Here is a 54,513-nt window from a genome sequence, read left to right as displayed (position 1 = left end):
GAAGGCACACCCAAGCACATCGACCACCCCCAGGTCGGTGACCTGTGGCTGAACCGGGAGAGACTGGGCGTCAGCGGTGCGGCAGGCCAGACGCTCGTCGTCCTCCACCCGGACCCCGGCACCGACAGCGCCGACAAGCTGGCGCTCCTCGCATCCGTCACGCAGACATGACCCCGCCCATGCTCAGCCACTCCAACCGCCCTTGAGGCCGGGCAAGGGCGGCCAGCGTTCCGTTCTCGGCCTGCTTTCGCCAGTGCTCGATGTGGGAGTGATACAGCCGCTCCTTGCGCAGCAGCGCACCCCGCTCAGGGCTGCCCTCCGGCAGCGCGTCGAAAGCCGCAAGGATCCGCGCCTTGTAAGCCTTGGTGAACGTCCGCCGCTTGGGCCGGCCCGGCTGCTCATCGGTCACCCGACCATCCTGCCCCGTCATGGCGGCCTGGTCGGAGAGGGTCATCGTCACTGTCGCGATCGTCCTGTCTCGCCCTGCTTCACATCAAAAGGACTCGTACGTCCCATGTCTCACAGGAGTCTGACAGAGAGGGTGGCGGCCTGGTCAGCGAGGGTCATCGCCGCTGTCTGGATCGTCCCGTCTCACCCTGCTTCACATCAAAAGGACTTGTTCGTCCGTGTCTCACAAGAGTCTGACAAAGAGGGCCTGGGGGTTGCGGTGCGGCAGGGTCGCCACGCGTCCGCCGGTCTGGACACCTAGGCCTGGTCGCCGGCATCTGCGAGCCGCGGTCTTCCCGTTCTCGCCGAGGTGGTCGACCACCTCGGCGAGCGTGCGGAGCCGAAGGCCAGACCCTGCCGCCGGAAAGCGGCCCAAGGCCCGCACACCGTGTGCCACACGGGATACCCGTCTACAGCGACAGCGTTTTTGAGGGCCGACCGGCCGTCGAGCAGAACCTGCACCACGGCCGGTTGCATGTCACCTTCAGGCTCCGGGGCCCTGCTGTCGGCCGACGACCTGGCTGGGCGCCAGTAGGGCAGGCACATCGGGCACCATACGGAATCGGCTGTCGTGCCGCTGGACGCGGCCACCGGTGGGATGCGCGAAGTGGGTGCCCAGAAGGAGGTCGTCTGTACCGGCCAGTTCCGCGAGCATACGATGGCGGGTGTTTTGCGCCTCGACGGGATCGACGTCGCCGACAGTGCTTATCTGAGGGTGAGCCAGTTGTACGGGATGATGCACGCTGTCGCCGCTGATCAGCGCGTTGCGGTCGGTGCCTGTCAGCCGAACCGACAGGTGGCCGGGAGTGTGGCCGCGTGTCGGCACCAGACGGACGCCGTCGGCCACCTCAATGCCTGACGCGGGAACGTCGAGGAGGTCGTACAGGCCGTTGTCACGGATGGGCCTCAGAGAGTCCCGGTGCGTTTGGGCGACTTCTTCGTCGGTCTCGGCGGCGGCGGTCCAGTAGTCCCATTCCCTGCGGTCGGTGAGGTAGCGGGCGTTCGGGAAGGTCGGTGTCCAGCGGTTGTCGACCAGGTGAGTGTTCCAGCCGACGTGGTCGACGTGCATGTGTGTGGTGATCACCAGGTCGACGGTGTCCGGGGCGAAGCCGGCGGCGGTCAGCGCGTGCAACAGCGGGGTCTGCAGGTTGTCGGCGTCGGGTATCTGGCGTGGTTTGTCGTTGCCGATGCCGGTGTCGACCAGGATGCGTTTGCCGTTCGCCTCGATCGCGAAGATGTGTACGTGCATCGCAAAGGTTGTGCCGTCGGTGAAGGCGGGTTGCAACCAGGAGGTTTGCAGGTGTTGCGGTGTGGCATCCGGCAGCAGCCACTGACTGGTAGCCGGTGACATGTTGATCTCGTCGATTCGGCGTACAGCGACGTCTCCGAGGTCCCAGCCCAGGAACGCCGGGGATACACGGCTTGCGCGCATTTTGAATCCATTCGTCTTGTTCGACCGCTGGTTGTCCGTGGGATGAACTCTAGGAGAGTTGGTATCTAGACGTAAGTACGTACATTTTTGTAAGCTGGTGGCATGATGGTGAGCGAGCAGTTCCAGGATGTCTTCTCTCAGCTTCCGGCAGAGATCTTCGGCAGGGACTGCCCGACGCGACCGGTGATGGCCCAGGTGACCGGCCGGTGGGGCGCGTTGATCATCGCTGCGCTGGCTCCTGGACCGATGCGCTTCTCCGGCCTTCATCAGCACATCGGTGGCATCAGCCAGAAGATGCTGTCGCAGTACCTCAAGTCTCTGGTGCGGTACGGGCTGGTCGAACGCCTGGTGGAGCCGACCATCCCGCCGCAGGTCACCTACAGCCTGACGCCACTCGGGCAGAGCCTGGCGCAGCAGCTGTGCACGCTGCTGAGCTGGTTCACCGCCAACACCCCGGCACTGGAGGCCGCCCAGCAGCGCTACGACGCCGCCGATTCCCCAACCCGGTAGCGTGTCACGGGACTGCTTGCCAGCCCCTCCCTGTCAAAATGGACAGAGGCAGGAACCTTCGACGTGGCTGTCCGGCGGCGCGCCTGTCATGCACTGGCCCTCGCGATATACGAGTCCTCCGACTACTGGCGGCTGCCGGTCCAGGAGTGCGACAGCCTCCTGGGCGCGATGATCGCCCTTGATTCCCGCCATGGCGGCATGTTGCGGGACGAACTCGTCCATGACACCACGATCGTCTCCATGGTCGAACAACACGCGATCGGTTTCACACACCTGTCCTTCCAGGAGTACCTCGCCGCCGAGGCGCTGGAAAACGATCCATCGGCTGTCATCGAGCGATTCGCGGCCCTGCGCCTGCCGAAAATTGCATCCGTGCAGGTCAAGCGGCATGTGAGTATTCGTGGAGGACTCCGCCGAGCCGGTCTTGTCGGCGTATGTTCAGGTCGGTGATTCGCTCGGGGTCTGTGATCGGGTCCGGGGTGGGACGCAGTGGGGCGGCTTGGTTCAGGGCTTGGTGGGCTCGGTGGTGGTTATAGAAGTGGTCGTACTCGCGCAGGGCGTGCCGCAGGTGGTGTTCGTTCCAGAGCAGGCAGCGGCCGAGGAGTTCGTGGCGGCAGGACTGGAGCGCCCCGGGAATGTTGGAGGCTACGATTCCTGTGAACTTGCGAATGACGTAGCTGATTCCTGCGCCTTATAGAAGGCTTCCTCATACTCCTTCGGCGGAATATTACCACAGAATGAGTGGAGCCTTGTCTCGTTGTACCAGGCAACCCATTCCATAGTTTCCAGCATCACGTCGGTGACACCTTGCCAGCCGCCGCGAAAGTCGATGATCTCTTTCTTGTACAGACTGTTCAGCGATTCGGCGGCAGCGTTGTCGTAAGAATCGCCTTTACTGCCGACCGAGCGCACCGCGCCGATATCCGCCAGACGCTCACCATAGCAGATCGACGTATATTGCACACCCCGATCAGAATGATGAACCAGATCGCCGTCCAGGCTCTCACGCCGCGACCATATCGCCATTTCGAGCGCCGATAACGCCAGGTCGGCCCGGAGATTATCGGCGACCTCCCAACCGACAATCATCCGCGAATATAAATCCATGACGAACGCCGTGTAAACCCACCCCGAACCGGTCGGCACGTACGTGAGGTCGGCCACCCAGCGACGGTTCGGCGCCAGCACAGCGAAGTCCCGCTCCAGCAGGTCGGCGGGCCGCTCCCCGCCAGACGGCAGCGTCGTGCGGGGCCGCTTACGGCGCGCGCACGCCCCCTCGATACCTAATTCGCGCATCAGTCGCTCGACGGTGCACCGCGCCACCATGATTCCCTGACGATTCAGTTCACGCCAGACTTTGCGCGCCCCGTACACCTTCCTGCCCGGATTTTCCCATACGCGCATGATCTCGACTTTCAATTCCTCATCGCGCCGCGCCCGAGCCGACGGCTCGCGCTCGCGTCGCTTGGCCTCGTGGTAGGTGGACGGGGGAAATTCCAGGACCGCGCAGATCGGTTCGACTCCGAACCGATCCCGATGCAGGTCAATGAACTCGATTAGCGCGGCAGTCTCGGGTCGAGTTCCCGGGCGAAAAACGCGGATGCCGCCTTCAGAATCTCGTTCGCCCGGCGCAGCTCACGATTCTCCCGCTCCAATTCCGCGATCCGCTGCGCGTCGCTCGATGTGGTGCCCGAACGCCTTCCCTCATCTATTTCCGCCTGCCGGACCCATGAGCGCAGCGCCTCGCGATGCACGCCGAGCCGGTCGGCCACCCGGGCGATCGCCCCGGCCTTGCCACCGGTCTCCTCACGCAGGTCGAACACCATCTTGACGGCGCGATCACGCAGCTCTTGGGGATACTTCCTCGGTGCGGGCACGACTCCCAGCCTTCCAGTCTTGGGAGCCTCCAACCAAACCGGGGCAGCTCAGCTGCACGTCGCCGGAGTAACGGCGACTCCTACAGGTCCGTGGGTGGCTCAGCAGGCCCGCAATCTAGCCATGGACCTGGGCGCCAGGATGGACACGTTGCGGTTCGTGATCCGTGATAGGGATGCCAAGTACACGCAGGCGTTCGATGCCGTCTTCCACGCCGAGGATGTGCGGGTCATCCTCACCCCGCCGCGAGCGCCCAGGGCGAACGCGATCTGCGAACGCTTGGTGGGAACGCTACGGCGCGAGCTCCTGGATCGAATCTTGATACTGGGAACAGGCCATCTCCGACGAGTGCTCGCCGAGTACGCTGCCCATTACAACGCACATCGCCCCCACCAGGCCCCTAACCAGCGGCATCCAGACGCAGACCCGACGAAGCCCACGCCCATCGTCGACCTTAACCGACCGGCGGATCAAACGAAGGCCTGTACTCGGCGGCCTCATCAACGAGTACGAGGCCGCATAGGTCAACCGACGAAGTCCCAGGTCAAGGACCCGACCCTAATTTCGAGCGGCACAGGATGAAGAAGCTCAGCGCCTTCGGACGGCTGGGACCGGGCCGCATGGTGGTCGTCAGCGGCATCGGTGGGCTCGGCGGCTATGGCGTCCAGTACGCACGGCTACTCGGCGACGGAGCCACCGTGGTCGCCTTCGGTCGCAGCGACGACAAGCTCGCGGTGGCGCGGCAGAACGGCGCCGACCACACGATCAACACCCGCGGCAAGGTGCCCGACCAGGTACGGGCGAACTCATCGAGCTGACCGGCCGCGGCGGCGCCGACGGCGTCCTGGACTGCTCGGGAGCGCCGCAGGCGCTGCAGCTCGCCGCCGCCCTCCTGGCAGCTGAGGGAAGCCTGGTGACGGTGGGCCTGATGGGCCAGCGCTTCGAGCTGCCCATCTTCCCGTTCGTCTCCGGCGAGCGGACCTTCGCCGGCTCCTTCGGGGGCAACTACAACGACCTCACTGAGGTACTCGCCCTGGCGGGCCAGGGCCGGATCAAGCACACCGTCACCCCGGTCGAGCTCGACGACATCAACGATAAACTCCACGCGCTGGCCCGAGCGACGTGATCGGCCGGCAGGTGGTCGTTTTCGGCTGATTCCCTATAGGAGTTGATGTGTCAAGACCATCGTGGAAGAGGTCGTAGCTCTGGTTCTGCCCTCGCGACGGTCTTGATGCTTGGTCTGGTCGACGCAGGGTTCGGGCAGGTCCCGCAGGTCGTCGATGGAGTCTTCGGATGAGCCGAGCGTGGTGGGCACGGCACATGTCTCCTGATCGCGGGCAGGGCCCGTTGGCCTGGCACCGCCGCCTGGTCAGCCAACGCTGGACCTACCCAAACACAGCCGGACGTCCACCGATACCGGACGAGCTGCGTGATCTGGTGATACGACTGGCCGACGAGAATCCCCGATGGGGGCACCGGCGGATTCGGGGTGAACTGCTCGGCCTCGGCCATCGGATCGGCGAAGGCACCATCCGCCGAATCCTCGCCGCGGCCGGCCTGGGCCCAGCGCCTGTGGGGTGCCAATATCCCATTCATCAGTCTGAGCTGCGAAGTCCAGGCGAGCGGCTAACCAGGTTTGCGCGATCGCTCAAGCGGTGATCGAAGGATCGATTGAGCGCCTGGTCAGAGCGACGGCGCAATTTTCGGCACCCACAAGCAACTGCCGCAGCGGTGGCGCGTCGATCAGTCGTGCGTGCTCCTGCGCCGCCTCCAGCCGTCCCGTGACAGATCGGCGCAGCCGGCCCGGCAAGCCGCCTCGACGAGGTCGGCGACAGCCAGCAGGCCGTAGTCACGGTGGGCGTCGACCGCGGTACCGAGCTCGACGTATGCGTCCCAGTGCCGGCCTCCCCCAGGGCAAGCAGGCCGGCCGTCCGTCCGGCAGAGTACTTGGAAACGGCCTATACGGGAGCCTCTGGCCGGCGCAGCACCATGCCCGGGCCGCCATGAAGGGACCCGGCGTCGAGGCGGAACCCGTCGCCGGCCGCCATCCGCCGGTCGACGGTGACCACCCCGTTGACCAGCACGACCTCGATGCCGTCAGGCGCGGCGGGCGCCTCGAACGTCGCCTTCTCCCCGACGGTCGCCTCGTCGAACACGACGACGTCGCCCCGCATGCCCACCCGCAGGGTGCCCCGGTCGGCCAGGCCCATCAGTGAGGCGGGCACCGCGGTCATCTTCCGCAGCGCGGTCTCCAGGGGCAGCGCCTGCTTCTCGCGTACGTACTCGCCCAGGACCTTGGGGAAGGCACCGTAGCTGCGCGGGTGGCACGGGGCCAGCCAGGGCTGGTTGAACCCGTCGGTGCAGATCGCGACGTACGGCAGGGAGAGGTAGCGGCGGACGGCGCCGTCGCTCGTGCTCAGGTCGGACCCCATGACGGCGTCGTCGCGTTCGTCGGGCAGCATCTCCAGGATCAGGTCCGCCTCCGCCTCGGGCGTCGGGGTGACGCCCCGTGCGGCGAGGATCCGCGCCAGTGACAGCCCCTGCCACCGCCGCCCTTGGCCGTCGGTCCAGTCGAACACCACGACCAGGTCACCGTCTCCGCCGTGGTAGCGGACGATCCGGTCGACGATCCCCGCCCTGATCTCCCGGCGGCGTTCCGTATCGCCCAGGTAGGTGCCGATCAAGGTGGCCTTGCCCGCCGCGAGGTGCTCGCCGGGGATGAAGATGGACGGGTTCCAGCCGAAGAAGGGGTAGGGGTACTGGTCCCCCGCCACCTCGATGCCGTCGGCCCGCGCCGCTTCGATGGCGCTGATGACCGCCTCGGTCTTCCACCAGTTGCAGGCGCCGTCCGTCTTGAGGTGGGAGAGCTGGACCCGCGCGCCCGAGTCGCGGCCGATCCGGATCCCCTCCTCGACCGCGGCGAGCAGGTGGTCGCCTTCGCTGCGCATGTGGCTGGCGTAGAAGCCCCCGTACTCCGCCACGACCGAGGCGCACGCGATCAGCTCCGCGGTGCGGGAGGAGAGCCCGGGAATGTATTCGAGCCCAGTCGACATGCCGAACGCGCCGTCGGCCATCGCCTTGCCGATCACGCCTTTCATGGCCTCGATCTGCCCGTCGGACAGGGTCTCCTGGCCGGCCTGGATTCCGCAGGAGGTCCGTACGTATCCGTGGCCGACGAGCGTGCCGAAATTGACGGCCGGCGGCCGGAGATCGAGGCGCGAGAGGAGGTCTCCGGGCTCCATCTTGGCCATTCCGCAGTTGCCTGCCAGAACCGTCGTTATTCCCTGCATGAGGTAGTTCTTGAAAAGCAGGTACTGCGGGTCCTCGAAAAGGTCGAGATCGGTGTGCGTGTGAATGTCGACGAATCCGGGACAGGCGATGCGCCCGGCCGCCTCGATGACGTCGGTGGCCGGGCCGATGTGCCGTTCGGCCTCCTTCCGGCCGCCGACGTGGCTGATCCTGCCGCCCGTGATCGCCAGTGCCTCCGCGTACGGCCGCGCGCGGTCCATGGTGATCACGGAGGCATCGAGGACGACGATGTCGGCCGGCCCGGTCATCGGGACTCCTTCGCACCGCGACGGGGAGAGGGCATGTGGGTCCATTTCAGCTGGGACGACGGTAATTCCCGGAATTCTCGTCATGGCCGCGAACCGATGTCAAGGTAAGTAATGCGCCGGCGCGCAAGTGACATTCTCCGGTGAGATGATGACGGTTGGGCCAAGTACTCACGCGTTCATTCCGCGTCGGGATCGAGCTGACCGACCGGGATGCCGAGTTGCTCGGCCGTGAACCGGGCGAGCACGCGGCGTGCCGTCCCCTCCGACATGTCGCTGTAGCCGAGGGTGTTGCGCAGGGCCAGGCTCTCGGAGATGGCGACGTACCGTTCGCACACCTCGCTGAGCGGCGCGACCGGCGTGAACGTCCCGTCCTCGACGCCCGCGCCGAACACCCCGAGCACCGCGTCCGCCCACCGTCTCGACATGCGGACGCACTCGTCGAGGAAGGCGGGATGGCGCCGGACCCGTCCCCACACCTCCAGCCACAGCAGGTACTCCTCGAAAGTCCCCTGGTCGCTGGGGATGCTGAGCTCGAGCAGGTGGCGTACGTGTTCGAGGGTGCTCACGTTGTCGTCGCGCAGGCGCTGCAGGGTCGCGTGCAACTGGTCACCCGCCCAGCGGAACGCCGCGAGCAGCGCCTCATCCTTGCTCCGGAAGTAATAGTGGATGCTGGCGTCCGAGACCCCCGCCTCGCGCGCGATGTCCGCGATGCGCGTCGCCTCGATGCCGCGCTGCGCCATGATCCGGCACGCGGCGATCCGGATCCGATCTTCCGGGCTGCCCGGGTCGGGGGCCCGGTCAAGGCGGGTGTGGCCCTGGTCCTTCCAGCGGCCGGCGAGTCGGCGCAGCAGCTCAGCGCCGTCGCCGCCGGCCTGGACCGTCTCCTCGATGCGCCGCGTCATCCGCCAGGCGCGCCGGTAGTCGACGCCGAGGGCCCTGGCCACCCGGTTCGGCCGGGCCTTGCCGGGTGACTCCAACACGATCACGACGGCGTCCAGCCATGCCGCGAGCGGCACAGGCGAACCCGCGAACGGCGTGGTCGAGGCCGGGTAGACGTGCGCGCCGCAGCTGTCGCAGGCATACGCCCGCCGGCGCGAGATCCGGTGGAACGTGCGGTGCGTCCCGCACTTCCGGCAGAACGGCGTCCCGCCGTCGGGTGCGTGGACGACGGTCCAGAGCAGGGCCAGCGCGGCCTCCTCCTTACCCGCGTCCGGAGTCTGTCGGGCTGTACTTGCTTCTCCGGGTATGTCCATGTCTCCGGCTCTCGGTAAATACAAGGTTATTCATTCCTTGACAAGCCATCTGGGCGAATGGGATTGTTGCCCGCACCAAAGATATACCCCTAGAAACATCGGAGAAATAAATGACGGGCGCCGTTTCGTGGCCGTCTCCGCAAGGTGGACGGCCTGTGAAGGGACGCGCACGTGCGTACGGACGGTGACACCGCGCACCACGTGACCGCCGGCCAGGCGTGGACGAGCGCCGAGTCCCCGGCGGCGACGTTCGTCACGCAGCTCACGTGGGACCTGCTGCCCCGCGAGGTGATCGACCGGGCCGTCATGTGCCTGACCGACACGCTCGCGGCCATGCTCGCCGGCCGGATGTCCCGGTCCGCCCGCGTCGCCGACGACCTCGCGCACGCCTGGTGGCCGGCTGGCACGGCGACGTCGATCGTCAGCGGCAACAGCCTCGCCACCGGCGGCGCCGCCTTCGCCAACGCGATCGCGGCGAACGCCGTGGACATCGACGACTGCGGCATCTACACCTGGGGTCATCCGGGCGCCCAGGTCGTCCCCACCGCGCTCGCCCTCGCCGAGGAGCGGCATCTCAGCGGCCGCGAACTGATCACCGCGATCGTGGTCGGCTACGAGGTCGCCTTCCGGGCCGGCCGGTGCGTCAACCACGAGCAGAGCGCGGTCCATTCGGCGGAGCGTACGTACCGGGCCTGCGGGTCATGGGGATCGGTGGCCTGCGCCGCGATCGCCTGCCACGTCCACGGGCTCGACGAGGCGACCACCCGCCACGCGCTGGGCATCGCGGAGTACGACTCCCCCGACCTGCCGATGATGCGCGCCATCGACACGCCCGGCATGGTCAAGCACGGCGTCGGGTTCGGCGCGCTCACCGGCCTGCTGTCGGCGGATCTCGCGCGGCGCGGCTTCACCGGGATCGTCCCCAGCCTCGACCTGGACGAGTTCCGCCCGTTCGCCGCCGACCTCGGCCGCGACTACTACCTGCCGCACGGCATCACCTGGAAGCGGTTCTCCAGCTGCGCCTGGACCCACCCCGCCCTGCTCGCGGTCGAGAAGCTGCGGACCCGGCACCCGCTGCCCGCCGAGGCCATCGAGCGCATCGTCGTCGAGACCTACCCCGATGCCGCCCGCCTCGGCACGCGGCTTCCCGGGACGACCGAGGAGGCGCAGTTCAACCTGGCGTGGCCGGTGGCGGCGCTGCTGGTCGACGGCCGCGTCGGGCCCGACCAGGTGGCGGAGTCCCGCCTCGGTTCGGCCGAGATCGCCGCACTGTGCCGGCGGATCGACGTCGTGGTGTCGGAGGAGATGACCCGCCGCTACTACCTCTCCGAGGTGAACGACCCGGACGGCAGCGACTCGGCCGCGGTCACCGTCACGCTGACCGACGGCACCGTCCTGTCGTCGGGCCGCGTCGATCACGTGCTCTACCCTGAGCCCGGCTGGACTCAGGACGAGATGCGGGAGAAGTTCGCCTGGCTGGCCTCCGGCCGGTTGGAGCCCACGTCGATCCCACGCCTGCTGGACGCCCTGGCGAACGTGGAATCCGCCGACGACAGCTCCGTCCTCATGCAGGACCTCGCGTCGTCTCTCATCCCGGTGCCCAACGAGCAAGGAGCAATTTCATGAAGGCGGCACCGAAGCGCACGTACATGACGACCGTGGTCGCGCTGGTCCTGGCGCTCACCGCGTGCAACCTGGCCCCGAGCCGGCCCGCCCCCGGCGCGACCGGTCAGGCGAGCGATGCCCCCGCTGCCGGGACGCCCGCGGCGGCCGACGCCGCCCTCCATGATCTGCTGCCGGAACGTATCAAGTCGGCCGGCGTGATCCGGGTGGCGACCAACATCCCCTATCCGCCATGGGAGATGTACACGACAGCCGGCGGGAAGCAGCCGACCGGCATCGACTACGACCTCTCCCAGGCGCTGGCCGCCAAGCTCGGCGTGCGGGTCTCGTTCGACAACATGGCCTTCGACGGCATGATCCCCGCGCTCCTCGCGAACAAGGCCGACGTCGTCATGGCGGGCCTCTTCGACACCCCTACGCGGCGCGAATCGCTGAGCTTCGTCGACTACGCCAAGGACGGCTATTCCATGCTCGTCGCGAAGGGCAACCCCGGCGGGCTGAAGGACGTCGCCGACCTGTCCGGCAAGACCGTCGCGGTGCAGAGCTCCACCTCGGAGGAGGCCTCGCTCAACAAGCTGAGCGACCGCTTCAAGGCCGAGGGGAAGCCCGGCGTCACGGTCCTGCGGTTCCCGGGTGACAGCGAGGCCTTCCTGGCCATCAAGAGCGGGAAGGCGGTCGCGCGGGTACAGGCCACCTCCGCCGCCGCGTACGCGGTCAAGACGTTCGACAACGGGAACACGTTCGAGCTGGTCGAGGCGCCGTCGGTCACTGCGGAGTTCGGCGGCGGCCTGGAGGGCATCGGCGTCCCGAAGGCGGACACCGAGCTCCTGACGGCGCTGCAGAAGGCACTGCAGGCGCTGATGGACGACGGGACGTACCTGAAGATCCTCGCCGAGTACGGCGTGGAGAACATCGCCTTGACGAAGGCGGAGATCAACCAGGGGACGGCGTAGGCGGCGCCCGCCGCCTGCTTCGTCTCTGAGAGAGAGAAAGTGTTGTGACCCCCTTGGCATCCGCCGACACGACCTCCGACCGCACCGGGGCACGGCCATCCCGCGTCGATGTGGTGCCGGTCCGCCGGTACGGCCGATGGGCTGCGGCGGCACTCGTCGCGTACGTCCTGTTCGCCCTCGGCTGGTCGCTGTGGCACAACCCCAACCTCGATGTCGCGACGATCCGGCAGTACCTGTTCGCGCCCTCGATCCTGCAGGGGCTGGTCGTCACCGTCGAGCTGACCGTCGTGGCGATGATCGTCGGCGTCGTCGGCGGCGTGCTGCTCGCGGTCATGCGGCTCTCGGACAACCCGGTGCTGTCCGGGGTCGCCTGGGGCTACATCTGGTTCTTCCGCGGCACGCCCCTGCTGGTCCAGATCATCTTCTGGGGATTCCTGGGCGCGCTCTACCCCAACCTCTTTCTCGGGATCCCGCTGACCGGTGTCGTCTTCGGATCCGTACCCACGAGTTCGGTCATCGGCGCGGCCACCGCGGCCGTGCTGGCGCTCGCCACCAACGAGGCCGCCTACTGCGCCGAACTCGTCCGGGCTGCGATCATCTCGGTCGACTCAGGGCAGCGCGAGGCGGCCCTGTCGCTCGGCATGTCCTCGACGCGGCGGATGCGGTTCGTCATCCTGCCGCAGGCCATGCGGGTGCTGATCCCGACGCTCGGCAACGAGGCCATCTCGATGCTCAAGATGACCTCGCTGGTGTCGGTCATCTCCGGACTCGACCTGATGACCAGCGTCCAGCAGATCTACCAGCAGAACTTTAAGATCATGCCTCTGCTGGTGGTCGCGTCGCTGTGGTACCTGCTGCTCACGTCGGTGCTGACCATCGGCCAGCACTACATCGAGCGGTACTTCGGCCGAGGATTCGGCAGCAGGCACTCCGCCTCCGCCGAGCGGCGGATGCGCCGGCGGGCGGCCAACCGGGCGAAGGCGAAGCCGTTCACCGCGCCCGGCGACGACGTGCGGGAAGCCACCCGGCCGGACGACGAGCCGATGGTACGGGCCGAGCAGGTGTGGAAGTGGTTCGGCTCCGTCGACGTGTTGCGGGGCGTCGACCTCACCGTCCACCCACGGCAGACCCTCGTCCTGCTGGGCCCCTCGGGAAGCGGGAAGTCGACCCTGCTCCGCTGCGTCAACGCCCTGGAGACGCTCGACTCGGGCCTGATGGAGGTCGACGGCGAAAGGGTCGGGCTGCGCAGCAGCGGAGGTCGGCTGCACGAGATGACCCAGGCCGAGCTGTGCCGGCAGCGTACGCGCATCGGCATGGTGTTCCAGCGGTTCAACCTGTTCCCGCACATGACCGCCATCGAGAACGTGATGCTCGGGCCGCGGCGCGTACTCGGCCTCTCCCGCGAGCAGGCCGAGGCGGAAGCCGAGCAGTTGCTGACGAGGGTCGGCCTGCGGGACAAGCTCGACGCCTACCCGGGACAATTGTCCGGAGGGCAGCAGCAGCGGGTGGCGATCGCTCGTGCCCTGGCGATGAAACCGCACGTGATGTTGTTCGACGAGCCGACCTCGGCCCTCGACCCCGAACTGGTCGGCGAGGTGCTCGACGTCATGAAGGATCTCGCCCGGCGCGGCATGACCATGATCGTGGCCACTCACGAGATCGGGTTCGCCAAGGAGGTTGCCGACACCGTCGCCATGCTCGACGGGGGCGTCATCATCGAATCCGGCCCTCCCGCGGAATGCCTGGTGGACCCCAAGGAGGAGCGCACCAAGGCGTTCCTGTCCAAGGTCCTCGCGTAGTCCCCGCACCCACCCACCCCAGCCTGAATCCAGGAGGTCTCAAGCAGTGCCCGAGGTCATCGTCGTCGGAGCCGGCGTCATGGGGACGTCAACCGCTTTCCACCTTGCCGAACGCGGTGTGCGGTCCGTCACCGTCGTCGACACGCGACACGCCGGTGAGGGCATGAGCAGCCGCTCGTCGGCCCTCGTACGGATGCACTACACGTTCGAGCAGGAAGTACGCCTGGCGGTCGACAGTCTCGCCTACTTCCGTGACTGGCCAGAACGCGTCGGCCGGCCCCTGGTCTTCCGCGAATGCGGGTTCGTCCGCATCGTGTCGCCCGGCGAGGGCGACCTGCTCCGCAAGAACGTCGAGATGCAGCAGGCCTGCGGCGCCGAGGCCGAGGTCATCACGGCCGACGACGTGCTCGCCCTCGAACCGCGGTGGCGGGTCGACGACGTGGTCGCCGCCGCGTACGAGCCCCGCGCCGGCTACGGTGACGGCGCCGTCGTGGCGGGCGACTTCCTCTCCCGGGCACGGGAGGAGGGCGTCACCTACCGCCCCAACACCCCCGTACGCTCACTCCTCGTCGGGGACGGCGGCCGGGTCCGCGGCGTGACCACTGACGAGGGCGACATCACGGCCGACGTCGTCATCCTCGCCGCCGGGCCCTGGACCCGGCCGCTGCTCGGCACGGTGGGCGTGGACCTGCCCATCGAGTCCGAGTACCACGAGGTCGCGGTCCTGCGGAACGCACCGGACGGCCCAGCCGCCCGTACCGCGTGCATCGACTCGGGCACCCGCACCTACTTCCGCCCGGAGGCCGACGGCGGCCTGCTGCTCGGCGACTTCATCGGCCCGCGCGACGGGATCGACCCCGACGACTTCCCCCAGGTCCCCCAAGAGCCGAACGTGGTCGAGATGATCGGGCGAGCCGCGCGCCGCGTCCCCGCTCTCGCCGAGGCCGGCATCCACCGCGGAGTGACCGGAATCTACGACATGTCGCCGGACGCGCGGCCGATGCTGGGCCCGGTGGCCGGCCTGGACGGGTTGATCGTCGCGGCGGGCTTCTCCGGGATGGGATTCAAGATCTGCCCGGCGGTCGGCCGTGCGCTCGCCGAAATGGCGGTGGGCGCACCACAGACCGTGGACGTCTCCGCGTTCACCCCGAACCGATTCGCCGAAGGCAACTCCATCACTCCCCCGTACGGCTACTCCGACGACTGAAACCGGTTGGCGGCGGCCGACGTATCGGTGATACCGCCGGGAATGTTCACTGACGCTGACGCCCTGCACGACCTGCTCAACCCGTGGCACGCGACGCGCGCTCCCGGCAGCGCGTTCTTCAACGAGCCGGTGACGGCCGTGGACGCCGTGCCGGACGTGGGACGCGGCACCGGCTGTCCACGTCGCTGACCGCGATCCTGTGGGTGCCGAAAATCGTGTCACAGGGCACTGATCTGGGATTTCGCACTACCAGACGGTTCGGTTGCAGCAAGCTCGTGGGATGGCTCTGCGACTGTTGTACTTGATCGTCTGGTGTTCGGCTGGATCGTGTTGCTCACCCGTTCACAGGCGTCCAAGGATATGGACATCCTCGTCCTGCGTCACCAACTCTCAGCCCTGCGCCGCCAGGTCGGCGCACCCCGCCCGTCATGGGCAGACCGGGCGATCCTATCCGCCCTTGCCCGGCTATTACCGCGACATGGCCGGCACCGGTCGTTCGTGACGCCGCGGACGCTTTTACGCTGGCACGCCGACCTAGTGGAGCGACGGTGGACATACCCAGGCCGCACGCCGGGACGACCACCGATTCGTCGCACGATCCGAGCCCTGGTCCTGCAGATGGCCGGCGAAAATCCGACCTGGGGTCACAGGCGCATCGCCGGGGAGATCGCCGGACCAGGCCGCAAGGTTTCCCCGCCACCGTGTGGTCGATCTTGAGGAAGGCCGGAATCGATCCCGCGCCCCGGCGCGGCGACCAGACATGGGCGCAGTTCCTGAAGGCCCAGGCATCCGGGATGCTGGCCGCTGATTTCTTCCCCGTCGAGACGATCACGCTCGCCCGCCTGTACTGCTTCGCCGTAGTCGAGCATGCCACCGCCGTGTTCACGTGCTGGGTGTCACGGCGAACCCGACCAGCACGTGGGTAACCCAGCAGGCACGCAACCTGATCCTCCACCTGGGCGATCGAATCAGCAACTACTGTAGCGCGGTGTGACGCGATTTCCGGCCACCAGGAGAGGGACCAAGTGCGGCATGATGATCGGCCGTGCTCCTTCGCCTGGCCTATCTCACCGTCACGAACACCGTCGCCGCGCTCCGGTTGCTACCCATGGGCGATCGGGACAAGGACGTGGAAATTCTCGCCCTGCGCCACCAGATCACCGTCCTTGAACGCCAACTCGGCACCGACACCAGAGTCAGATTCGCACCCGAGGACCGGGCCTTTCTCGCCGCACTCCTGACCTCGCTGCCCCGCGAGGTCCTACGCCAGCTACGGCTTCTCGTCCGCCCGGACACCGTCCTGCGCTGGCACCGCGATCTGATGCAACGGCGCCATGCCCGTACCTGCCGACCGAAGCGGCTTGGCCGCCCGCCCACGGTCCGCTCCATCCGCGCTCTCATCCTGCGTCTGGTTCGGGAGAACCCCGGTTGGGGATACCAGCGGATGCACGGCGAGCTCAGCTGGCAGCAGCCGCGGCGTGGCGTGACCTGCGGCCAACGTTTTCGGGACGATTGTTCTCCCAAACTCCGAATGATCACGCGGCGGCCGTCGCCATGTCACCCCAACACCTCAAGATTGCGAAGTGTCACTGGAGTACTGGAGGCTTGCGTCCGGCCGTGTGGCGGACGCGGCTGAAACGGCCGTAGCCAGTGAATCGCGGCCCGCGCGGCCAAGAAGATCCGTGAGGTCGGGTGTGGCGCCATCCAGGAAGCCATGTCGGATACCTGTGGCGATCGAAGCGAGCATGGGCGGCTGGAACGGCAGGAGCCCCGGCGTCTCATCGAGGAGCCTGCGCCGGTACTCGCCTAGCCCGATGGTGCGGTGCGGGACCCCGAGCCGGTCGGCCACCTGACCCGCCGTGATCGGCGTGCCGACGAGGTCGTAGATGCGCCCGCTGTGTGGGGCCGGATTCGCCGCAACGGCCGCCGCGGCATCGGCGAGATCCTCCCGCGCGACCGCCGCCAGGGCACCGTCCCCGAAGGCGGACTCCACACCACCGTCGGCCCACATCAGCAGGCCGCCGAAGAGTTCGGCGTACAGGCCGTTCCGCAGGATCGTCCACGGCAATCCGCTCGCCCGCACAAGACGCTCGGTGGCACGGTGCGCCAGCGCGAAGCCGAGATGGTCACCGGCCGTGGTCAGGCTCGTGTAGACGATGTGGTCAACGCCGTCGCGAACGGCTGCGTCGAGGACCGCCGCGTGCCGCCCAACGACCTGATCGTCCTCGGTATAACCGGCGGAAATCAGCACCAGGGTTGATACCCCGGTGAGATCGAGGCTCGTGTGGTCGTCGAAGTCGAGGTGCCGCGTCCCCCCGCCCGGCATGCGGCTGCCGCCCGTAGCAGCGGCGCCACTGGCTGTTAGGCGTCATTCGTTCTGGCCACTGAGCCGCGTTGCCGCGTCGCTCCAGCTGGGCATCTGAATCGATCTTTGTGCTCTTGTTGCTGTCCTTGGTGCGCGACGACAGCGTGAGCATGTCCATGGAAGACAACGGCCCTGCCCGATCTTCCTGTCGTGGCGCGACGTGATCGGGAAGGGCCGTGGTGCGGTGCTTGGAGGCACCGATGCTCACGGTAGGCAAGGACGAGGCTGGCGTCGAGCGCCGGTTACGCGAAGGCGTGCTGCATTGCCCGGACTGTGCCGGTCATCTGTGCCCGTGGGGCTGGGCGCAGCCGCGGACGGTGTGGGGTATCGGCTGGTGGCGGCGGATCCGGCCGCGCCGGTCGCGGTGCCGGACGTGCGGGCGGACGCATGTGTTGTCGCCGGTCAATGTGTTGTGGCACCGCCGTGACGATGTCTCGGTGATCGGGGAGGCACTGACGCGGTCGGCGCTGGGTGAGGGGTTCCGGTCGATAGCCCGGTGTTTGGCGCGGCCGGAGGCGACGGTGCGGGGCTGGATCCGCCGGATGCGGCAGTTGGCCGAGCCGATCCGGGTGGCGTTCACGCTGGTGCGTGCCGGTCTGGTGGTCGCTGCGCCGTTCGTGGTGGCGGCGGCCTCGCCGCTGGCGGAGGCGGTGGGTGCGGTGCTGGCGGTGGCGGCGGCGGCCGGGGAGCGGTTCGCCGAGCTGGCTGACGTGGTGGCGAGCGCGCCGTGGGAGGTGGCCTGCGCGGTCACCGGCGGGAGGCTGCTGGCTCCGCCGTTCATCGGTTTTCCGATCAACATGAATCACACTCTGGTCGTTTTTGGTCGCTGACCGTCAGCCTCGTGGGGTTGTCCGACCCCACGATCAGGAGGACGAACGGTGACAAAAGCCGAAGATGAGCGCCGGCGGCGGGCCGAGCAGGCTCGCCAGGTCGGCTTGTGGCGCTATCAGGTGATCCAGGACCTGATTGATCCGGCGCTGACGGCCAAGCAGCGCGGCGCGCTGGCCCGGGCCGCGGCCGAACGGGTCCACATCGGCCTGTCCGGGCAGCCAGAACGCATCTCACGCAAGACGATCGAACGGTGGCTGCGCTGGTATCGCATCGGCGGGTTCGACGCGCTGGTCCCGCGCCCGCAGGTCGCGCCGCCGCGGACCGCGCCGGAGGTGCTGGCGCTGGCTGAGGCGCTCAAGCGGGAGAACCCGGCCCGGACCGCCGCCCAAGTCCGGCGGATCTTAACGATGAGCGTCGGCCAGGCACCCTCCGATCGGACCCTGCAGCGCCTGTTCGCCCGGCTGGAGTTGGCCGCGCCGCCCGCCCCGTCCCAGTTGTTCGGCCGGTTCGAAGCCGCCCAGCCCAACGATCTTTGGGTCGGGGACGCCCTGTACGGGCCGGTCATCGGCGGCCGCCGGGCGATCTGTTTCGCCTTTCTCGACGATCATTCCCGGGCGGTGATGGGCGCCCGATGGGGTTATCGCGAAGATGTGGTGCGCATGGCCGCCGCGCTGCGACCGGCGCTGCAAGCCCGCGGCATCCCCCGAGCGATCTTCGTCGACAACGGCGCCGCCTACATCGATGCCTGGCTGCTACGGGCCTGCGCGTGCCTGGGCATCAAGCTGATCCACTCCACCCCGCACCGGCCAGAAGGGAAAGGCAAGATCGAGAGATTCTGGCGCACCGTCCGCGCCCAGTTCCTCATCGAGCTGGAAGGCGAGTCCGCCCCCGCGGTCGCCGACCTGGCCGAGCTGAACAAGCTGTTCGTCGCGTGGGTGGAGACCTGCTACCACCAGCAGATTCACTCCGAGACCGCAGCCAAGCCGCTGAGGCGCTGGCAGCAGGGCATGCCCGCCCCGCTGGTGGTCCCCTCCAAGGCCCAACTGGCCGAGGCGTTCCTGTGGACCGAACGCCGCAAAGTGTCCAAGGTCGGCACCGTCACGCTGCACAACAACGCCTACGAAGTCGATCCGCTGCTGGCCGGCCGCTACGTCGAGCTGGCCTTCGATCCCTTCGATCTCACGCGCATCGAAGTCCGCCACAACGGCCGACCGGTCGGCGCTGCGGCCCCCTTCAAGATCGGACGGCATTCTCATCCCAAGGCCCGGCCCGAGCTCCCCGGCACCGACGATGACGGCGACGCCTCACCACCCGTGGCGCTGACCGGCATCGACTACCTGAAGCTCATCGGCGACGCCCGCGACGCCGACCAGCACCAGCCGATCAATTACAGCGCTCTGCTCCAGCCGCCCGAGGAGACCACGCCGTGAACTCCGACAGCCATAACGCCCACGCCAGTGCACGAGAGCCAGCTGACCAAGAACCTCCTCGCCCGCGCCGCCGCCTGGAACGGCAAGAACGCCGAGGCGCTGGTGGACGGCGTCGGCGCGGCGCCGCTGTCGGGTATCGGGCTCGGCGAGCGCACGCTGCACACCCGATCTGCCAAGCTCGCCTACATCAACAAGCTGGTCGGCAAATTCGAGGACGACCAGGACGACACCCCCGCCGGCAAGCTCGAACCAGGGCAGACAGTCCGCACCAAGAACGCCACCTATCAGGAGTGGTACGGCACGGTCCGCAGTCAGGGTCGTGACATCACCTTCGGCATCATCGAGCGCTTCGGCCACCGGGACGGCAGGGTGACCGACTGGAACCTGACGTTCGACACGCTGCCGCTCATCGCCGACCAGGCGAAGATCAGCAAACTGTACGGCCTGCTTGCGGTCAAGCAGTGATCCTTACCTCACTATCGAGACGGCCTGGCTGACCGCCGGGCGGCCGAGCCGGCGAGCGGGTCCGTGTCGGTGCTGATCGTCATCATGGTCTTTCCCGTGTCCGTGATGGCATCGAGCCCGGTGCGGACGCTGCCGGGAAGCGTCAGCCTCTCGGGTAGCCCCTCGCGCCTTACTCGCCGGCGCAGTCGCCGAGGCGGCCTGCGGGTTAGGCTTGCACGATCGGGCCTTCCATCCCTCGTTGCTGACCTATTCCGGCGGCGGCCGGCATCGGGTACGGCCTCGGCGAGGTGAGCGCCCGGGCCCGCCATGCGTCCAGGGCGGCCTCGTCGTACAGCTCCGGGTCCGGGCCGGTGGTGTGCAGGTCGGCCGTGATCGAGCGGTGTCGGGTCAGTAGGAGCACGGCCAGCAGCCAGCGGATCTCGGGCACGGTCAGGGATGTGGTCCTCGCTGTGGCGTGACCGCGTGGCCGTCACGGGGCCAGGGAAACGTCACGACCATCGTCGCGGGGGCTGGAACGGGCGCGAACGTTCGGCACCCCCGCGATCGAGATGGTCGTTCTGGCGTCCAACGCGTAGACGGGCCGCGCTTCGCGCAGGCACACGGGTTCGTCGAGGTCGAGCGGTACCTGCTGGAGGGTGATGAGCTCCCGTGGATCATGCTGCGGCTCTCCTGATCAGGCTTTCGGCTGGCCGAGGATCAGGTCGGCTGCGGCGGCCAGCCTGTCGGCGCGCTCGCCCGGCAGCGCGCCGGGGCCTGAGACGTATTCGGTGTACGCCTCGAACTGTGCGATGCCGCACAGGGTGAGGGCGAGCGTGTACGGCTCAGTGCCGCGCGGCAGCTCACCGGCCTTTTGGCACTCGGCCAGATAGCGGGCCATCTGGTCGAGCGCCGGGTGGGGGCCGGTGCCGTGCTTGCGGTTGGTCGCCTGGTAGGCGGCAAACAGGTCCTGGTCGGCGGCGGCCCCGGCCATCAGCGGCAGTGACGCCGTGTAGAAGGCGATGCCGCGCTCCAACAGATCGACGAGCACGGTGCGCATCGGCCGCTGCCCGGGCGGGGTGGCGGCCTTGTGCCAGGCCCGCAGCTCCGGCAGTTCCTGCGACAGCAGCGCGATCAGCAGGCCGATCTTGCCGCCGAAGTTTTTGGTGATGCTGCCCTCGGCGGCGTCCGCGGCCTGGGCGATCTCGCGGGTGGTGAGCCTGGCCAGGCCGCGTTCGCGCAGCAGCTGGGTGGCGGCGTCGAGAATGCGCTGGCGTGCGGGTGGAGCCATTGGTGATCTCCCCGGATTGACAAGTGAGGTGAGCGCGCACCACAGTAGCAAGGAGAAAATCAGGTGCGCGCGCACCTCACTATTGCTGGAGGGATTGTGAGCGGCTCCCCCATCGTCGGCACCCCCGCGCGGCCGCCGCGTTTGCTCGGATACTCGCTGATCCTGGGCCTGGTCTTCGCTGCGGCCTGGCTCGGCTTCACCGCGGTCAGGGCCCGAGACGGGCGCATGCCGATCACCGACTGGCTGGATCCGATGCTCGCCGGCTCGACCCTGCTGGTCCTGCTCGGGGCGATGGCGGCCCTGATCGCCCTGTGGCCGCAGGTGCCCGCCACCCGGCTGCGCACCGTCGTCGTCGCCCTGCTGATCACTACCGAGTGGGTCTACCTGGCCGTGGAGATCCTGTCCAACACCCTCACAGTCGGCGAGCCACCGTCCGACGTCGGCAGCCTGCTGGAGATCTCCGCCGGAGCCGTCGCCGGGGTGGCCCTGACCGTGGCCGCCGTCGCGCTGTCGGGACCGGCCTGGCGCCAGAACCGTCCGGCGACCGCGGCCGTCACCCTCGCCGCCGTGCTCCTCGCGCTCGGCATGACCTGGTGGTTCACCCACCCGATCGACCAGAGCACCGCGGGGGCGCCAGCGTGCATCCCCGGTAACGCCCTCTACAACGCCTTCCACCGGGCGAGCTGCTGATCGCCCGATAGGTACGGGCTCATTCCGGAAACTTTGGGGAGGTGGCATGACGACGGCCACCACCTGATCATTCGGAGTTTGTGAAGACACTCGAAGATCGTGTGATGGCCGAGGCCGACGGCGTAGACGCCCTGCAGGCCGAGGAAGTGGGCGGGCATCAGGGCGTCTCCTTCGGCGGGATGGCCGTGCCGGGCGCAGCCCGAGCAGGTCACTGCGGCCGGTCGTGGGCGGGCGCCGGTCCAGCGCTGCGGCGCGCGACTGCTGGCCAGTTGCCGCCCCCGTGGGCTGCCGGCGTTCCCGCCTGCTGACCGACAGCCCGCACACCGGTTCGCACGCCAGTCCACACGAGGGCCAGGACGCGCATGAATTTCTGACAGGTGCACGCCGGGTATCCGGGACTGTAACTGGGAAAGGAACGAAGGCGCCGTCTACGACCTGGACCGGTCGCGTGCGGCCAAGCCGTACCGACCCGCCAGACGCTGCCACGTCAGCTGAACGGTGAGGGTGCCGACGGTAGCGAGGGCGAAGCCGGCACCCACTCCCCAGGGCCCGATCAGCAACGCGGCCAGGAGGCAGAACACGGCGAAGCCGATCAGCCCTTGCGGGATTCCACGCAGCACCTGCACTGCGGCGGCAGGGCCTCGCTGCGCCAGCACGAACGCGGTCAGCACACTTGTCGCGATCGGGAACGGCGCCAGCACGCCCGTCGCCTGAGGGCCGAGGGCGCCGGCCGCGGTGGTGAGCGTCACCACGAGCACCGCGGTGGCGGCGGCTCGGCCCGGCAGATCCCACCACGGCCACGTGGTCACCGTCGGATGACGGCTCGGTTCCGGAAGCCGCCGGGGGAGGAGCCTGGCGACCGTCCAGGCCGATGCCAGCACCAGGAGGAAGGCAGCGCCCGGTTAGACCGTCGAGCGTGCCAGGCCGATGTCTGAACCGTGCCGGGTTTGTTGGAGACCGGGTTACGTGGCTGGGGTGAGAGTAGCCGAGTTGATCTTTGTGCGGTAGAGGGTTTCGTATTCGGCGGGTGGAAGGTCTTGGCAGGCGCTGTGAAGGCGGCGGTTGTTGTACCAGTCGACCCATTCCATGGTGGCGAGTTCGACGTCGTCCAGGCCCTTCCAGGGGCCGCGGCGGTGGATCAGTTCGGTCTTGTACAGCCCGATGGTGCTCTCGGCCAGCGCGTTATCGTAGCTGTCCCCGCGCGAGCCGACCGAGCTGACTGCGCCGGCGTCGGCGAGTCGGTCGGTGTAGCGGATCGACAGATATTGACAGCCGCGGTCGGAGTGGTGCACCAGCCCGTCCAGCGTGTCGGCCTGGCCGCCGCGACGCCAGATCGCCATCTCCAGCGCGTCCAGCGGCAGGTCGGTACGCAGATGGTCGGTCAGCCGCCAGCCGACGATCATCCGGGAGAACACGTCGATGACGAACGCGGCGTAGACGAACCCGGCCCAGGTGTGGATGTAGGTCAGATCGGCCACCCACAGCCGGTTCGGCGCCGGCGCGGCGAAGTGCCGCTCGACCAGGTCGGCCGGGCGCGGGCACAGCGGCTCGGCGATGGTCGTGCGGCGCTTGTGATCGCCACGGACCGCGCCGGACAGCCCTAACCGGCGCATCAGCCGGGCAACCGTGCAGCGAGCCACGGCCACGCCCTGGCGGTTGAGCGCCTTCCACATCTTGCGCACCCCGTACACCTCGAAGTTGTCGTTCCACAGCCGGATGATCTCGGCCGACAGCTGCTCATCGCGCCGCTCACGGGCCGAGCGCGGCCGGTTCCTGGCCGCGTAGTACGTCGCCGGTGCGAGATCGAGCACCTGGCAGATCGGCTCGACGCCGAATTCCTCGCGGTGAGCGTCGATGAAGGCCACTATCTGGGCGGTCGGGGGTCGAGTTCCCGGGCGAAAAAAGCAGCCTTAGATTCAAGATCTCATTCGCCCGGCGCAGCTCACGGACCTCCCGCTCGAGCTCGGCGATCCGCTGGGCATCGGCCGTCGAGGTGCCCGGCCGCTGTCCTCCATCGACCTCAGCCTGCCGGACCCAGCCGCGCAATGCCTCGCGGTGCACGCCGAGCTGCTGGGCTACCCGGGCGATGGCACCCGGCGCATTACCGGTCTGCTCGCGGACCTCAAAGACCATCCGAACCGCGCGCTCGCGCACTTCCTGCGGGTACTTCCTGGGGGCTGGCATCGTGTGTGTTTCTCCCTTCCGCCAGCACGATCATGCTGGCTTCAGGGTCTCCAAGAAAGTCGGAGCGGTTCACTCCAAGCTGTGCCGGGGTTGCTGGTGGCGCAGGCAGCACAGCAGCAGAGCGGTGCGCACGCCAGTGACGGCGGCGCCGTGAGCGAGTCCGGCGGCCACGGCGTCGATGGCGTCGTCGATGCTCATGCCGGCGCGGGTGTGCAGCTGAGGCGCGAAGCGCACCTCGCCGTACACGACGTGGTCATGCCGCCAGTCCTCGACGAACTCGGCGGCGGCACGGTGCAGTGCGTCGGGAGTCTGCAGTACGTCGAGAGCGACGTCGATGTACGCCAGGAAGGCGGGCAGGCTGCCGACGCCGGGCGGGGCCACGGCGAGCCGGCGGACGCGTGCGGGCAGATCGATGGCTTGTTCCGCGGCGAGGGCGGCGATGGTCTCGGGGCGTACCGAGGCATCGAGGTGGCAGTGCAGCTCATAGCGCCACGGCTGGTCGGTACGGATCACGACGCTGCGGTGTCCCGGCAGGCGGCCAGCAGCATCCGCTCGAACTCGTCGTTGTCGACCCAGCGGACGAGCCTGAGGTTGGGGCCGGTCGCGGTGCGGCGGCGATCGACGAGCAGTTGCCCGCGTGCTTCGTCGCCCGTGGCGACGCGCACCTGGGCGGTTTCGCTGTAGCGGACGAGGCCGGGGTGGAGCGCCACGGCCATGGCCAGCGGATCGGGCAGATCGTAGCCGGGCAGGCCGGTCACATCGGTGGCCCAGGCATTGACGGCCTGGTTGATCCGGTCAGTGAACAAGGCCAGCGGTGTGCCGAGTTCGCGCAGGCGGCGCTGCCGGTCGGGAGTCATGACGGCGTACCGGCGGGAGGCGTCCCAACCGATCCACGTGACGCTGTCGGGAGTGGCGGCGTCGCAGACGATCGCCGCAGCCTCAGGGTCGGCCCACACGTTAAACTCGGCCGAAGCGGTGATGTTGCCACAGGCATCGGCCGCGCCGGCCATGCAGTACGTTCGCCGGAAGCGGCGTAGCAGGTGCCGGTCGCGGACCAGCGCGGCCGCGACGTTGGTCATCGGGCCGAGGGTGACCAGCGTCAGCTCAGGTCCCCGCTCACGGGCCAGGCGCAGCAGAGCGTCGACGGCGTGCTCTCCGGTCGGCGCGCCGACCGGGTCGGGCAAGGGCGCGCCGCTCATTCCGTCCGCGCCGTGGACGTGCTGAGCGGTCGCCAGCGGGCGGAGCAGCGGCCGTGCACAGCCGGCGTGCACCGGCACCTCACCGGATCCCGCAAGCTCAAGGGTGATCAAGGCGTTGCGGGTGGCCACCGGAAGCGGCACGTTGCCGGCCACGGTGGTGACCGCCTCGATCGTCGCCCCGGGATCTCGAGCGGCCATCAGCAATGCCACGGCGTCATCGGAGCCGGTGTCGGTGTCGATCACCAGTCGCATGCGGTACGTCCTTCGCGACGTCTAAACGATTAGAATGACGCTGGCATGATAGACGACACCCAAGCTCTCAGGAAGGGGCACCCACGGCCACCGGACCGACGATCCGGGATGTCGCCACGCGCGCGGGCACCTCCACCGCCGTGGTCAGCTACGTCCTCAACGACGGTCCCCGGCCGGTGGCGCCCGACACGCGGGCCCGGGTCCTCACCGCCGTCGCCGAACTGGGCTACCGGCGCAACAACCTCGCCAGGGCACTACGCGCCAACCGCACCGGCACCCTGGGCCTCGTCGTCCCCGATCTGGCAAAGCCGTTCTTCGCCGAGTTGACCCGCGCCATCGAGGATGCCGCGTTCGCGCGCGGGTTCCGGCTCCTGGTCGGCAGCGCGCACTTCGACTCCGACCGTGAAGGAGAACAACTCCAGGCGCTGCTCGACGCCCGCGTCGACGCGGTGCTCCTGGCGCCGTCCCAAGACCCGGCACCCGCGGTGGCACTGCTTCGCCGGGCCCAGATCCCGCACGTGCTCGTGCACCGCGCGCACCCTGAGGCTGTCTGCGTCGCCAGTGACGACGTCGACGCCGGTCGGCAAGCCGCGTCACACCTTCTCGCGCACGGCCATCACCACATCGCGGTGCTCGGCGGCGACACCGGCACCGACCCGGTCAGCCTGCGCACGCGCGGCGCCAAAGCGGCATTGACCGGAGCACGCCGGCCCGTTCCGTCATGGTCGGTACTCACCTCCCCGTTCCCGAACGGTCAGGCCATCCTGGCGGCGGCCGTCATCGAGGTCGGCCTGGCGCACCCAGGTACGGATCGACTGCGCGGAGGGCTGGAACTCCTTGGCCAGCTCCTCCGGCGTCCGTCCTGCGCGCACCAGCTCCACCATCTGCCAGCGAAACTCCGGCGGATAGTTGTTCGGCACAGCAGACTCCTTCTTCCGGGAACCGGAGTTGCCCAGAGATCAGGTGTCCACCAAACCGGGTCAACTCCAAGAGGGTAGATCTTTCCGTCACTGACACAACCGCAGTAAACCCCGGATTTACTGCGGGAAGGGAGCGCCCACCTGCGCGAACGTGCGCCACAGGCAAGATCAGGTCTACGCGTTTACTGCGGCAGTGCATTCTGGCGTTCAATTCGGGCCGGATGGCCCCAGCACCCGGCCCTGGCGCGCTGGTTGTACGTCGGCTTGAGGTGCTATTCGCCCAAGCCCGCGCGGCGGGCGCGGACCACCGCCTGGGCGCGGTCGGCCACCTGGAGTTTGGCGAAGATGGACGTGAGGTGGTTCTTGACGGTCTTCTGGCTGAGAAACAGGGCCCGTGCGATTTCGGCGTTGGACTTGCCGGAGGCCAGCAGGTCGAGGATCTCCCGCTCCCGCTGGGTCAGCTCGGGGAACGGGCCGCTGTCGGGCCCGCTGGTGAGGAAGCGGCGGATCCTTCGCGCCACGCCCGGCCCGTACACCGCCTCTCCCCGGGCAACGGCGGACACGGCGGCGAGGAAGTCGGGGCCGGCGGTGCCCTTGAGCACATACCCGCGCGCGCCCGCCCGCAGCGCGGCGAACACCGACGCGTCGTCTTCGCTCATGGTGAGCACGAGTACGCCGAGGTCGGGGCGGCGGTCGATGAGCTGCCGGGTCGCCTCGGTGCCGGACATGCCGGGCATGACCAGGTCCATCACGACGACGTCGGGGTCGAGGGAGAGCGCGAGCTCGATGGCCTCCTCGCCGTCGCCGGCCTCGCCGACGACCTCGGCGCCGCCGATCTGTTCGAGCAGCGCCTTGAGGCCGTGGCGGAGCAGCGGGTGGTCGTCCACCAGCAGCACACGAATGGAATCTGTGGGGCCGTTCATAGGGGAAGCACCGCCTCCACGAGGGTTCCGCGTCCGGGCTCGGACGAACGTCGCAGGTCACCGCCCACTTCGGCGGCACGTTCTCGCATGCTGCCGGATCCTACGCCCTCGCGCAGCGGCTCCGGCAGGCCACGCCCGTCATCGCGGATCCGCAGTACCAGCCGGTCGGGCACGGCCTTCGCGGTGATCTCCACGTTGGCGGCGCCGGCGTGCTTGAGCGCGTTGGACAGGGCCTCCTGCGTGATCCGGTACGCGGCCACCTCCACGGCCGCGGGGAGGGCTGGCAGCGGTTCGGGGATGGTGACGGCGATGTTCGGGCCCTTTGGGGTGTCCAGTGCGAGGTCCTCCAGGGCTCCGGACAGGCCCAGCTCGTCCAGAGCGGGTGGGCGTAGGTCGTGGACGATCCTCCGGACGTCTCCGACGATCGCCTGCGTCAGCTCCCTGACGCCGGTGACCTGCTCGCGCAGCTCTGGTGGTGCCGTGGCCTCGATCACGTACAGCCTGAGTCCGATCGTGGTCAGGTCCGCGCCGAGGCCGTCGTGCAGGTCGCGGCGCAGGCGGCGGCGCTCCTCCTCGCGCGCCTTGACCAGGCGCTCGCGTGAATCCCTGACCTCCGTGGCCAGCCGCACCGCCGCCAGGGCCACCGCCAAGTGGGGCGCCAGATCGTCGAGTACCGCCCGATCCGCCCTGGTCAGCGGCTCCCCTGGTGACCGGGGCGCCGCCCGCAGCTCCCCTTCCGTTCGTCCACCGCTCAGCAGCGGGATGCGTACGCCATCATCGGGAACGCCGCCGAAGACCGAGATGGGGACCTCGGCGGCGGTGAGCACGGCGACGGACGGCAGCCGCAACGTCCGCGCCACGGTCTCGGCCGCGCCGTCGAGCAGCTCGGTCGGCGCGGCCGTCGCCTCCAGCCGCTGCCCGAGATGAGACAGGGCCGCGGCGGGCTCCCCCCGGTTCCCGAACAGCACGCGGCTCACGGCCCGCTGTACGGCATCGCGCGCCGGCGCGAAGGCCACCGCCACGACGCCGGTGGCCAGCAACGACTCCAGCACACCGCCCTGCTGCCTGAACAGCGCGTTCAGAGTTGTCACGGTGGCCACGTAGGCGCCCAGCAGCAGCCCCGCGACCAGGAGGTACACGACGGTACGCCGGATCAGCACCTCGATGTCGAACAACCGGTAACGGAAGATCGATACTGCGGTGGCCAGCGGCAGGGCGGGCAGGGTCAGCGCCAGCAGCCAGATCCCGAGGGACCACGTACCCCCGGAATGGGTGGAGTCGACCAGCGCCGCCAGCGCGATGGCGACGGCGGCGGGGAGCAACGGCATGAGCTGACGCCGATCCTGAGCCCGCCGCACCCGCACCCCCAGCGCGAGCGCCCCCACGACGGCTGCCGCACTCACCACCACCCCGAAACAGGCCGCGATGATCTCGGTCGGCACGAACCCCACCGGGCTCGGCCGCTCACTCCCCCAAACCCACACCATGTCCCTGAACATGAGCAAGACCTGCAGGATGGCCATGCCCGCGATGAGCGCCCCCATGACCGGCCGCCACCTTCGCGACGGCAACCGCCCGTCGGGCAGGAACGCCGGCAGCAGGAATAACGGCCCGAACCCGGTGAAGAACACCCAGTTGACCACCCAGGAGCTGAATTCGGTGCCCGGCCATCCGTGGGCTTGGCCGTACACGCTGTAGCCACCCGCCAGCGCCTGCAACGCCAGCCCTGTGCCGCCCAAACAGAACAGCCACCCAATGGGATTACGCGGTTGCCGCGCTACGATCAACGCTCCCACCAGCGGATAGGTCAGCCCCACTACGGCGTCCAGCAGAAGGTACGTAGCGTCCTGAACCGGGACGTTGACCGTGAGAACGGCGCCGATCAGGATGGCCGCTGCGCCCGCGCAGGGGATCGCCCAAGGCCAGGTGGGAACACGCACAGGAACATCGTCCCGTTACGCCCCATCTGGGGCAATGGGACCAGAGTCCCGCCCCACCCAGGACCTTGCGGGTCGGCGCCTGCATCTTGTGCCCCGGCAGGTGGCCGGCCGAGGGAGGCGTCCAACGTCGAGGGAGGCCTTCCCCGAGTCGGGACCCGGTGGGGACCGGGTGCTCACGCGGGTGGGACCGGTGGGCGAGTGGACTGCTGGTCATGCACACGACATCGCCACCGATCACACACCGAGTCACCCGACGGCAGCTGACGACCTTCGCCCTCGTCCTTCCCGCGCTCGTTCTGCCCACCGTGGCCTTTGCCGTGGCTCAGGGTGTGGATCTGGATCGGCTCGATGACGCCCCGGTCGGTGCGCTGATAGCGCTGTACGGGCAGGCGTTCATGCCGGCCGTGGCCGCGCTGATCGCGTGGGCGGTGGGAGACAAGGGACTACGCGGCTTCCCGTGGGGATTCCGCCGTACCCCTTGGAGGAACATCGCGGTGGCGTGGGCGCTGCCGGTGCTGGGGACGGGGCTGGCGTACGGGACGGCCTGGGTGACGGGGGCGGCGCGTTTCGACCCCGGCTCCACCAGCCTGCCACCTCTGATGAGCGTGTTGCTGGGCCTCATCCCCGGGGTGGTGCCGTACATGGTGCTGGCGATCGGGGAGCAACTGGGTTGGAGTTCGTTGCTGGTCACGCGGCTGTCCAAAACCAGAGGCGCGGCCGTGATCGTGGGGCTGGCGTGGGCGGCGTTCCACTTCCCGTTGATGCTGTTCGTCCCAGGGGCGGTCCGGGCGGGGGTGCCCACGCCGTACGCGCTGCTGTGGTTCACGGTCGAGGCCGTCGCGCTGGCCTTTCCGCTGGTGGGGCTGCGGATTCGTACCGGGAGCATCTGGCCGGTCCTGGTGCTGCACGCGACTCTGAACGCCTCCATCTACCTCGCTGCCGAGCCCCTGACCGCGGCGACCGCACACTCAGCCTGGTGGCTGGGCGAAGGGGGCGCGCTCACGTCGGGCGCGATGGTCGTCGCCGTGCTGGCCACCCGGCGTTGGTGGCGTGACCCCAGGTGCGTGACCCGATGACGAAGGTAGGGCTGCGCGTGCTGGGCTCGTTCCGTGGCGAGGTGGCGGGCGAGCCTGCCAACCTCGGTCCCGCAGGTCAGCGCGCCGTTCTGGCCATGCTGGTCGGTGCGGGAGGGCGGGTGGTCACCACCGACGGGCTCATCGACGGCCTGTGGGGCGGCCGGCCGCCGGCCACGGCGCTGGCCTCGCTCCAGGTGTATGTCTCCAACCTCCGCCGTGTCCTGGAGCCTCGCCGGCCACCGCGCGCCCCCGCGTCCGTGCTGGTCAGCGCCGTACCTGGGTACCGGTTGTGCCTGGACTCGCAGGACGTGGACGCGTGGCGGTTCAGGGAGCTGGCGTACGCCGCGTTCGCCGAGCAGGACCGTACGCGAGCGGTCGCCATCGCGGACGAGGCCCTGGCGCTGTGGGAGGGCCCCGCGTACGCCGAGTTCGCCCACAAGCACTGGGCGGCGCCGGAGGCGGCCCAGCTGGAAGAACTACGGCGAGCCACCGTGGAACACCGGGCCGAGGCCGCCCTGGACCTGGGATGGCACGCCCAGATCATCCCAGCGCTGGAGCAGCACACCCGCGATCATCCCTTCCGCGAGAACGCCGCGCGACTGCTCGCCCTGGCCTGTTACCGGTCGGGCCGGCAGGGTGACGCCCTGGCGGTGATCGCCAGGACCCGCCGCCTGCTGGTGCACGAGCTGGGCGTGGACCCCGGCCCAGGGCTGCGGGAACTGGAGTCGGCCATCCTCGCCCAGTCCAGGTCCCTGGACCTGGTCTCGCCGCAGCCGCTGCGGCCGGTCGCCACCGCACCGTCCCGGCGCCGCACGCCCGCCCACCGGCTCCGGCGTCCGTGGGGCCGGTATGCGCCGTGCCACCGCTGCCCGCCATGAGGCCGCCCGTGAACAGCTCGCGTAGCCCGCCCTTGGAGCCGCCCCGGCAGCGTCCGTGCGGTCCTCTGTGAAAGCGCAATACGCCCCCAACCCTTATCGCCAGGGCGGACCCACCGCCCGGCGGAACTCCAAGGAGAAGAAGACCATGAACATGCGAATCCTGGCCGGCAGCCTGGTGGGCAGCGGCGGCATCCTGTTCGCCCTCGGAAACGTCCTGCACCCCCTGGAGCACAGCGAGGCCGCCCATTCCGCCCCGACCTGGGAGGCGGCGCACCTCATCTTCGCCCTGGGCGGCCTGCTGATCGCCGCCGGGCTCCCCCTGCTGATCGCCGTGAGCCAGGCGCTCCGGCCGTCCAAGCTGGCCTCGATCGGCGGGGTCGTGCTGGCGATCGCGTTCGCCGCCCTCGCTCCTGGCGCGTGGTTCGAGGCGTACGTCGCGCCACTGCACGGCGTCGCCGAACAGGTGGAGGCCGGTGGCGGCGGTGCGGTCAACGCAGTGGCCGGGATGGTGTGGATGGCGTCGCTGGTGGCGTTCGGGGCCGGCCTCGCGTGGCGCGGGGCGCGGCGCTCGGCGCGGCTGGCCGGCGTGGCGCTGTTGGCCGCGGCACTGGTGCTGATCGTCGGTCCGGGCCTGCCTGTAGTGGAGGGGTTGGTGATCATCCCGGCGACGGTTCTGGCCGGTCTCGGGCTACTGGCCGTGGGCGCGGCGTCGGCGCGTACGACCGCCGAACCCGTCCCCGTGAACGCCTGATAACGCAACACGGGACCGGCGCCGCCTGGGTCACGTCAGGGCTAACCGGTAGGCGGTGGTCTTTAGCCTGCTCGGCGGCCGTGGTCTTGGCGCGGGCGACGCCAGGTTCGTGGTCAGGGTGCGGTTGGCTCGGGCCCCAGGTCACGCTCCCGCCCAATACGGTGACCACCCAGAACCGCTCGGTCTCGGAGCCCACCAACCCCAGCCAGGCCAACAGCAGCTACACGATCACCTGGCACAAGTGACCCCACCTCGCTCCAGGGTCCCGTTCCCGTTCCGGAAACGGGGCCTTTCCGTTGGTGGCCGCGTCCATTGGTCAAGGAGGAGAGATGGGCCGCTCATCTCGGATCGTGCTGCAGCGCGACCTGGCTCGCGTCGCGGTCCAGCGGGTGAACAGGTGGGAGTACCTGACCGGGATTATCGATGCCGAGCGCGAGCAGATGCGCGCCGAGCGGCTGGCTCGCGGCGAGCCCTACGACTATGAACCTGGCCGACGACGACGAAGCCTGACGCGCTCGGTCGTGCACGTGCATGCGTGCTCGACATCCCCTCTTACGCGTGCAGGCGCGCGCTGACCCAGGAGCACCCCGTTAACGCCGGATTCCGTTCCAAATCTCTCTGACCCCAGGCTCCCCGGCGACCAGGACGACCTGCCCGCTCTCCGCCGCCTTCGCCGCGTCCGCCAGGAAGTCCAGGGCGCGCTCGCGCCCGATGAAGAGCCGGTCGTCCACGTGCGGCCGCGCCGCCGCCCCGGGCGTCTTCGCCGGTGGAAGCGGGGCCGGCAGCAGATCCGGGTCCTGGTGGAGCACCGCGGTCTCCAGTTCGCGCAGCCGTGGCCCGGGATCGATGCCCAGTTCGCCGGCCAGCGTCCCGGGCACGTTCCGCAGGCATTCGAGCGCTGCCGCCTGCCGCCCCGACCGGTAGTGGGCCAGAACGAGCAGTTCCCAGGCCCGCTCCCGCCGGATGATCCCGTACGAACGGATCGAGCCGGGCGACCACGTCGGTGAAACGCCGCAGTTCGGGCAGCGCGGCGGCTTGGCCCTCCACGGCGTCGAGCCGCAGTTGCTCCAGCCGCCCGATCTCGGCCTGCGCCCATTCCTCCGACCGCACGTCGGCGTACGGCTCGCCCCGCCACAGGACCAGCGCGGCGCCGAGTCGCTCGGCGGCCTGCGCCCGGCGCCCGCCGGCCAGATCGTCGAGCCCGCCGGAAACGCACGCCGGACTCCCGCACATCGAGATCGAGTCGGTCCGTCATCAGCCCGTAACCGTCGGGGAGACGCGAGAGCTGCGGCCGGACTCGAGGCAGCGGCGCAGGTTGGACACATACACCTGGAGGCTGGCCTGTCCGCTGACGGGCGGCTTGCCCGCCCACAGCCGCTCCGACAGCAGATCGACCGGGACCACCCGGTCGGCGTTGATCGCCAGCAGGCCGCGCTGCTTGGGCGGCCCCACCGATGCGGCCTGCCCGTTCATGACCAGTTCCAAAGGCCCGAGAAGGTTCAGCCGCACCCGCACATCCTAGAAAGGTACGTACCGAGACGTCCAGGTATGGCCGGCGACCCCGTTCAACGCGAGGCATTCCGTACGACATCCGGGCCCGGGGTGGCCCTGGGCCCGGCTTCCGCGTCAGCCAGGCTCACCGTCAGCCAGGCTCACCACCGCGTCGGGGAGCGAGTTGACGACTGCCGCCAAGAAGCGGGCGCGGGGGATCGGACCGGCTCGCCCGCCATTTCCTGGAGCGGCCCTTGCGACGCCCCGGCAGTCGGTTGGCCTGCATGCCAGGTCTTGGACCAATAGTGGTAGAGCTCCGCGTAGCGCTCGCCCCAGTCGATCAACTCGTCGTGAGTCCCCTGTTCGACCAGCCGTCCCTCGTGCAGGACGAAGATGACGTCCGCCGCGCGGATCGTGTCGAGCCGATGCGTGACGGCAATCGTCGTACGTCCGGCCAGCAGCGGGAGCAACGCCTCCTGAACCTGTCGCTCGCTTTCGGTGTCCAGGGCCGAGGTCGCCTCGTCGAGAATGAGGATGCGCGGGTCGTTCAGGATCGCGCGGGCGATGGCCAGACGTTGTTTCTCGCCGCCCGACAGCCGGGAGCCTCGCTCGCCCACCACGGAGTCGTAGCCGTCCGGCAGCCGCATGATGCGGTCGTGGATGCGGGCGGACCTGCAGGCGGCCTCCAGCTCGGCCGTCGTGGCGTCCGGCTTGGCGTAGCGGAGGTTGTCGGCGATGGTCGCGTGCAGCAGCACCGGTTCCTGGGTCACCACGCCGAACAGCGTGGCCAGTGAGTCGCGTGTCAGGCGGCGTACGTCGGTGCCGTCGATGGTGATCCGGCCGTGGTCCGGGTCGTGCAGCCGCATGATCAAGTGCGTCAGGGTGGTCTTGCCCGACCCGCTCTCCCCCACGATCGCGGCGAACTGCCCGGGCTGGACGGCCAGGGTCACGTCCCGAAGGGCGGGCTGCCCCTCGTGCCGGAAGGTCACCCGGTCCAGCCGGATCTCACCGCGGGTCGCCTCCTTGCGAACGGCGAGCGCGTCCGGCTGGTCGATGACCTCAGGCGGGTGGTCGAAATACTCAAAGATGCGCTCGAACACCGCGGTGGCGGCGCGGAATTGGACTGTGACCTGCATGAGCTGGCCCGCGGGGAGGAAGAGCCGGGCCTGCAGCGAGGTGAACGCCAGCAACGTTCCCGGCGTGGACGCGTCGGCGAACCCGGCGGCGAAGTAGACCACGGCAGGCATGATCAGGAAGAGGGCTTGCAGCGCCGCGGTCAGCGCCTGCGCCGACACCGCCGCCCGCAACTGCAGGCCGGACAGACGCCGGCTCTCGCTCTGGAACCGCCGCACGCCGTGATCGACCCGGCCGAAGATCCGCGCCAGCAGGATGCCGGAGATCGACAGCGTCTCCTCGGCGATGACGCTCATCTCGGCCCGAGACTGCTGCACGGCGGCGATGACGCGGCGCTGGTGCAGGGCCACCTTCGCCGTCAGCCAGGCGGCGATCGGCAGCAGGCCGATCGAGACCAGCGTGAGCCGCCACGACAGGGCGAACAAGCCCGACAGGGCGGTCACGCAGGTGAGGACGTTGGCCAGCATCGTGGGCACGGTCGTGCTGACCGTGGTCTGGACCTCGGCCACGTCACCGATCACCCGGGACTGGATCTCTCCGGTCCGGGTGCCGGTGAAGAAGGTCAGCGGCAACCGCTGCAGGTGCGCGTACAGGCCGGTGCGCAGCCCCTCCATCACCTCCTGGCCCATCCGGCTGGCCACGTATGACTGCAGCACGGTCAGTCCGCCGCTCAGCGCGGTGAGCGCGATGGCCACCGCCAGCAGGCCGCACAGCAGGCCGATGCGTGGCCCGCCGCGCGCGAACAGGCCCGCATCGACCATTTCCCTGACGAGGAACGGCAGCGCCGCACCGAGCCCGGCCGAGATCACGATCAGGATGGCGATCAGGAGCACCTGTCGCGTGTACGGTCGAAACAGTGACAGCACCCGCCGGTTCATCGGGTGGCTTGGCCGTACAAGAAGTCGGTGAACGTCTCGATCAACGGCAGGCCGGCCATGCCTTCGACGAACAGCCATTGGCCTTGTGGATTGACCTCCAGCCAGACGTATTCGTCGTCGTCGGTGAGTTTCAGGTCGAAGATGCCCATGGTCAGGTTGAGGCGCCGCAGCACGGCGCGCAGGGCGTTCTGGATGTCAGAGGGCAGGTGGTGCTCGGTCGCGGGGATGTCGAGGTTCGGCCGCCAGTCCAGGTCATCGGACTCCAGCAGGGCGGCCAGCACACGCTCGCCGAAGACCTGCACGCGCACGTGTCGCCGTCCGGGGACGAGCTCCTGGTAGATGGCCGGACACAGGCGCATCGCCGACTCGTTGGCCAGCAACTTCTCGCTGACCGTCGCGGTCGCGGCCGGAGCTTGCACCACCCCGCGGACGGCCTTGACGATGGCGCTCGGGTGGATGCCGCAGAACTTTCGGATCTGGTCGGGTGACTGGCTGATCAGCGTTTCCGGGATCCGCAGGCCGAGATCGTGGGCCGCCCGCAGCTGGACGACCTTGTTCTGCGCCGCCCAGAAGGCCTCCGGGTGATCGATCCACCGTCCGCGGAACTCGGTCGTCAGCATGCCGAGCACGGCGGCCCTGGTATCGGCGTAGATGAGCTCACGATCGCCGGGATCGGTGACCTCGGGATTGGCCGTCGTGCGGGTGTTGCCCAGCCGCCTGAACCAGATCGCGTCGATTCCCTGCACATCCACCGCGGTCCCGTCGTTGGCGGGAAACACCGACTCCGTGAATCCCTGCGGGGACCAGCTGAGACCCGGCGCCCGGCTGAAATGGTCGGTTTCGAAGATGTGCACCGTCGCTGGGTAGCGCCGTTCCATTTCCGCCTTCACGGCGTGGGCGTGCAGGTCGCGCTCATGCGTGACGACGGCAATCCGCGCGGACCTTTCGTGGTTACGCATGAGCGTGAACCTCTCTACTCGATGGCTAATGTGGTGCGGCGCCTAGGCGGCGTAGTCGCAGTCGCCCCAGCCGTCGCCGGAACCGCTGATGGTCTCCTCCGGGCGCATCGACTCGATCTTGTGCAGGTCCCACTCCAGCTCGAGCCGCTCGATCAGGTCGCGCTCCCACAGAGCCAGCTCGGGGGCCGGGGCCAGCGTCACCCGCTCCTGACCCACATAGATGGCGGGCCTCACCCGCGTGTCAACCGTCATGGTCGTTTCCCTTTCGACAGGCCGCGACGTGAGTTCGTCCGACTGCATCGAAGCTTGACGCCCAACACTTATTGATCCCTTGGCGGCGGCTTGGTGGATACCGTTCGCCATGCTCACGCCTGTCGAGGCGGAGGAACATGGCGTTGTCGAGTCTCGGGCGCTGCCCATCGAGGTCAGCGGGCCGAGGTCCTTGGCGGGGTCGGGTGAAGGCCCCAGAGGCTGGGCTGAACGCCTGGTCGAAGTGGATGACCGTGCCGGTCGGCGGGCCGCCGTGCGGGCGGCCAGGGAGCTGGATGTGCGGGTGCCGCCTGTCGTGTCGCCGCCGATGGGGATCCGCGGCACCCTGCCTCCCGCGGATCGGCGCCAGGTGAAAGGGAGGGGAAGCGTCGTCAGGCGCTGGGCCTGGGGCAGGGTCTCCAGTGCGAGAACGTTCCAAGTCGCCGCCAAGTGATCAATTAGCGCCGGACGTCAAGCTTCATGCAGGCGGACGAATCCACGTCCCGCCCTGTCGAAAGGAAAACACGATGACGGTTGACACGCGGGTGAGGCCCGCCATCTATGTGGGTCAGGAGCGGATGACGCTGGCCCCGGCCCCCGAGCTGGCTCTGTGGGAGCGCGACCTGATCGAGCGGCTCGAGCTGGAGTGGGACCTGCACAAGATCGAGTCGATGCACCCGGAGGAGACCGTCAGCGGCTCCGCTGACGGCTGGGACGACTGCGACTGGGACCGCTGATCCGAGTAAGTCCTGAGTCGGGTCAGTCGTTATAGACGATTTGTCGACCGCAGTCGCGGACGGCTTGATGCGTCGTGGTGTCGTTGCCGAAGGGGACGACACCACGACGTCGGCGTTTGTCGATGATTGTGTGGGGCTGATGCTGTCGTCGGGGCCGCCCCGATGACCGGCGCCGACGACACAGAACGTCACTACACGGGGAGCGGGATGACGCTGCCGCCTCTTTCAGCTGGCTGCTTCTCGGCGGCCTGCTGGTCGGTGTGATCTTCATGCCGACCCGCACCTCCACGAAGACGTACATCCTCTACGACGGCGCGTGGGCGCAGATCGTCACGCACAAACGGGACGCCCCAGGATTCCCACGCGCAGCCCGCGAGGGGATCCATGCTGCGCTCCGCAGTGCGACGAACTCCTGACCACTCACTCAGTTACCTGGCGGCTGGGGTCACGTTCGGGAGCGGAGGGCCTACGGCGGTGGCCAGCACGCCGCCGGTCGCGTCCCGGACGCGGCGTAAATAGATCACGAGCGTAGGTTCCGCACTGAACCGCCAAGTTCCGTACGAAGGAGTCCCACGCTCGTGACTCCAGCCTTCAACCCGGCTCTGGCCGAGGTCGACTTCTCGGCCGTGGAGCCGGCCGCCTGAGGGCACCAGAGATGCTCTCACCGGTGGCGCTATGCGACAGATCGGCGTGATCTGGCCAAGTAGTGGAGCCCGATCCCCAGACCGGTGGCGAGTAGGACAAGTCCGATGATGATCATAACGATGACCGTCGGCCATTGGAGGCTGTCCGGCAGATGTAGTGCCACGAACCACGAGCGGTTGATCTCGCCGGTGGCGAGCATGATCGCGGGGACCGCGCCCTGTGCCACCAGGGGCACCCAGCACAGCGTCAGGCTGGCGATGACGTAGGCCCGTCGCCCGGCGGGAGCAAGGTCGAGGCCGAGACGCCGCAGGCCCGGATCGGGCTGGGGGCGGTACGGTGGGCCGGGGTGCTTGGCTGGGGCGATCGTCGGGCGCCTGCGTGCGGGTTGCGTGCCGGAACGAAAGCGCAGGAGAAGGTCGGGTGCAGTGCTCTGCAGCCGGGCGGCCGCGATCCGGCCCAGCAGCCACGCCATGGTCGCCCCGCCGGCTACCCCGACCACCGGTCCGGCCCAGATCGGGCCCTGCAGTACAGCCAGGAAGGCCGGTGCGGCGCTGGCTGCGGTCAGGATCAGCATCAGCAGGACCTGGGCGAAATCGGTGCCATTGTCCAGCAGGTTGCCGCCGCGGCGGTGCGGGTCGCCCAGCGGGACCGGGCGCAGGACCGAGACCAGCGCCGTGGTCCCGGCTCCGCCGCCCAGCACTGCGGGAATCAGAGCGGCCAGCCACGGCCAGGCCTCGTGGTGGCCGGAGGCAACGACCAGGCCGACGGTCAGCACCACGGTGGGTGGCGCGGCGACAAGGAACCAGCCGAGCTGCCGGCCGCGCACGTCGTGCCGAATCGCGCCGGGGATCATGATCTTGCCCCATAGTTCGGTGCCGTCGTCGCCGTAGAGGTTGGCGGAGATCGCCGCGATCCAGACGGCGAACAGCAGCCCGGTCCACGGCAGGAACACCGTGGAGCCGGCGGCCAGCGGCAGCAGGCAGAACACCAGTGCGTACGCCAAGGCGAAACAGAGGAAGTGGAAGCGCTGCAGGTCACGGGCGTAGGTGCGCAGCTCGCGGGCGGCGACCGCGGTGACCGGACCGCGCACCCACCGGTCGGCGGTGGCCCTGGCGGGTCGTCCGCTGGCGCGGCGGGTGGTCAGCCGGCGCTGGATCAGCACGGCCCAGCCGTACAGACATGCCGCCCCAAGCGCAGCCAGGCCCGCCAGGGCGGTCGCCACGAGCGGCCAGTCACCGTGTGCGGCAGCTTCGACGGCGGTCAGACCCCAGCCCGAGGGAAGGGCGCGCACCCACGTGGCGGCCACGCTGGGAAATCCGGTGTCCAGCGCCGTACCGGCCAGGGGTGATAGCACCCAGCCGGAGTGGAGAGCGGCCAGCACCGTCGCGCTGACCAGCGCCGCAAGCGCGGCGCCTGTGCGTGATCGCATGACCTGGCCGAGGGCGGCGGTGACCAGCCGGGAGGCGATCACGGTGAGGACGAGTTGGAGGATGGCCGCCACCACGGCGACCACCGTCGCCCCGAGCCCGGTCGCCACGACCACCAGTCCGGCCAGCGCCACCATGGTCACCGCCGGTGCGACACCGATGAAGGAGGCGGCGGCCAGGCCGACGGTCAACGCGCGCGGGGACATCGCCTGCAGGGAGAAGTGCTCGGGGCGCAGGGTCTCATCCCCGCCGCCGAACAGAGCGGGCCCCACGAGCCAGCCGGCCGTCCAGAGCGCCAGCGCGGCACCGAGCAGGTCGAGCCGCAGCGACGCGACCGGATAGTCCCGACCGGCGAGCAGCACGACCGCGCCCGCGAGCGCCAGGCCCACCACACCACCGAAGATCATCTGAGCGGCACGCTGCCCGCTCAGCGAATTGCGCAGGACGGCCAGCTTCATCCGAATCAGGACGCCAACCACGCCAGCGCCTCCATCTCGGGCAGCTGGCCACCGACCAGGCTCACGAACCGCTCCTCCAGGCTCAGCCCGCCACGCACCCGCTCCAACGGACCCGAGGCGGCGACCCGGCCCGCGTCGATCACCGCGACGTGGTCGCAGAACTGCTCCACGAGGGCCATCACATGGCTGGACAGCACGACCGTCCCGCCGCCGCGCACGAACCGCTGCAGAATCACCTTGATGGTCGCCGCGCTCACCGGGTCGACCGCTTCCAGCGGCTCATCGAGTACCAGCAGCTTCGGCGCGTGCAGCAGGGCGGAGGCAAGGCCGATCTTCTTGCGCATGCCGGTGGAGTACTCCATCACCAGGGTCCGGCCAGCCGTCTTCAGCCCGAGGGTGTCCAGCAACTCCTCCGCCCGGCGATCGACCTCGGAACGCTCCATGCCGCGCAGCAGACCTGTGAAGCGCAGCAGTTCCCGGCCGGTCAGCCGTTCGGGCATCGCCAGCCCGTCGGGCAGCACGCCGATCAGTTTCTTGGCCCGTACGGCATCCGCCCACACGTCGACATCGAAGATCTCGGCACGGCCCGCATCCGGCCGGAGCAGACCCACCGCCATCGACAACGAGGTGGTCTTGCCGGCGCCGTTGGGGCCGACCAAGCCGAAGAACGAGCCGCGCGGCACCTGCAGCTCGACATGGTCCACGACGTGCCTGCGGCCGAACGTCTTGGTCAGGCCAATCAGTCTCAGTGCTGGTGATTCCACAATGCCCATCCTCCATCCTGTACGGCACGTGCCGTACAGGATGGAGGATGGAGGAATCAGGCCACTGCTGTCAATACGGCACGTACCGTGCTGTTACGGTGGCAAAATGAGGGAGAAGAGCGCCGACCGGACCGTAGCCATCATGCAGACCACCCTGGAACTGGGCCAGGAGATCGGCTACGCCAAACTCAGCATCGAAGCGGTCGCGACTCGCGCCGGCGTCGGCAAGCACACGATCTACCGCCGCTGGCCGTCCAAAGGAGCCCTGTTCCTTGATTCCCTCCTGTCGTTGAACGAACCGGGACTGGACTACCCCGACACCGGCGACATCGTCGCCGACCTGCGCACACAGATCCACGCGGCCGTCGACCTGCTGGGCCGGCCGCCGTTCGGCCCGCTGTTCCGGGCGCTCGTGGGCGAAGCCCAATACGATCCCCAGGTCGCCGCCGCGCTCAACGAGCGCTTCATCGACCCGCAGGAAGCCAAGACCGTCGCCCGGCTGGAAAAGGCGCGCGAGCAGGGGCAGATCTCACCCGACTTCGACCTGGACCTGGCGATGGCGATCCTGTCCGGACCTCTGTACTTCAGGTACCTGATCACCAACGAACAGCTGACACATACCTACGTCGACCGCGTTCTCGAAGCCCTCTTCGCCGGACTGGCACTAAGGGCTGGGCAAGAGGTCTGAGCCGCGGTACGCCGGAGTGACCGAGCAGCGACCGTCCCCCAGCGACTTGTCCGACGCCCGATGGGCGCTCAGCGAACCCGTGCTGAGCGCCTGGCGGGCCGGCCGCCGCGACAGAGGCCTCGACTGCGAGCACTGCTCGTAGGCGCCGTGTCGGCGGGCGCACCGGGCCAGGTCCCGGTCGTGGCGGAACGCGCCACCCCGGGTGACATGCGGGTCGAAGGCCCAGTCCTCCGTGCTCGGCACCTCAATGGGAGGACCCGGGTAAGGGCGTAGAGGGCGGTCCTAGGCTGTCCTTCACCTGGCCGATGCCGCTAGACGAAAGCCCACGCCAATCGCCGCCAGGTCCTGCTCGTAGGCGCCGTGTCGGCGGGCGCACCGGGCCAGGTCCCGGTCGTGGCGGAACGCGCCACCCCGGGTGACATGCGGGTCGAAGGCCCAGTCCTCCGTGCTCGGCACCTCAATGGGAGCGCCCGGGTAAGGGGCATAGAGGGTGGAAGTCCACTCATCGGCGTTGCCCACCATGTCCAGCACGCCGAAGGGGCTGGCACCCTCGGGGAACGAACCGACCGGCATGGTGGTGCCGATGCCCAAGTCCACCAGATTGGCCAGGCCCGTGCGGTACTCGTTGCCCCATGGGAACTCGCGGCCGTCGTCACCGCGGGCGGCACGCTCCCACTCGTCCTCAGTGGGCAAGCGCACGTCAAGGCCGCCGAGCTGTTCCCCCAGCCACCGGCAATAGTCCATCGCCTCCTTCCAGGTGACGCCGATGACCGGGTGGCCACCCGGTGCCTGCGGCACCGGCCTGCCGGTGGCCTGCGCGAAGAGCGTCCACTGGCTGACAGTGACCTGGCTGCGGGCGATCCGGAACGCCGGAAGGTGGATCTCTGTGCGCGGGGCTTCCTTCCAGTACCACTCCACCGGCACCCCAGTGTCGGCGTAGCGGTGTGCCACCTCCTCCACCTCTTCGGCGGGTGTACCCCGACGCAGCATCCCGGCCGGGATCTCGACCCAGTCCACCAGTTCCACCAGCATGACCCCTCCACCGCTGATCGAAGAGATTCCATGATCGCTCCGGTGCCCTCAGATGCTCATCGGTCGGTGGACCCATGCTGACAGCGACCTTGGACCTAGGACCACACACGAGCCGGGACGACGCGGTCGGCCACGCAAGAGGCGAGCAGCGGGGAGTCGTGGCGGTTGGCGCCAGCCAGGACGCGGCCCAGCGGGATGCCGTAACCGTCCGTCATGCCCGGCGTTTCAGACCCTGTTTGCCGCGGTCGACCGGGGAGCGTCCGGCGACCTCGCCGCCGCCGGGGGCCTTGGTGATGGAGCCGTCGACAGCGATCTGGTCCAGGAGCAGGCCGATGATCCGGTCGTAGGACTCCAACGCGATCTGCTCGAGCCGGGCGAAGATGCCGAGGCGGATCCACTCGTCGCGGCGGTTGCGGATCGTGGTGGCCGAGCAGGTGATGTCGGCGATCGCCTGGTAGGAGCAGCCGCAGCGCAGGAGTTGCAGCATCTTGTCGAAGATGATTCGGTCACTGATGCGTGGGCGGTGGCAGCCCAGAGGATGGTCCGGGTGACAAACCGGCCGCTCGGGCAGCAGCGCCGAGAATTGATCCCACAGCGGCTCGGTCAGCCATGGCGGAAGGACGGGCACAGATCTCCCGGTGATCACGAAGCGTTGTCCGTTCATGATCATTAAGACCTGCGCCTGCAACACCCGCCGGGGTGCCTCAACCGCGCCTATCCGCTCGGCCTCTTATCTCGAAAGCACATCGGATGATTCGGGAAGGTACACCCCTTCCCCGGAGATCCACAGGCTTCGATCATTGCTCACGGGCCTCGGCCCTGATTGCCATGATGCGTGACCAGCAAAGAGGAGCACACCCCGTGACAGACGCGACATCCCTCCTGCTCGAACGCCTGCACGCGGCCGGCCTGACCGACGTCGTCGCGGTCGAACCGGCCACCGGAGGCCTCGCCGCGACCGCGGGGCTCGCGCGCCGCGGTGACGGCACGTCGGTGTTCGTCAAGGCGTTCGGCGAGCCGCCGTCGGACGACGCCTTCGCCGCGGAGGCCGAAGGGCTCACCGTGCTGCGCGAGGCGGGCGGCGTCGCCACGCCCGAGATCATCCTGGCGGACCGAGACCTGCTCGTGCTCTCCGTGCTGCAGTCCCGGCCGGGCACCGAGGCCTTCTGGGAGCAGTTCGCGCATGCGCTCGCCCACCTGCACACCACCACGCGGCACCCCCGATTCGGGTGGCACCGGGACAACTGGCTGGGCCGTCGTCGGCAGGTCAACACCTGGGATGACGACGGGTTCGAGTTCTTCGCCCAGCACCGTCTGCTGCGCTGGCTCGGCGAGCGTCGCGTCCAGGAGGCGCTCGACGCCGCGGACCGGGCGGCGCTTGAACGGCTGTGCGACCGGCTGCCCGAGCTGCTGCCGGTCAGGCCCGCGTGCCTGACGCACGGCGACCTGTGGGCGCTGAACGTCATGGCCGCCTCCGACGGGCGGCCCGTGCTGATCGACCCGGCCGTGTCGTACACGTGGGCCGAGGTCGACCTGGCCCACCTGTGGACGACGGCGCCGCCGCCCGAGGCGCATGTGTTCTTCGAGCTGTACGCCGAGCTGACCGGGCTCGACCGCGACTGGCGCGAACGGATGCCGATCCTCCAGCTCCGCCAGCACCTGGCCGTGATCGCCCAGTTCGACCCCGACTGGGGCGCCGCCGACCTCGTACGCGCCACGCTCGCCCCGTTCCGGCAGCGGCCCTGAGCACAGCTCAGAAGATCACTGCCTTCCGACCGCTGTGGAGGGAGCGATGGTCGTCACATACTTGATACTCGCGCGGCTACCTGAAGGAGGCTTGTACGCCTTCGACGCTGATGGAGGGGCCGTTTTGCCACTCCTCGCCGAGTATGGAGGACGTCTTGAGCGACGACTGCGCACTCCGGGAGATCAGATCGAGGCCCACCTCATTACCATTCCCGACAGCGAAGATCTCGCTGCCTACCGTGCGGACCACTGGCGTTCTGCCGCTGCATCCCAGCTGGAATTGTCTGGGCAGCAGTCGAATTGCTCGCGGTCCGCGACGTGTAGTGATGGGGTGCAGCGAAAGGGGAGGCAGCCACAAGTTCCGTGATCATGGAGTTGCGACGCTCTGTGATCATCGGGGAGACCTGTGCCTGCGCTGCCATCATGGCTGACGGAACCGCTGTGGGACCAATTCGCCGCCCTGTCGCGGCGGCCAGAGTACGATCCGGCCCATCCGCTGGGCTGCCACCGGCGCCGGATCGGCGACCGGATCGTCTTCGGCAAGCTGCTGCAGGTCCTCCGGTTCGGGTGCTCCTACGAGGCGATCGCGGATCGCCACCCGCTCGGCCACGACCATCCGTAACCGCCGCGACCAGTGGATAGGCCTGGGCCTGTTCGCCCGTCTGAAGGAGATCGTACTCGACGCCTACGACCGCATCGTCGGTCTCGTCCTTGACCAGATCGCCGTGGACGGCGCCATCTCCAAGGCCTCCGGCGGCGGCCAAGCGGCCTTTTGAAGGCACTTGGGCCACTGCCTGACGAGATCACTGTCCACCTCGATGCCGGCTACAACTCGGCCAAGTCCCGCCCCCTGCTCGACGAGCGGGGCCTGCGCGGCCGGATCGCGCACAAGGGAACAAGGCACCGATCCAGGCCGCCCAGCGGTGGCCTGTCGAACGCACCCACGCTTGGCAGAACGCCTTCCACTGGCTGTGGCTCGCCGCTTCGAACGCCGGACTGATCGGCCGACCCACCTTCAAACGCAAGATCAAGCTCGGCGTGCCGGCCGCCCTCGACCAGCGCATCTCCGTCCGCCACCACATGACCGGGATGACGACCGAGGAGACCGCTGACTACATCCGGCACCACATGACCCTCGCCCGCCGTTCCGACCCGCTCTTCAGCGACGACGCCATCGCCCTTGTCCACGAAACCGCCCGCGGCCATCCCCGCTCGGTCAACAACCTCGGACGGCCGTCCATGCTGGCCACTTACGCCGCCGACAAGGCCATCGTCGACGAATCCGCCGCGCCAGGGTGAGCATCACGACCCCGCCCGAGGACCCTCGGCGGGGTCGTTTCACACCCGGCCATGCTCAACGCCGGTGTCACCTTTATCAACATCTTGAGTGACCGACAATCGGGTCTGTACGGTCACTGGCTCTGGCCCACTTTCGGTGGTGACGGAACGCGATAGCTCGTGTCGGTCCACGATCATCTCGCCGTGCTATCCCAGCGTGACGCCGGTGTGACGTTAAGGATCTTGCGGGGCTGCTGTTCCCGCAGTTGGCCGATCTGGTCGTCGGCAGCGTTCAATCCAGGGGCGGCGCGGTCATGGTGCATGTCACGTCCAACGGCGCGCCGGTGGCGTGGCCCCGGCTGTGGAGCAGCCGGCCGGGTGCATGGCTATGTGAACCGGCAGCTGGCGGACCTTCCGTTGGCTAGGCAGCGAGTGCTCGTGCGGCTACGGTTTCGGCGGTTGAGGTGCGCAACGGTCGGGTGCGCGCGGCAGACGTTCCGGGAGCCGCTGCCTGGGCCGGCCGAACCATATCAACGCCGCACGATCGCCTTGGCCACGCAGGTTGGGGCGGTGGTGCGGGAGTTGGCCGGCCGGGCGGGATCTCGGCTGCTGGACGTGCTGGGAGTCAGGATTTCGCGGCAGAGCGCGGTCCGGTCGTTGCTGCGTCTGCCAAGAAGAACGGCAAGCTCAAGGGCAAGCAGCCCAAACTGCCCGAACCCGCCCGCCGTTCCATCCGCCGCCGCTACGCCGAAGGCGAGGTCTCCCTCGCCGACCTGGCCACTGAGTACAGCGTCGGACGCTTCACCATCCACCGCATGATCCGTGGAGCCTCAGAAAACCCCAGGTAGAAGCGGGATCACCGCCTACTCTGCCCTTCGCCGTAGCTATGGGAGTTCCGGGCCGTGTACAGGTAGGAGGCCGGGTCGGCGTACCGGCGCGAGCCCGGCACGAACACATCCCCTGAGCGCAGCCTCACCGCGGCCATGCAACCGCCGCCGCTCGGGAGGCAGCATCGACATCCAGCCTATGGGCGTCCTCCAGGTGGCTAGTGCGGTGACCACATAGGTTCACCGGGCCGCGGACACACCCGACGGCTTGCGCAGGCTTCGCCGGATTCTGCTTCAGTGTCGTATCGACATGCACGATGACGGCAGGAGGATCCGTATGGCCGAACCTGTGCGAGCACGGCGGTTGTCCGATCAGGAGGGACAGACGCTGCAACGACTTGTCCGGCGAGGCCGGCACGAGTCGATCCGGGTCCGGCGAGCGCTGATCATCATGGCCTCGGCCAGTGGCACGCCGGTTGCGGCGATCGCGCAGTTGGTCGCGGCCGATGAGGACACCGTGCGAGACGTCATCCATGCCTTCAACGAGCGGGGGCTGTCCGCGCTGGACCCTAAGTGGGCGGGTGGCCGTCCCCGCCGCATCACCTCGGGCGATGAGGACTTCATCGTCGCGATGGCCAGGACGCGCCCGGAGAAGCTGGGCCGGCCCTTCACCCGGTGGAGCATCCGCAAACTCGTCGACTACCTGGCCGACAACCCGGTGCGGACCGTGCTGGTCGGGCGTGAGCGGCTGCGGCAGTACTTACGCGAGCACAAGATCTCCTTCCAGCGCACCCGGACCTGGAAGGAGTCCACCGACCCCGACCGGGACGCCAAGCTGGACCGCATCGAGGAGGTCACCACGCGCTTCCCGCAGCGGTGCTTCGCCTTCGACCAGTTCGGGCCACTGTCCATCCGGCCTCAGCCCGGCTCCGGCAGGGCGCCCGAGGGCAAACCTCGAGGGCAAACCCGAACGACAACCGGCCACCTACACGCGCACCCATGGGGTGCGCTACTTCCACGGCTGCTACAGCCTGGGCGATGACCAGTTGTGGGGAGTCAACCGTGAGCGCAAGAGCGGCGCCAACACCCTGGCCGCGCTCAAGAGCATCCGCCACGCCCGCCCGGACGGCGCACCGATCTACGTCATTCTGGACAACCTGTCGGCCAACAAGACCCCCGCCATCCGCGCCTGGGCCGCCGCGCACAAGGTCGAGCTGTGCTTCACCCCGACCAGCGCCTCCTGGGCCAACCCGATCGAAGCGCAGTTCGGACCGCTGCGCACCTTCGTGATGAGCAACTCCGACCATCCCAATCACACGGTGCAGACCCGAAAGCTCCAGGCCTACCTGCGCTGGCGCAACGCCAACGCCCGCCACCCCGACGTCCTGGCCTCCCAACGCCGCGAACGCGCACGCATCCGCAGCGAAAAACAGCGCCGCTGGGGACGACCTGCCACCCAAGCCGCATGATCAACCACCACTCCGGTGAACGTTCGTGGCCACCCCACTAGAGACGCCGCTTCGAACGTCGCTGTGCGAGCCGGTGCACTGATGCGGCTCGGTTTCTCCGGTGATGCTCATGCGGATTCTTCCATTTTGCGGGCGATGCCTTCCAGAGCGGACAGGTCCGCGGGCGAGAGCCGATCGATGACGTGGCGGCGGACCGATTCCAGGTGCGCAGGGGCGGCGTCCTCGAGCGTTTCCAGGCCGTGCTCGGTGAGGACGAGATAACAGCCCCGGCCGTCGTCCGGGTCGGGCTCGCGCCGCACGAGACCGCGGGCCTCCATCCGGCTGGCGTGCCGCGACAGGCGGCTGCGTGACCAGCCCATCTTGGCGGCCTGCTCGCGCAGCGTGCTGGCGCGACCCGGACGCTCGGACAGCGTGCTGAGCACCTCGTAGTCGGCTTCCGACAAGCCGATCGCAGCCAGGTCGTGCGCGGTGCGTGACTGGATCGCGATCATCATCCGGCGCAGGGCGCGCCAGGCGCGTTCCTCGTCCGCGTCGAGCCAGCGCACCGTCTCCCCCGAACTTTTCTTTGACATGTAAACAAGTTACCAGCTAGGTTCATTTCCATGTCAACGAAACCTGTGCGGATCCTTGTCCTCGTGTGCAGCACTCGTCCCGGCGCCCTCGGCCCGGTGGTGGGTCAGTGGCTGATCGACGCGATCGCGCCACGAGCCACGGAACTGGGCGTGGATCTGCTGCCGGTGGCCCTCGGCGACCTCGCCCTGCCGTTCCTCGACGAGGAGGAAGAGCCGGCCTCCGGCGTCTACCGGAATGAGCCCACCAAGCGGTGGAGCGCGATGGTGGACGCGGCGGACGGCTTCATCGCGGTCACTCCCGAGTACAACTACGGCATGCCGGCGGCGTTCAAGAACGCCCTCGACTACCTGGGCCGGGAATGGGCGTGGAAGCCGATGGGGTTCGTCAGCTACGGCAACACCTCGGCGGGCACCCGGTCGGTCCAGCACGCCAAACAGGTGGTGACCACGCTGCGACTGGTGCCGCTGGGCGCCACGGTCGCCCTGCGCATCGCCGACGCGGTGGACGGCGGGCGGCTCCGCCCGGACGCCGGCCGCGAGCAGGCCGCCATCGGGGTCCTGGACGAGCTCGTCCGCCTCGCCCACGCTCTGCGGCCGATGCGCGAGCGGGCCCGCTCAGGTTCGGGGGCGGTGCCGGTGCCGGGGTCGTACGTGAGAGCGCTGACCCCGGACGACGCTCCGGAGGTGTTGGTACTCCAGCGGTGCTGCTGGGTGGAGGAGGCGCTGACCAACGACACCCTGGCCATCCCCGCCCTGGAGGAGTCACTGGAGCAGGTACGCGCATGGCTGGCCACCTGGCAGACCACGGGCCTGTGGCGGGACGGCCGGCTCCTGGGCATGGTGCGCACGCGCCGCGTGGACGACGACTGGCACGTAGGCCGCCTCGGCGTCGTCCCCGATCTGCGCGGCCAGGGCGTGGGGCGCTGGCTGCTGCGCGAGGCCGAAGCCGCGGCCGACGCCTCCTGCCGCCGCATCGCGCTGTCCACCGGTGCACGGAGCCGGCACAACATCCGCCTCTACCACGCCCAGGGTTACCGCACGGAGTCGTCCGACGGCGCGACGGCCTTCCTCACCAAGCCAGTGCCCGCGGATGGCGCCGTCGGGGTTCCTGACGAAGAGCTGGCAGGGGTGGGACGAAGAGGCCGCTGCCCCCAAGCGAACCCTGCTGGAGCCGCACTCGACCACGTCGTCGCTGAGCCAACGTGAACGTCTGGTGCTGCAGCTCTCGGCTCAGGCGCGTGGGCTAGCGCCGTGCAGCAGAGTGTCGATGATACGGGCCGCGAGGGTGTCCGGGTCGGCGCCGTCCGCGTTGCCGTGCAGGGATTCACCGATGAGTGCGTAGTAGACCCGGCGCACCCAGTCGAGGTCGGCCGCTTGGTCGATGAGCTTGTCATCCTGGGCCCGCTTCAGTACGGCGGTGCAGCTGCGGGCGATGTGCTGGTGGAGGACGGCGGCCTCGCTGCCAGGGGCTGCCGGCAGCCCCAACGCGAACGCCCAGGCGCTCTTGACCTCGAGCACGTTGGCGGTGATCCGGTGCATCGCCACCAGCGGCGGCGCGGTGTCCGGCCGGCCGTCGTCGACCGCCTGGGCGAGCTGGCGGGCCGCGGACGAGGCCAGCGCCTCGATCAGCGCCTGCCGGCTGGCAAACCGCCGGTGAATGGTCGTGCGGGCCACTCCCGCGGCTGCGGCGATCTGCTCCATGGAGGCGCCGGACTCTTGGGCGAGCACCCGCTCGGCCGCCTCCAGGATCGCGCGCACGCTGCGCTCCGCGTCCGCCCGCAACGATCGTGCTGCCGTCCCACCCATCACGCCTCCTGTTCGACCAATTATCCAGCAACACACTACATCACTGACGCCGCCACACTGTTAACTGCATCTTATCTGTTGCAGTTATTTGAATTACTGGTACATTCTCCTTCCAGTTGCCACCGACTCGGGTACCACGGCCAAGGAGAACCACATGCACAACACCGCCCTCATCACCGGAGCGTCGTCCGGCCTCGGCGCGGAATTCGCCTCCCAGCTCGCCGCCCAGGGCCACGACGTGATCTTGGTGGCCCGCTCCGGCGACCGGCTTACCGCCCTCGCCCAGCGCCTGACCGCCGAACACGGCGTTCGCGCCCATGTGCTGGTCCAGGACCTCGCCGAGCCGGACGCCGCCCGCCGCATCGCCGACCAGCTGACCACCCGCGATCTGAGCGTCGACCTCCTGATCAACAACGCCGGCTTCGGCACCTGCGGCCGCTTCGAGGAGATTCCCACAGCCCGCGACCACAACCAGCTGATGGTCAACGTCGTCGCACTCGTCGACCTCACCCACGAGGTGCTGCCCGGCATGCTGGAGCGCGGCCGCGGCGCGATCGTCAACGTCGCCTCCAACGCCGCCTTCCAACCCTCCCCGTACTTCGCCGTCTACGGCGCGGCCAAGACCTTCGTGCTGAACTTCGGCCTCGCCCTGCGACAGGAGTACCGCCGGCGCGGCATCCGCGTGCTCACCCTGTGCCCCGGCCCGGTCGAGACCGCCTTCTTCGACACCATCGGCACCCGCAACGCGGCCGTCACCGGCTCCATGACCACCCCCGAACCCGTCGTCCGCGCCGCCCTGCGCGCGCTGGAGCGAGACCGCGGCTACGTCGCCCCCGGATTCAGCAACGCCCTCACCGCGCACCTGGCCCCCCGCCGCCCCCGAACCCTGGTCGCCGCCATCGCCGAGCGCATCACCCGCAAGGTCCTCACCCCCTCGGCTGCCGCTCCCTCGACCGTGGCGGAGCACGCCGCATGAACTCCTCCGCCGCCTCCCTCGGCGCGGCCTCGGCAATGCTGCTCGTCGGCACCTCCGCCGCGGTCTCCGCCACCATCGCCGACTACCCGGTCTTCACCGGACAGGCCCTGCGCTATGCCATCGCCGCGGCCATCCTGCTCACCGTCGTAGGCCACCGGCGCCTGCCCCGCGTCCGCCTGACCTCACGTGACATCCTGCTCCTGATCGCGCTGGCCGCCACCGGCCTGGCCGGGTTCAACCTCTTCCTCGGCGAAGCCACCCGGCACGCCGGGCCCGCCATGATCGGCACCGTGGTCGGAGCCGTCCCCCTCGTACTCGCCCTTGTCGGGCCCCTGATGGAACGCCGACGCCCGGCCCCCCGCACCGTCGGCGCCGCGCTCGTGGTCGCACTCGGCGCGGCCGTCGCCGCCGGCCTCGGCTCGGGCAGCCTGACGGGCCTCCTGCTCTCCCTCGGCGCGCTCGCCGGCGAGGTGGCGTTCTCCCTGCTCGCCATCCCCCTGTTGCCCAAACTCGGTCCCCTGAGGGTCGCCGCCTATCCCGCCGCCCTGTCCGTCCCCATGCTGCTGGCCGCAGGCCTCGCCGTGGACGGCACGGCCTCCCTGCGGCTGCCCACACCCAGCCAAGCAGCCGCCTTCGGTTACCTCGGCGCCATCGTCACCGCAGCCGCCTTCTTCCTCTGGTACGACGCACTGCGCCGCCTCGGCGCCGACCGCGCGGGCCTGTTCGCCGGCCTCGTACCGGTCGGCGCACTGCTCACCACCCTCGCACTCGGCCTCGGCCAGGCAGGCCCCGCCGACATCACCGGCGCCCTGCTCGTCGCAGCAGGCGTCGTCCTCGGCCTGCGACAACCCAGCCGCGACAGCCCAGGACCACACCATCCCCAAGCGGGTGTTCACGAGTTGATCTGATCAGTGTTGTACCGCACCCGCCCCTACGCACACCTCCGCGCCGAATTCGAGCGACGTCTCCAGGCCCTGTAGCAGGCCGGAGACATCCCCGACCCCCGCGAAGCCCAAATCACCCGCCTCAAAGCTCAGAACGCCACGTTCAAGGAGCGGCTGGCCCAGTCGGAGCGAAGGATCGACAGCTCACGGGCTTCCGCACCCAGGCCCTTGGCCCGCTCGCCGCCCAGCACGAGGAGATCATTCGACTCCGCGAAGCCGCCGGCGCCCGTGGCGCGGCTCCGCCAGACGCCACCACTCGCAGGCTCCCGGCCCCTTAACCACAAGTGAGACGAGGAGCAGCGCGGACGTTCGGGAATAGCAGGTGCTCATGCCCGAACGCCCACGCCCCCGCGACCTGGCTCCCCCTCCGCAGCCAGCCGCCCCTATTGCTTATCAATATCGGCCAGTCACAAAGAGTGATCAATCGGTCTGGGGCTCCACCCTCTCGAACTCCACCCGCCCAGAGGTGTGCCTCGGATCGCTTGGGGTCGTGATTCTTGGATCGGTGTTTGTCGTGGTCGGCTTGGCTGGGGTGGTTTGTCCTGAGTGTTCTGAACAGGCCGCCGCCTGGCCCGGAAACGGGGGCCAGGCAGTAGCCTCAGCTCCTGATCGTTGGTCGTGGATCTCCCTTTGTGGCTGGTGTGATCTCACATCGAGCCGATGACGAGGTTCTGCCAGGCGGCGTCGACGATCTCCTTGGTGACGACGGACATGTCGTTGATCTTCATGATTCGCTCGATCTGCCCGATGAGGCGCACGGTGAGCCGGAAGTTGCCGCTGGTGATGCGGGTGATGGCGGCGACGGCTTCAGTGGTGGCGTAGTCATCGCTGTCGCCGAGGCGTAGATGAGGCCATGAGCGGCCCAGGACGAATACCTGCTCGTTCGCGGACATGGGCTTGTAGTGGTGGACGAACCCGACCCGGGAGTAGAGCTGGGGGTAGCGCGAGAGCCGCTTTTCGATGCCCGGCATCCCGATCAGGATCAGCCCGATGCCGGTCCGGTCGTGGTGGTCGCGTAGTTGCTCCAGTGCCGCGACCCGGAGCCTGTCGGCTTCGTCCACGATGAGGAGCTCGGGTGAGTACTGGCGTTGAGCATGCCGTGCTCGTCGACGCCGCGGCCGGAGTTGAGCATGATCTCCACGTTCCAGCCGAGCCGGTCGCACAGGAAGGAGATCTCTTTGTCGAGGTGGTGGGGGGTGTTGTGGACCTTGGGCGTGTACATGACGGCGCGGGCGGCCAGGAGGTGCGCGGCTGAGGGATCGCCGTCGTCGGAGCCGGCGGGGCGGGTGCCGTCGAGGTGGTGGGCGAGCCGATCCCATTGGGAGTAGTGGCGGGCCGATTGGGTCTTTCCGACGCCCGGGGCGCCGAAGCAGAGACCGACGTAGCGTTCGCGGCGGACGGCGTCGGCGAATTCGACGAACATCCGGTGTTCTTTGGTGATCATGATGGGGGCGGCGGCCCCTGCTGTCGCGTGCCTGTTGCCGTCCGGGCCGGGCCGGTGGGGCGGTGGCGGCCGGTCGCTGATGTCCAGGCGGGGAGTGTGGCCGCCGGGTGCCGGCTCGCCGGCCGGCTGGTCGCGCGGCTGGCCGGGCGGAAGGCCGGGCGGAAGGTCGGCGCCTTCGGGGTAGGGCTGGTCGAGGGGATCAGGGGGTGGGTCGGGGGTGTCGCCTGGGTCGCTGTCCTCTCTTAAGCCCACGCGTGGTGTGTGTCCGGGCGGGGAACGGATCACTCATTCCAGTAGCGTTTGAGTCGCGGACCGTCACGGCGGGTACGGGTGGTGTCCGCGCCTGGCGGCGGCTCGGGGCAGGGATCGCCGGGCTGGGCGGCGGCCACGGTGTCGTCAGTGGCGGGCTGGGTCAGGCTGTGCCAGTTGGCCGGCGCTGGCGTGGGGTAGGCGGCGGGCAGCGGTTCGGTGTGGGCGGCCAGGAGCCGGCCGACGACGGCGGCTCGGCTGGTCAGGCGGCCGCGCAGCTCTTTTCGGCGGGCGTTGCGGGCGGCGGTGATCTCTTTGAGGCTGATGGTGGTCTCCGCGAGCTCGGGGCAGATCGCCCGGCACAGGAACTCTTCGCTGCCATCGCAGCCGCGCAGGTAGACGCGGATCTCGGTGATGTCGCGCGGGTCGTAGCGGATCGTGGTCTGCTCGCCGGTGTAGAAGGCCAGTACCGGATCCAGGTAGCGCAAGGACAGGAAGTGGATCCCATCGGTGTGGATCTTGCGGGGCTTGGCGACCGTGAGCAGCAGCAGGTCCAGCTGCTCGAGTGAGCCGGGCATGCGCGGGATGAATGCGCCGGCCTCCCAGCGTGCCTGCGGCGTTGTCTTGGTCTCCGAATGGGGCCGCTGGTTGTAGACCTGATGGAAGAACCGGCCGATCGCGGCGTCCAGCTCGGGCAGGGTCAGCGTGGCTTGCCCGGCCCGGTCGCAGGTGCCGCGCGGCGCGTAGCCGGGCAGGTGGGCCAGGCACATCTGGTTGACGGTGCCGGTAGGGTCGGCCGAACAGTGAGGTGCCAGTCCTGTATGGGCTGGTCCTTTTCCGTTCGGCCTCCCTCCGAACCGGGCAGACCCGTCTCCGAGTACCCGGCTCTCCAGTGATCTACTGCGTGAGCAGT

At 68.9% G+C, this 54,513-nt stretch carries 55 protein-coding genes, 10 pseudogenes and 1 other annotated feature (1 of these 66 only partly in view); of the genes and pseudogenes, 33 read left to right on the top strand and 32 right to left on the bottom strand.

Annotated features, from left to right (window positions below):
- On the top strand, positions 1-171 hold the 3' portion of the coding sequence (locus ACBJ59_RS52095; protein ID WP_375117414.1) for a helix-turn-helix domain-containing protein. The gene continues 651 nt to the left of window position 1, outside the view; 171 of the gene's 822 nt are visible here — the last part of the coding sequence; its start codon lies off the left edge, out of view; the stop codon is at positions 169-171.
- On the opposite strand, the gene ACBJ59_RS52090 is transcribed toward ACBJ59_RS52095, so the two are convergent.
- On the bottom strand, positions 158-460 hold the full coding sequence (locus ACBJ59_RS52090; RefSeq protein ID WP_375117413.1) for a hypothetical protein: 303 nt from the start codon (positions 458-460) through the stop codon (positions 158-160). The two genes, ACBJ59_RS52095 and ACBJ59_RS52090, sit on opposite strands and share 14 nt — an antisense overlap.
- Before the next feature lie 471 nt (positions 461-931).
- Positions 932-1,879, bottom strand: a complete 948-nt coding sequence (locus tag ACBJ59_RS52085; protein WP_375117412.1) for an MBL fold metallo-hydrolase — start codon at positions 1,877-1,879, stop codon at positions 932-934.
- Positions 1,880-1,981: 102 nt separating this feature from the next.
- Here ACBJ59_RS52085 and ACBJ59_RS52080 point away from each other — a divergent pair, with 102 nt between their 5' ends.
- Together ACBJ59_RS52080 and ACBJ59_RS52075 are read left to right on the top strand one after the other, a co-directional pair.
- Positions 1,982-2,389 carry a winged helix-turn-helix transcriptional regulator gene (locus ACBJ59_RS52080; protein WP_375117411.1) on the top strand — a complete coding sequence of 136 codons (408 nt, stop codon included), beginning with the start codon at positions 1,982-1,984 and terminating at the stop codon, positions 2,387-2,389.
- A gap of 63 nt (positions 2,390-2,452) precedes the next feature.
- Positions 2,453-2,839, top strand: a complete 387-nt coding sequence (locus ACBJ59_RS52075; protein WP_375117410.1) for a hypothetical protein — start codon at positions 2,453-2,455, stop codon at positions 2,837-2,839.
- Positions 2,840-3,034: 195 nt separating this feature from the next.
- On the opposite strand, the gene ACBJ59_RS52070 is transcribed toward ACBJ59_RS52075, so the two are convergent.
- A protein-coding gene (locus ACBJ59_RS52070; RefSeq protein ID WP_375117503.1) for an IS3 family transposase occupies positions 3,035-4,215 on the bottom strand; the annotation gives its coding sequence in 2 pieces (ribosomal slippage) (positions 3,035-3,981 and positions 3,981-4,215; 1,182 coding nt in all).
- 172 nt (positions 4,216-4,387) lie between these two features.
- Here ACBJ59_RS52070 and ACBJ59_RS52065 point away from each other — a divergent pair.
- The 4 genes from ACBJ59_RS52065 to ACBJ59_RS52050 all read left to right on the top strand — a co-directional run bounded on the left by ACBJ59_RS52065 (position 4,388) and on the right by ACBJ59_RS52050 (position 5,923).
- The gene (locus ACBJ59_RS52065; RefSeq protein WP_375117502.1) at positions 4,388-4,846 is read left to right on the top strand and encodes an integrase core domain-containing protein; all 459 of its coding nucleotides are present in this window, start codon (positions 4,388-4,390) and stop codon (positions 4,844-4,846) included.
- Entirely contained in the window at positions 4,843-5,082 is a 240-nt protein-coding gene (locus ACBJ59_RS52060) for a zinc-binding dehydrogenase (protein WP_375117409.1), read from the top strand. Before ACBJ59_RS52065 ends, ACBJ59_RS52060 begins: the two co-directional genes overlap by 4 nt.
- Complete coding sequence (locus tag ACBJ59_RS52055; protein ID WP_375117501.1) at positions 5,073-5,390, top strand: zinc-binding dehydrogenase; 318 nt, start codon at positions 5,073-5,075, stop codon at positions 5,388-5,390. Before ACBJ59_RS52060 ends, ACBJ59_RS52055 begins: the two co-directional genes overlap by 10 nt.
- Positions 5,391-5,557: 167 nt before the next feature.
- Entirely contained in the window at positions 5,558-5,923 is a 366-nt protein-coding gene (locus tag ACBJ59_RS52050) for a helix-turn-helix domain-containing protein (protein WP_375117408.1), read from the top strand.
- A gap of 299 nt (positions 5,924-6,222) precedes the next feature.
- On the opposite strand, the gene ACBJ59_RS52045 is transcribed toward ACBJ59_RS52050, so the two are convergent.
- Both ACBJ59_RS52045 and ACBJ59_RS52040 read right to left on the bottom strand, forming a co-directional pair.
- Positions 6,223-7,821, bottom strand: coding sequence for an amidohydrolase family protein (locus tag ACBJ59_RS52045; protein WP_375117407.1), 1,599 nt, complete (start codon positions 7,819-7,821; stop codon positions 6,223-6,225).
- Between the two features lie 176 nt (positions 7,822-7,997).
- On the bottom strand, positions 7,998-9,074 hold the full coding sequence (locus ACBJ59_RS52040) for a TetR family transcriptional regulator (RefSeq protein WP_375117406.1): 1,077 nt from the start codon (positions 9,072-9,074) through the stop codon (positions 7,998-8,000).
- 171 nt (positions 9,075-9,245) lie between these two features.
- On the opposite strand from ACBJ59_RS52040, the gene ACBJ59_RS52035 reads away from it, so the two are divergent.
- From ACBJ59_RS52035 to ACBJ59_RS52010, 6 genes and pseudogenes are all read left to right on the top strand, one after another.
- Complete coding sequence (locus ACBJ59_RS52035; protein ID WP_375117405.1) at positions 9,246-10,700, top strand: MmgE/PrpD family protein; 1,455 nt, start codon at positions 9,246-9,248, stop codon at positions 10,698-10,700.
- The gene (locus ACBJ59_RS52030; RefSeq protein WP_375117404.1) at positions 10,697-11,650 is read left to right on the top strand and encodes an ABC transporter substrate-binding protein; all 954 of its coding nucleotides are present in this window, start codon (positions 10,697-10,699) and stop codon (positions 11,648-11,650) included. Before ACBJ59_RS52035 ends, ACBJ59_RS52030 begins: the two co-directional genes overlap by 4 nt.
- Positions 11,651-11,943: 293 nt before the next feature.
- A pseudogene (locus tag ACBJ59_RS52025) lies at positions 11,944-12,489 on the top strand (amino acid ABC transporter permease); the annotation flags it as partial.
- Positions 12,490-12,693: 204 nt separating this feature from the next.
- A complete protein-coding gene (locus ACBJ59_RS52020; protein WP_375117500.1) occupies positions 12,694-13,449 on the top strand; it encodes an amino acid ABC transporter ATP-binding protein in 756 nt (251 codons plus the stop codon).
- A 46-nt stretch (positions 13,450-13,495) separates the two neighbouring features.
- A complete protein-coding gene (locus ACBJ59_RS52015; RefSeq protein WP_375117403.1) occupies positions 13,496-14,656 on the top strand; it encodes an NAD(P)/FAD-dependent oxidoreductase in 1,161 nt (386 codons plus the stop codon).
- A gap of 42 nt (positions 14,657-14,698) precedes the next feature.
- The gene (locus tag ACBJ59_RS52010) at positions 14,699-14,845 is read left to right on the top strand and encodes a hypothetical protein (protein ID WP_375117402.1); all 147 of its coding nucleotides are present in this window, start codon (positions 14,699-14,701) and stop codon (positions 14,843-14,845) included.
- Positions 14,846-15,300: 455 nt separating this feature from the next.
- On the opposite strand, the gene ACBJ59_RS52005 is transcribed toward ACBJ59_RS52010, so the two are convergent.
- On the bottom strand, positions 15,301-15,525 hold the full coding sequence (locus tag ACBJ59_RS52005) for a hypothetical protein (protein WP_375117401.1): 225 nt from the start codon (positions 15,523-15,525) through the stop codon (positions 15,301-15,303).
- A gap of 701 nt (positions 15,526-16,226) precedes the next feature.
- Complete coding sequence (locus ACBJ59_RS52000) at positions 16,227-16,982, bottom strand: NAD(P)H-binding protein (protein WP_375117400.1); 756 nt, start codon at positions 16,980-16,982, stop codon at positions 16,227-16,229.
- Positions 16,983-17,221: 239 nt separating this feature from the next.
- Here ACBJ59_RS52000 and ACBJ59_RS51995 point away from each other — a divergent pair, with 239 nt between their 5' ends.
- From ACBJ59_RS51995 to ACBJ59_RS51985, 3 genes are all read left to right on the top strand, one after another.
- The gene (locus tag ACBJ59_RS51995; RefSeq protein WP_375117399.1) at positions 17,222-17,851 is read left to right on the top strand and encodes a hypothetical protein; all 630 of its coding nucleotides are present in this window, start codon (positions 17,222-17,224) and stop codon (positions 17,849-17,851) included.
- A 120-nt stretch (positions 17,852-17,971) separates the two neighbouring features.
- A complete protein-coding gene (locus ACBJ59_RS51990; RefSeq protein ID WP_375117398.1) occupies positions 17,972-19,282 on the top strand; it encodes a DDE-type integrase/transposase/recombinase in 1,311 nt (436 codons plus the stop codon).
- A 27-nt stretch (positions 19,283-19,309) separates the two neighbouring features.
- On the top strand, positions 19,310-19,747 hold the full coding sequence (locus ACBJ59_RS51985) for a hypothetical protein (RefSeq protein ID WP_375117397.1): 438 nt from the start codon (positions 19,310-19,312) through the stop codon (positions 19,745-19,747).
- A gap of 205 nt (positions 19,748-19,952) precedes the next feature.
- Here ACBJ59_RS51985 and ACBJ59_RS51980 read toward each other — a convergent pair whose 3' ends face one another.
- Together ACBJ59_RS51980 and ACBJ59_RS51975 are read right to left on the bottom strand one after the other, a co-directional pair.
- Complete coding sequence (locus ACBJ59_RS51980; protein ID WP_375117396.1) at positions 19,953-20,174, bottom strand: hypothetical protein; 222 nt, start codon at positions 20,172-20,174, stop codon at positions 19,953-19,955.
- 246 nt (positions 20,175-20,420) lie between these two features.
- Positions 20,421-21,014, bottom strand: coding sequence for a TetR/AcrR family transcriptional regulator (locus tag ACBJ59_RS51975; RefSeq protein WP_375117395.1), 594 nt, complete (start codon positions 21,012-21,014; stop codon positions 20,421-20,423).
- Between the two features lie 96 nt (positions 21,015-21,110).
- Between ACBJ59_RS51975 and ACBJ59_RS51970 the strand changes: the two genes are divergently transcribed.
- Positions 21,111-21,704 (top strand): hypothetical protein, encoded by a 594-nt coding sequence (locus ACBJ59_RS51970; protein ID WP_375117394.1) that lies wholly within the window; start codon positions 21,111-21,113, stop codon positions 21,702-21,704.
- 428 nt (positions 21,705-22,132) lie between these two features.
- On the opposite strand, the gene ACBJ59_RS51965 is transcribed toward ACBJ59_RS51970, so the two are convergent.
- The 4 genes from ACBJ59_RS51965 to ACBJ59_RS51950 form a co-directional block, all read right to left on the bottom strand.
- Positions 22,133-22,513 carry a hypothetical protein gene (locus ACBJ59_RS51965; RefSeq protein WP_375117393.1) on the bottom strand — a complete coding sequence of 127 codons (381 nt, stop codon included), beginning with the start codon at positions 22,511-22,513 and terminating at the stop codon, positions 22,133-22,135.
- Positions 22,514-22,666: 153 nt separating this feature from the next.
- Positions 22,667-23,888, bottom strand: a protein-coding gene (locus ACBJ59_RS51960; RefSeq protein ID WP_375117392.1) for an IS3 family transposase whose coding sequence is annotated in 2 segments (ribosomal slippage) — positions 22,667-23,615 and positions 23,614-23,888 — 1,224 coding nt in all. Because the reading frame shifts where the segments join, the coding sequence is not laid out codon by codon here.
- Positions 23,498-23,611: a sequence feature (AL1L pseudoknot), on the bottom strand. It overlaps the preceding gene by 114 nt.
- A gap of 69 nt (positions 23,889-23,957) precedes the next feature.
- Positions 23,958-24,401 (bottom strand): hypothetical protein, encoded by a 444-nt coding sequence (locus ACBJ59_RS51955; RefSeq protein ID WP_375117391.1) that lies wholly within the window; start codon positions 24,399-24,401, stop codon positions 23,958-23,960.
- Positions 24,398-25,339 (bottom strand): nucleoside hydrolase, encoded by a 942-nt coding sequence (locus ACBJ59_RS51950; RefSeq protein WP_375117390.1) that lies wholly within the window; start codon positions 25,337-25,339, stop codon positions 24,398-24,400. The genes ACBJ59_RS51955 and ACBJ59_RS51950 overlap by 4 nt, the downstream gene beginning before the upstream one ends.
- A 101-nt stretch (positions 25,340-25,440) precedes the next feature.
- Between ACBJ59_RS51950 and ACBJ59_RS51945 the strand changes: the two are divergent.
- Positions 25,441-26,073: pseudogene (locus ACBJ59_RS51945) on the top strand (LacI family DNA-binding transcriptional regulator); the annotation flags it as partial.
- Between the two features lie 30 nt (positions 26,074-26,103).
- Here the strand turns inward: ACBJ59_RS51945 and ACBJ59_RS51940 are convergent.
- The 3 genes and pseudogenes from ACBJ59_RS51940 to ACBJ59_RS51930 all read right to left on the bottom strand — a co-directional run.
- Positions 26,104-26,223, bottom strand: a pseudogene (locus ACBJ59_RS51940) (hypothetical protein); the annotation flags it as partial.
- 308 nt (positions 26,224-26,531) lie between these two features.
- On the bottom strand, positions 26,532-27,182 hold the full coding sequence (locus tag ACBJ59_RS51935) for a response regulator transcription factor (RefSeq protein WP_357672791.1): 651 nt from the start codon (positions 27,180-27,182) through the stop codon (positions 26,532-26,534).
- Positions 27,179-28,921, bottom strand: a complete 1,743-nt coding sequence (locus tag ACBJ59_RS51930) for a sensor histidine kinase (RefSeq protein WP_375117389.1) — start codon at positions 28,919-28,921, stop codon at positions 27,179-27,181. Before ACBJ59_RS51930 ends, ACBJ59_RS51935 begins: the two co-directional genes overlap by 4 nt.
- A gap of 530 nt (positions 28,922-29,451) precedes the next feature.
- Here ACBJ59_RS51930 and ACBJ59_RS51925 point away from each other — a divergent pair.
- The 4 genes from ACBJ59_RS51925 to ACBJ59_RS51910 all read left to right on the top strand — a co-directional run bounded on the left by ACBJ59_RS51925 (position 29,452) and on the right by ACBJ59_RS51910 (position 32,402).
- Positions 29,452-30,198, top strand: coding sequence for a type II CAAX prenyl endopeptidase Rce1 family protein (locus tag ACBJ59_RS51925; RefSeq protein ID WP_375117388.1), 747 nt, complete (start codon positions 29,452-29,454; stop codon positions 30,196-30,198).
- Positions 30,195-31,076, top strand: coding sequence for a BTAD domain-containing putative transcriptional regulator (locus ACBJ59_RS51920; RefSeq protein ID WP_375117387.1), 882 nt, complete (start codon positions 30,195-30,197; stop codon positions 31,074-31,076). The genes ACBJ59_RS51925 and ACBJ59_RS51920 overlap by 4 nt, the downstream gene beginning before the upstream one ends.
- Positions 31,077-31,221: 145 nt before the next feature.
- Positions 31,222-31,827 (top strand): hypothetical protein, encoded by a 606-nt coding sequence (locus ACBJ59_RS51915; protein ID WP_375117386.1) that lies wholly within the window; start codon positions 31,222-31,224, stop codon positions 31,825-31,827.
- A 329-nt stretch (positions 31,828-32,156) separates the two neighbouring features.
- On the top strand, positions 32,157-32,402 hold the full coding sequence (locus ACBJ59_RS51910; RefSeq protein WP_375117385.1) for a hypothetical protein: 246 nt from the start codon (positions 32,157-32,159) through the stop codon (positions 32,400-32,402).
- 15 nt (positions 32,403-32,417) lie between these two features.
- Here ACBJ59_RS51910 and ACBJ59_RS51905 read toward each other — a convergent pair whose 3' ends face one another.
- The 6 genes and pseudogenes from ACBJ59_RS51905 to ACBJ59_RS51880 all read right to left on the bottom strand — a co-directional run bounded on the left by ACBJ59_RS51905 (position 32,418) and on the right by ACBJ59_RS51880 (position 36,541).
- Positions 32,418-32,792, bottom strand: coding sequence for a BTAD domain-containing putative transcriptional regulator (locus ACBJ59_RS51905; protein WP_375117499.1), 375 nt, complete (start codon positions 32,790-32,792; stop codon positions 32,418-32,420).
- A gap of 7 nt (positions 32,793-32,799) precedes the next feature.
- Positions 32,800-33,060: pseudogene (locus ACBJ59_RS51900) on the bottom strand (BTAD domain-containing putative transcriptional regulator); the annotation flags it as partial.
- Positions 33,061-33,081: 21 nt separating this feature from the next.
- Entirely contained in the window at positions 33,082-33,336 is a 255-nt protein-coding gene (locus tag ACBJ59_RS51895) for a winged helix-turn-helix domain-containing protein (protein WP_375117384.1), read from the bottom strand.
- A 143-nt stretch (positions 33,337-33,479) separates the two neighbouring features.
- Complete coding sequence (locus ACBJ59_RS51890) at positions 33,480-35,285, bottom strand: ABC transporter ATP-binding protein (RefSeq protein WP_375117383.1); 1,806 nt, start codon at positions 35,283-35,285, stop codon at positions 33,480-33,482.
- Positions 35,286-35,326: 41 nt separating this feature from the next.
- A complete protein-coding gene (locus ACBJ59_RS51885; RefSeq protein WP_375117382.1) occupies positions 35,327-36,289 on the bottom strand; it encodes a RimK family alpha-L-glutamate ligase in 963 nt (320 codons plus the stop codon).
- 42 nt (positions 36,290-36,331) lie between these two features.
- Positions 36,332-36,541 (bottom strand): hypothetical protein, encoded by a 210-nt coding sequence (locus ACBJ59_RS51880; protein WP_375117381.1) that lies wholly within the window; start codon positions 36,539-36,541, stop codon positions 36,332-36,334.
- A gap of 524 nt (positions 36,542-37,065) precedes the next feature.
- Here ACBJ59_RS51880 and ACBJ59_RS51875 point away from each other — a divergent pair.
- The gene (locus tag ACBJ59_RS51875) at positions 37,066-37,275 is read left to right on the top strand and encodes a hypothetical protein (protein WP_375117380.1); all 210 of its coding nucleotides are present in this window, start codon (positions 37,066-37,068) and stop codon (positions 37,273-37,275) included.
- Between the two features lie 673 nt (positions 37,276-37,948).
- Here ACBJ59_RS51875 and ACBJ59_RS51870 read toward each other — a convergent pair.
- Both ACBJ59_RS51870 and ACBJ59_RS51865 read right to left on the bottom strand, forming a co-directional pair.
- On the bottom strand, positions 37,949-39,805 hold the full coding sequence (locus ACBJ59_RS51870; RefSeq protein ID WP_375117379.1) for a hypothetical protein: 1,857 nt from the start codon (positions 39,803-39,805) through the stop codon (positions 37,949-37,951).
- A gap of 5 nt (positions 39,806-39,810) precedes the next feature.
- Positions 39,811-40,578 (bottom strand): ABC transporter ATP-binding protein, encoded by a 768-nt coding sequence (locus ACBJ59_RS51865; protein ID WP_375117378.1) that lies wholly within the window; start codon positions 40,576-40,578, stop codon positions 39,811-39,813.
- 97 nt (positions 40,579-40,675) lie between these two features.
- Between ACBJ59_RS51865 and ACBJ59_RS51860 the strand changes: the two genes are divergently transcribed.
- Together ACBJ59_RS51860 and ACBJ59_RS51855 are read left to right on the top strand one after the other, a co-directional pair.
- Positions 40,676-41,257, top strand: a complete 582-nt coding sequence (locus ACBJ59_RS51860; protein ID WP_375117377.1) for a TetR/AcrR family transcriptional regulator — start codon at positions 40,676-40,678, stop codon at positions 41,255-41,257.
- Between the two features lie 16 nt (positions 41,258-41,273).
- Positions 41,274-41,372, top strand: a pseudogene (locus ACBJ59_RS51855) (IS5/IS1182 family transposase); the annotation flags it as partial.
- 179 nt (positions 41,373-41,551) lie between these two features.
- Here ACBJ59_RS51855 and ACBJ59_RS51850 read toward each other — a convergent pair.
- Entirely contained in the window at positions 41,552-42,289 is a 738-nt protein-coding gene (locus tag ACBJ59_RS51850; protein ID WP_375117376.1) for a formylglycine-generating enzyme family protein, read from the bottom strand.
- 143 nt (positions 42,290-42,432) lie between these two features.
- Positions 42,433-42,917, bottom strand: a pseudogene (locus ACBJ59_RS51845) (transposase); the annotation flags it as partial.
- A 233-nt stretch (positions 42,918-43,150) separates the two neighbouring features.
- On the opposite strand from ACBJ59_RS51845, the gene ACBJ59_RS51840 reads away from it, so the two are divergent.
- The 4 genes and pseudogenes from ACBJ59_RS51840 to ACBJ59_RS51825 all read left to right on the top strand — a co-directional run.
- Positions 43,151-44,035, top strand: coding sequence for a fructosamine kinase family protein (locus tag ACBJ59_RS51840; RefSeq protein WP_375117375.1), 885 nt, complete (start codon positions 43,151-43,153; stop codon positions 44,033-44,035).
- A gap of 406 nt (positions 44,036-44,441) precedes the next feature.
- A pseudogene (locus ACBJ59_RS51835) lies at positions 44,442-45,036 on the top strand (IS5/IS1182 family transposase); the annotation flags it as partial.
- A gap of 37 nt (positions 45,037-45,073) precedes the next feature.
- On the top strand, positions 45,074-45,334 hold the full coding sequence (locus ACBJ59_RS51830) for a hypothetical protein (RefSeq protein ID WP_375117512.1): 261 nt from the start codon (positions 45,074-45,076) through the stop codon (positions 45,332-45,334).
- Positions 45,335-45,634: 300 nt separating this feature from the next.
- A pseudogene (locus ACBJ59_RS51825) lies at positions 45,635-45,772 on the top strand (hypothetical protein); the annotation flags it as partial.
- A gap of 71 nt (positions 45,773-45,843) precedes the next feature.
- On the opposite strand, the gene ACBJ59_RS51820 reads toward ACBJ59_RS51825, so the two are convergent.
- The gene (locus ACBJ59_RS51820) at positions 45,844-46,125 is read right to left on the bottom strand and encodes a hypothetical protein (protein ID WP_375117511.1); all 282 of its coding nucleotides are present in this window, start codon (positions 46,123-46,125) and stop codon (positions 45,844-45,846) included.
- A gap of 352 nt (positions 46,126-46,477) precedes the next feature.
- Here ACBJ59_RS51820 and ACBJ59_RS51815 point away from each other — a divergent pair.
- Positions 46,478-47,609: pseudogene (locus ACBJ59_RS51815) on the top strand (IS630 family transposase).
- 107 nt (positions 47,610-47,716) lie between these two features.
- Here the strand turns inward: ACBJ59_RS51815 and ACBJ59_RS51810 are convergent.
- Entirely contained in the window at positions 47,717-48,154 is a 438-nt protein-coding gene (locus tag ACBJ59_RS51810) for a MarR family winged helix-turn-helix transcriptional regulator (protein WP_375117374.1), read from the bottom strand.
- A 57-nt stretch (positions 48,155-48,211) separates the two neighbouring features.
- Here ACBJ59_RS51810 and ACBJ59_RS51805 point away from each other — a divergent pair, with 57 nt between their 5' ends.
- Positions 48,212-49,387 carry a GNAT family N-acetyltransferase gene (locus ACBJ59_RS51805; RefSeq protein WP_375117373.1) on the top strand — a complete coding sequence of 392 codons (1,176 nt, stop codon included), beginning with the start codon at positions 48,212-48,214 and terminating at the stop codon, positions 49,385-49,387.
- Positions 49,388-49,411: 24 nt separating this feature from the next.
- On the opposite strand, the gene ACBJ59_RS51800 is transcribed toward ACBJ59_RS51805, so the two are convergent.
- On the bottom strand, positions 49,412-49,939 hold the full coding sequence (locus ACBJ59_RS51800) for a TetR/AcrR family transcriptional regulator (protein WP_375117372.1): 528 nt from the start codon (positions 49,937-49,939) through the stop codon (positions 49,412-49,414).
- A gap of 202 nt (positions 49,940-50,141) precedes the next feature.
- Between ACBJ59_RS51800 and ACBJ59_RS51795 the strand changes: the two genes are divergently transcribed.
- Both ACBJ59_RS51795 and ACBJ59_RS51790 read left to right on the top strand, forming a co-directional pair.
- On the top strand, positions 50,142-50,963 hold the full coding sequence (locus ACBJ59_RS51795; RefSeq protein WP_375117371.1) for an SDR family NAD(P)-dependent oxidoreductase: 822 nt from the start codon (positions 50,142-50,144) through the stop codon (positions 50,961-50,963).
- A complete protein-coding gene (locus ACBJ59_RS51790) occupies positions 50,960-51,871 on the top strand; it encodes a DMT family transporter (RefSeq protein ID WP_375117370.1) in 912 nt (303 codons plus the stop codon). Before ACBJ59_RS51795 ends, ACBJ59_RS51790 begins: the two co-directional genes overlap by 4 nt.
- A 683-nt stretch (positions 51,872-52,554) precedes the next feature.
- Here ACBJ59_RS51790 and ACBJ59_RS51785 read toward each other — a convergent pair.
- The 3 genes and pseudogenes from ACBJ59_RS51785 to ACBJ59_RS51775 form a co-directional block, all read right to left on the bottom strand.
- The gene (locus ACBJ59_RS51785) at positions 52,555-52,878 is read right to left on the bottom strand and encodes a hypothetical protein (RefSeq protein WP_375117510.1); all 324 of its coding nucleotides are present in this window, start codon (positions 52,876-52,878) and stop codon (positions 52,555-52,557) included.
- A 36-nt stretch (positions 52,879-52,914) separates the two neighbouring features.
- Positions 52,915-53,226 (bottom strand): annotated as a pseudogene (locus tag ACBJ59_RS51780) (hypothetical protein); the annotation flags it as partial.
- A 406-nt stretch (positions 53,227-53,632) separates the two neighbouring features.
- The gene (locus ACBJ59_RS51775; protein WP_375117369.1) at positions 53,633-54,370 is read right to left on the bottom strand and encodes a Mu transposase C-terminal domain-containing protein; all 738 of its coding nucleotides are present in this window, start codon (positions 54,368-54,370) and stop codon (positions 53,633-53,635) included.
- Positions 54,371-54,513: the final 143 nt, after the last annotated feature.

The organism is Nonomuraea sp. MTCD27 (assembly GCF_041950495.1).
Classification (GTDB): domain Bacteria; phylum Actinomycetota; class Actinomycetes; order Streptosporangiales; family Streptosporangiaceae; genus Nonomuraea.
Note: the sequence above shows the minus strand (reverse complement) of the source record. Positions and strands in the feature narration are given on the sequence as shown.

What these genes read in the sequence shown, in the direction of transcription:
- ACBJ59_RS51850 (WP_375117376.1), bottom strand. Translation starts at nt 42,289, where the DNA reads ATGCTGGTGGAACTGGTGGACTGGGTCGAGATCCCGGCCGGGATGCTG.
- ACBJ59_RS52020 (WP_375117500.1), top strand. Translation starts at nt 12,694, where the DNA reads ATGGTACGGGCCGAGCAGGTGTGGAAGTGGTTCGGCTCCGTCGACGTG.
- ACBJ59_RS51880 (WP_375117381.1), bottom strand. Translation starts at nt 36,541, where the DNA reads ATGACGGTTGACACGCGGGTGAGGCCCGCCATCTATGTGGGTCAGGAG.
- ACBJ59_RS51785 (WP_375117510.1), bottom strand. Translation starts at nt 52,878, where the DNA reads ATGCCGGGCATCGAAAAGCGGCTCTCGCGCTACCCCCAGCTCTACTCC.
- ACBJ59_RS51775 (WP_375117369.1), bottom strand. Translation starts at nt 54,370, where the DNA reads ATGTGCCTGGCCCACCTGCCCGGCTACGCGCCGCGCGGCACCTGCGAC.
- ACBJ59_RS51795 (WP_375117371.1), top strand. Translation starts at nt 50,142, where the DNA reads ATGCACAACACCGCCCTCATCACCGGAGCGTCGTCCGGCCTCGGCGCG.
- ACBJ59_RS51875 (WP_375117380.1), top strand. Translation starts at nt 37,066, where the DNA reads ATGACGGTTGACACGCGGGTGAGGCCCGCCATCTATGTGGGTCAGGAG.
- ACBJ59_RS51860 (WP_375117377.1), top strand. Translation starts at nt 40,676, where the DNA reads ATGAGGGAGAAGAGCGCCGACCGGACCGTAGCCATCATGCAGACCACC.
- ACBJ59_RS51995 (WP_375117399.1), top strand. Translation starts at nt 17,222, where the DNA reads ATGCTCACGGTAGGCAAGGACGAGGCTGGCGTCGAGCGCCGGTTACGC.
- ACBJ59_RS51915 (WP_375117386.1), top strand. Translation starts at nt 31,222, where the DNA reads ATGAACATGCGAATCCTGGCCGGCAGCCTGGTGGGCAGCGGCGGCATC.
- ACBJ59_RS52045 (WP_375117407.1), bottom strand. Translation starts at nt 7,821, where the DNA reads ATGACCGGGCCGGCCGACATCGTCGTCCTCGATGCCTCCGTGATCACC.
- ACBJ59_RS52080 (WP_375117411.1), top strand. Translation starts at nt 1,982, where the DNA reads ATGATGGTGAGCGAGCAGTTCCAGGATGTCTTCTCTCAGCTTCCGGCA.
- ACBJ59_RS51950 (WP_375117390.1), bottom strand. Translation starts at nt 25,339, where the DNA reads ATGCGACTGGTGATCGACACCGACACCGGCTCCGATGACGCCGTGGCA.
- ACBJ59_RS52000 (WP_375117400.1), bottom strand. Translation starts at nt 16,982, where the DNA reads ATGCCGGGCGGGGGGACGCGGCACCTCGACTTCGACGACCACACGAGC.
- ACBJ59_RS51910 (WP_375117385.1), top strand. Translation starts at nt 32,157, where the DNA reads ATGGGCCGCTCATCTCGGATCGTGCTGCAGCGCGACCTGGCTCGCGTC.
- ACBJ59_RS52060 (WP_375117409.1), top strand. Translation starts at nt 4,843, where the DNA reads ATGAAGAAGCTCAGCGCCTTCGGACGGCTGGGACCGGGCCGCATGGTG.
- ACBJ59_RS52005 (WP_375117401.1), bottom strand. Translation starts at nt 15,525, where the DNA reads ATGCTCGACTACGGCGAAGCAGTACAGGCGGGCGAGCGTGATCGTCTC.
- ACBJ59_RS51975 (WP_375117395.1), bottom strand. Translation starts at nt 21,014, where the DNA reads ATGGCTCCACCCGCACGCCAGCGCATTCTCGACGCCGCCACCCAGCTG.
- ACBJ59_RS51885 (WP_375117382.1), bottom strand. Translation starts at nt 36,289, where the DNA reads ATGCGTAACCACGAAAGGTCCGCGCGGATTGCCGTCGTCACGCATGAG.
- ACBJ59_RS52030 (WP_375117404.1), top strand. Translation starts at nt 10,697, where the DNA reads ATGAAGGCGGCACCGAAGCGCACGTACATGACGACCGTGGTCGCGCTG.
- ACBJ59_RS51790 (WP_375117370.1), top strand. Translation starts at nt 50,960, where the DNA reads ATGAACTCCTCCGCCGCCTCCCTCGGCGCGGCCTCGGCAATGCTGCTC.
- ACBJ59_RS52040 (WP_375117406.1), bottom strand. Translation starts at nt 9,074, where the DNA reads ATGGACATACCCGGAGAAGCAAGTACAGCCCGACAGACTCCGGACGCG.
- ACBJ59_RS51935 (WP_357672791.1), bottom strand. Translation starts at nt 27,182, where the DNA reads ATGAACGGCCCCACAGATTCCATTCGTGTGCTGCTGGTGGACGACCAC.
- ACBJ59_RS51865 (WP_375117378.1), bottom strand. Translation starts at nt 40,578, where the DNA reads ATGGGCATTGTGGAATCACCAGCACTGAGACTGATTGGCCTGACCAAG.
- ACBJ59_RS52065 (WP_375117502.1), top strand. Translation starts at nt 4,388, where the DNA reads ATGGACCTGGGCGCCAGGATGGACACGTTGCGGTTCGTGATCCGTGAT.
- ACBJ59_RS52010 (WP_375117402.1), top strand. Translation starts at nt 14,699, where the DNA reads ATGTTCACTGACGCTGACGCCCTGCACGACCTGCTCAACCCGTGGCAC.
- ACBJ59_RS51870 (WP_375117379.1), bottom strand. Translation starts at nt 39,805, where the DNA reads ATGAAGCTGGCCGTCCTGCGCAATTCGCTGAGCGGGCAGCGTGCCGCT.
- ACBJ59_RS52050 (WP_375117408.1), top strand. Translation starts at nt 5,558, where the DNA reads ATGAGCCGAGCGTGGTGGGCACGGCACATGTCTCCTGATCGCGGGCAG.
- ACBJ59_RS52085 (WP_375117412.1), bottom strand. Translation starts at nt 1,879, where the DNA reads ATGCGCGCAAGCCGTGTATCCCCGGCGTTCCTGGGCTGGGACCTCGGA.
- ACBJ59_RS51920 (WP_375117387.1), top strand. Translation starts at nt 30,195, where the DNA reads ATGACGAAGGTAGGGCTGCGCGTGCTGGGCTCGTTCCGTGGCGAGGTG.
- ACBJ59_RS51805 (WP_375117373.1), top strand. Translation starts at nt 48,212, where the DNA reads ATGTCAACGAAACCTGTGCGGATCCTTGTCCTCGTGTGCAGCACTCGT.